Source organism: Streptococcus sanguinis (assembly GCF_050225395.1).
GTDB lineage: Bacteria > Bacillota > Bacilli > Lactobacillales > Streptococcaceae > Streptococcus.
Window position 1 is genome coordinate 1 of sequence record NZ_CP071431.1, and the last position, 57671, is coordinate 57671.

General features: G+C 42.8%; 51 protein-coding genes, 20 tRNA genes, 3 rRNA genes and 1 pseudogene (1 of these 75 running past the window's edge). 70 read left to right on the top strand and 5 right to left on the bottom strand.

Annotated features, from left to right (window positions below):
- The 3 genes from dnaA to J1C81_RS00015 all read left to right on the top strand — a co-directional run bounded on the left by dnaA (position 1) and on the right by J1C81_RS00015 (position 2969).
- On the top strand, positions 1-1353 hold the full coding sequence (gene dnaA, locus J1C81_RS00005) for a chromosomal replication initiator protein DnaA (protein WP_004189300.1): 1353 nt from the start codon (positions 1-3) through the stop codon (positions 1351-1353).
- Positions 1354-1511: 158 nt separating this feature from the next.
- Entirely contained in the window at positions 1512-2648 is a 1137-nt protein-coding gene (gene dnaN / locus J1C81_RS00010) for a DNA polymerase III subunit beta (protein ID WP_002916269.1), read from the top strand.
- Positions 2649-2774: 126 nt separating this feature from the next.
- Positions 2775-2969 carry a DUF951 domain-containing protein gene (locus J1C81_RS00015; RefSeq protein ID WP_002894296.1) on the top strand — a complete coding sequence of 65 codons (195 nt, stop codon included), beginning with the start codon at positions 2775-2777 and terminating at the stop codon, positions 2967-2969.
- A 120-nt stretch (positions 2970-3089) separates the two neighbouring features.
- Here J1C81_RS00015 and J1C81_RS00020 read toward each other — a convergent pair whose 3' ends face one another.
- Positions 3090-3581, bottom strand: a complete 492-nt coding sequence (locus J1C81_RS00020) for a DUF1307 domain-containing protein (RefSeq protein ID WP_002916268.1) — start codon at positions 3579-3581, stop codon at positions 3090-3092.
- 166 nt (positions 3582-3747) lie between these two features.
- Between J1C81_RS00020 and ychF the strand changes: the two genes are divergently transcribed.
- The 51 genes from ychF to purH all read left to right on the top strand — a co-directional run bounded on the left by ychF (position 3748) and on the right by purH (position 41493).
- Entirely contained in the window at positions 3748-4863 is a 1116-nt protein-coding gene (ychF, locus tag J1C81_RS00025) for a redox-regulated ATPase YchF (RefSeq protein ID WP_002916266.1), read from the top strand.
- Between the two features lie 73 nt (positions 4864-4936).
- Positions 4937-5506, top strand: a complete 570-nt coding sequence (gene pth, locus J1C81_RS00030) for an aminoacyl-tRNA hydrolase (protein WP_002916265.1) — start codon at positions 4937-4939, stop codon at positions 5504-5506.
- Positions 5499-9002 (top strand): transcription-repair coupling factor, encoded by a 3504-nt coding sequence (gene mfd, locus J1C81_RS00035; protein WP_002916263.1) that lies wholly within the window; start codon positions 5499-5501, stop codon positions 9000-9002. Before pth ends, mfd begins: the two co-directional genes overlap by 8 nt.
- Before the next feature lie 90 nt (positions 9003-9092).
- Positions 9093-9359 (top strand): RNA-binding S4 domain-containing protein, encoded by a 267-nt coding sequence (locus J1C81_RS00040; protein WP_002916261.1) that lies wholly within the window; start codon positions 9093-9095, stop codon positions 9357-9359.
- Positions 9352-9720 (top strand): septum formation initiator family protein, encoded by a 369-nt coding sequence (locus J1C81_RS00045; protein ID WP_002899511.1) that lies wholly within the window; start codon positions 9352-9354, stop codon positions 9718-9720. The genes J1C81_RS00040 and J1C81_RS00045 overlap by 8 nt, the downstream gene beginning before the upstream one ends.
- Before the next feature lie 2 nt (positions 9721-9722).
- Positions 9723-9851, top strand: a complete 129-nt coding sequence (locus J1C81_RS00050; RefSeq protein WP_002916259.1) for an SP_0009 family protein — start codon at positions 9723-9725, stop codon at positions 9849-9851.
- Positions 9844-11127, top strand: coding sequence for a serine hydrolase (locus J1C81_RS00055; protein WP_002916257.1), 1284 nt, complete (start codon positions 9844-9846; stop codon positions 11125-11127). The genes J1C81_RS00050 and J1C81_RS00055 overlap by 8 nt, the downstream gene beginning before the upstream one ends.
- Positions 11124-12401, top strand: a complete 1278-nt coding sequence (tilS, locus tag J1C81_RS00060; protein WP_002916256.1) for a tRNA lysidine(34) synthetase TilS — start codon at positions 11124-11126, stop codon at positions 12399-12401. The genes J1C81_RS00055 and tilS overlap by 4 nt, the downstream gene beginning before the upstream one ends.
- A gap of 4 nt (positions 12402-12405) precedes the next feature.
- Positions 12406-12948: a hypoxanthine phosphoribosyltransferase gene (gene hpt, locus J1C81_RS00065; protein ID WP_032909165.1), complete on the top strand. Its 543-nt coding sequence runs from the start codon at positions 12406-12408 to the stop codon at positions 12946-12948.
- 17 nt (positions 12949-12965) lie between these two features.
- Positions 12966-14945 (top strand): ATP-dependent zinc metalloprotease FtsH, encoded by a 1980-nt coding sequence (ftsH, locus tag J1C81_RS00070; RefSeq protein WP_002916255.1) that lies wholly within the window; start codon positions 12966-12968, stop codon positions 14943-14945.
- A 105-nt stretch (positions 14946-15050) separates the two neighbouring features.
- A tRNA-Glu gene (locus J1C81_RS00075) sits at positions 15051-15122 on the top strand.
- A 5-nt stretch (positions 15123-15127) separates the two neighbouring features.
- Positions 15128-15201, top strand: a tRNA-Asn gene (locus tag J1C81_RS00080).
- 213 nt (positions 15202-15414) lie between these two features.
- On the top strand, positions 15415-15900 hold the full coding sequence (locus J1C81_RS00085) for a sigma-70 family RNA polymerase sigma factor (RefSeq protein WP_002894314.1): 486 nt from the start codon (positions 15415-15417) through the stop codon (positions 15898-15900).
- A gap of 266 nt (positions 15901-16166) precedes the next feature.
- Positions 16167-17714 (top strand): 16S ribosomal RNA (locus tag J1C81_RS00090).
- 64 nt (positions 17715-17778) lie between these two features.
- Positions 17779-17851 (top strand) — tRNA-Ala (locus J1C81_RS00095).
- A 127-nt stretch (positions 17852-17978) separates the two neighbouring features.
- A 23S ribosomal RNA gene (locus J1C81_RS00100) occupies positions 17979-20879 on the top strand.
- A 116-nt stretch (positions 20880-20995) separates the two neighbouring features.
- Positions 20996-21111: ribosomal RNA gene (gene rrf, locus J1C81_RS00105) — 5S ribosomal RNA — on the top strand.
- The 16S, 23S and 5S rRNA genes sit together here with 18 tRNA genes alongside, the layout of an rRNA operon.
- Before the next feature lie 3 nt (positions 21112-21114).
- Positions 21115-21187: transfer RNA gene (locus tag J1C81_RS00110), tRNA-Val, on the top strand.
- A 16-nt stretch (positions 21188-21203) separates the two neighbouring features.
- Positions 21204-21276, top strand: a tRNA-Asp gene (locus J1C81_RS00115).
- A 32-nt stretch (positions 21277-21308) separates the two neighbouring features.
- Positions 21309-21381: transfer RNA gene (locus J1C81_RS00120), tRNA-Lys, on the top strand.
- 5 nt (positions 21382-21386) lie between these two features.
- A tRNA-Leu gene (locus J1C81_RS00125) sits at positions 21387-21468 on the top strand.
- 16 nt (positions 21469-21484) lie between these two features.
- Positions 21485-21557, top strand: a tRNA-Thr gene (locus J1C81_RS00130).
- Between the two features lie 14 nt (positions 21558-21571).
- Positions 21572-21643, top strand: a tRNA-Gly gene (locus J1C81_RS00135).
- Positions 21644-21650: 7 nt separating this feature from the next.
- Positions 21651-21736, top strand: a tRNA-Leu gene (locus tag J1C81_RS00140).
- Between the two features lie 31 nt (positions 21737-21767).
- Positions 21768-21841: transfer RNA gene (locus J1C81_RS00145), tRNA-Arg, on the top strand.
- Between the two features lie 19 nt (positions 21842-21860).
- A tRNA-Pro gene (locus tag J1C81_RS00150) sits at positions 21861-21934 on the top strand.
- Between the two features lie 5 nt (positions 21935-21939).
- A tRNA-Met gene (locus J1C81_RS00155) sits at positions 21940-22013 on the top strand.
- Between the two features lie 13 nt (positions 22014-22026).
- A tRNA-Ile gene (locus J1C81_RS00160) sits at positions 22027-22100 on the top strand.
- 12 nt (positions 22101-22112) lie between these two features.
- A tRNA-Ser gene (locus J1C81_RS00165) sits at positions 22113-22202 on the top strand.
- A gap of 19 nt (positions 22203-22221) precedes the next feature.
- Positions 22222-22295: transfer RNA gene (locus J1C81_RS00170), tRNA-Met, on the top strand.
- 5 nt (positions 22296-22300) lie between these two features.
- Positions 22301-22373 (top strand) — tRNA-Phe (locus J1C81_RS00175).
- A 20-nt stretch (positions 22374-22393) separates the two neighbouring features.
- Positions 22394-22464: transfer RNA gene (locus tag J1C81_RS00180), tRNA-Gly, on the top strand.
- A gap of 34 nt (positions 22465-22498) precedes the next feature.
- A tRNA-Ile gene (locus J1C81_RS00185) sits at positions 22499-22572 on the top strand.
- Between the two features lie 9 nt (positions 22573-22581).
- Positions 22582-22669, top strand: a tRNA-Ser gene (locus J1C81_RS00190).
- 72 nt (positions 22670-22741) lie between these two features.
- Positions 22742-23557: a rod shape-determining protein MreC gene (gene mreC / locus J1C81_RS00195; protein WP_002916820.1), complete on the top strand. Its 816-nt coding sequence runs from the start codon at positions 22742-22744 to the stop codon at positions 23555-23557.
- 1 nt (position 23558) lies between these two features.
- The gene (gene mreD / locus J1C81_RS00200; RefSeq protein ID WP_002916819.1) at positions 23559-24059 is read left to right on the top strand and encodes a rod shape-determining protein MreD; all 501 of its coding nucleotides are present in this window, start codon (positions 23559-23561) and stop codon (positions 24057-24059) included.
- 96 nt (positions 24060-24155) lie between these two features.
- On the top strand, positions 24156-25370 hold the full coding sequence (gene pcsB, locus J1C81_RS00205; RefSeq protein WP_032909965.1) for a peptidoglycan hydrolase PcsB: 1215 nt from the start codon (positions 24156-24158) through the stop codon (positions 25368-25370).
- A 124-nt stretch (positions 25371-25494) separates the two neighbouring features.
- Positions 25495-26460, top strand: a complete 966-nt coding sequence (locus J1C81_RS00210; RefSeq protein WP_002916813.1) for a ribose-phosphate diphosphokinase — start codon at positions 25495-25497, stop codon at positions 26458-26460.
- Positions 26461-26774: 314 nt separating this feature from the next.
- Positions 26775-27344, top strand: a complete 570-nt coding sequence (locus tag J1C81_RS00215) for an LPKTxAVK-anchored surface protein (protein ID WP_002916812.1) — start codon at positions 26775-26777, stop codon at positions 27342-27344.
- A 94-nt stretch (positions 27345-27438) separates the two neighbouring features.
- A complete protein-coding gene (gene srtB, locus J1C81_RS00220; RefSeq protein WP_002916811.1) occupies positions 27439-28281 on the top strand; it encodes a class B sortase, LPKTxAVK-specific in 843 nt (280 codons plus the stop codon).
- Between the two features lie 179 nt (positions 28282-28460).
- Positions 28461-29633: a pyridoxal phosphate-dependent aminotransferase gene (locus J1C81_RS00225; RefSeq protein WP_002916810.1), complete on the top strand. Its 1173-nt coding sequence runs from the start codon at positions 28461-28463 to the stop codon at positions 29631-29633.
- Positions 29626-30399, top strand: a complete 774-nt coding sequence (recO, locus tag J1C81_RS00230; RefSeq protein ID WP_002916808.1) for a DNA repair protein RecO — start codon at positions 29626-29628, stop codon at positions 30397-30399. Before J1C81_RS00225 ends, recO begins: the two co-directional genes overlap by 8 nt.
- 5 nt (positions 30400-30404) lie before the next feature.
- Complete coding sequence (gene plsX / locus J1C81_RS00235) at positions 30405-31403, top strand: phosphate acyltransferase PlsX (RefSeq protein ID WP_002901940.1); 999 nt, start codon at positions 30405-30407, stop codon at positions 31401-31403.
- A gap of 2 nt (positions 31404-31405) precedes the next feature.
- Positions 31406-31654, top strand: coding sequence for an acyl carrier protein (locus J1C81_RS00240; RefSeq protein ID WP_002898839.1), 249 nt, complete (start codon positions 31406-31408; stop codon positions 31652-31654).
- Positions 31655-31805: 151 nt separating this feature from the next.
- Positions 31806-32513, top strand: a complete 708-nt coding sequence (gene purC, locus J1C81_RS00245; protein ID WP_002901941.1) for a phosphoribosylaminoimidazolesuccinocarboxamide synthase — start codon at positions 31806-31808, stop codon at positions 32511-32513.
- Between the two features lie 19 nt (positions 32514-32532).
- Positions 32533-36267: a phosphoribosylformylglycinamidine synthase gene (locus J1C81_RS00250; protein WP_002916806.1), complete on the top strand. Its 3735-nt coding sequence runs from the start codon at positions 32533-32535 to the stop codon at positions 36265-36267.
- Between the two features lie 98 nt (positions 36268-36365).
- The gene (gene purF / locus J1C81_RS00255; protein WP_002907653.1) at positions 36366-37805 is read left to right on the top strand and encodes an amidophosphoribosyltransferase; all 1440 of its coding nucleotides are present in this window, start codon (positions 36366-36368) and stop codon (positions 37803-37805) included.
- Positions 37806-37864: 59 nt separating this feature from the next.
- Positions 37865-38887, top strand: a complete 1023-nt coding sequence (gene purM, locus J1C81_RS00260; RefSeq protein WP_002916804.1) for a phosphoribosylformylglycinamidine cyclo-ligase — start codon at positions 37865-37867, stop codon at positions 38885-38887.
- Positions 38884-39435 carry a phosphoribosylglycinamide formyltransferase gene (gene purN / locus J1C81_RS00265; RefSeq protein WP_002916803.1) on the top strand — a complete coding sequence of 184 codons (552 nt, stop codon included), beginning with the start codon at positions 38884-38886 and terminating at the stop codon, positions 39433-39435. Before purM ends, purN begins: the two co-directional genes overlap by 4 nt.
- 44 nt (positions 39436-39479) lie before the next feature.
- Positions 39480-39944: a GNAT family N-acetyltransferase gene (locus tag J1C81_RS00270; RefSeq protein WP_002916802.1), complete on the top strand. Its 465-nt coding sequence runs from the start codon at positions 39480-39482 to the stop codon at positions 39942-39944.
- A gap of 1 nt (position 39945) precedes the next feature.
- Positions 39946-41493, top strand: a complete 1548-nt coding sequence (purH, locus tag J1C81_RS00275) for a bifunctional phosphoribosylaminoimidazolecarboxamide formyltransferase/IMP cyclohydrolase (RefSeq protein ID WP_002916801.1) — start codon at positions 39946-39948, stop codon at positions 41491-41493.
- 136 nt (positions 41494-41629) lie between these two features.
- Here the strand turns inward: purH and lytF are convergent, their stop codons facing one another.
- Positions 41630-43579: a murein hydrolase LytF gene (lytF, locus tag J1C81_RS00280; RefSeq protein WP_002916799.1), complete on the bottom strand. Its 1950-nt coding sequence runs from the start codon at positions 43577-43579 to the stop codon at positions 41630-41632.
- Between the two features lie 321 nt (positions 43580-43900).
- Between lytF and purD the strand changes: the two genes are divergently transcribed.
- From purD to purB, 12 genes and pseudogenes are all read left to right on the top strand, one after another.
- On the top strand, positions 43901-45163 hold the full coding sequence (purD, locus tag J1C81_RS00285; RefSeq protein WP_002916797.1) for a phosphoribosylamine--glycine ligase: 1263 nt from the start codon (positions 43901-43903) through the stop codon (positions 45161-45163).
- 283 nt (positions 45164-45446) lie between these two features.
- The gene (gene purE, locus J1C81_RS00290; protein WP_002916795.1) at positions 45447-45935 is read left to right on the top strand and encodes a 5-(carboxyamino)imidazole ribonucleotide mutase; all 489 of its coding nucleotides are present in this window, start codon (positions 45447-45449) and stop codon (positions 45933-45935) included.
- Positions 45922-47013 (top strand): 5-(carboxyamino)imidazole ribonucleotide synthase, encoded by a 1092-nt coding sequence (gene purK, locus J1C81_RS00295; protein ID WP_002916793.1) that lies wholly within the window; start codon positions 45922-45924, stop codon positions 47011-47013. Before purE ends, purK begins: the two co-directional genes overlap by 14 nt.
- A gap of 27 nt (positions 47014-47040) precedes the next feature.
- Entirely contained in the window at positions 47041-47676 is a 636-nt protein-coding gene (locus J1C81_RS00300; RefSeq protein ID WP_002916792.1) for a YdcF family protein, read from the top strand.
- Between the two features lie 74 nt (positions 47677-47750).
- A complete protein-coding gene (locus J1C81_RS00305) occupies positions 47751-47918 on the top strand; it encodes a hypothetical protein (protein WP_002916790.1) in 168 nt (55 codons plus the stop codon).
- Between the two features lie 3 nt (positions 47919-47921).
- Positions 47922-48614, top strand: coding sequence for an aspartate/glutamate racemase family protein (locus J1C81_RS00310; protein ID WP_002916788.1), 693 nt, complete (start codon positions 47922-47924; stop codon positions 48612-48614).
- Positions 48615-48712: 98 nt separating this feature from the next.
- Positions 48713-48979 carry a hypothetical protein gene (locus tag J1C81_RS00315; RefSeq protein ID WP_032909986.1) on the top strand — a complete coding sequence of 89 codons (267 nt, stop codon included), beginning with the start codon at positions 48713-48715 and terminating at the stop codon, positions 48977-48979.
- Positions 48980-48998: 19 nt separating this feature from the next.
- A pseudogene (locus J1C81_RS00320) lies at positions 48999-49242 on the top strand (phosphoribosylaminoimidazole carboxylase).
- A 68-nt stretch (positions 49243-49310) separates the two neighbouring features.
- Positions 49311-49967 carry a hypothetical protein gene (locus J1C81_RS00325; RefSeq protein WP_002916783.1) on the top strand — a complete coding sequence of 219 codons (657 nt, stop codon included), beginning with the start codon at positions 49311-49313 and terminating at the stop codon, positions 49965-49967.
- 58 nt (positions 49968-50025) lie between these two features.
- Complete coding sequence (locus J1C81_RS00330; protein ID WP_002916781.1) at positions 50026-50820, top strand: phosphoribosyltransferase; 795 nt, start codon at positions 50026-50028, stop codon at positions 50818-50820.
- 15 nt (positions 50821-50835) lie between these two features.
- A complete protein-coding gene (locus J1C81_RS00335) occupies positions 50836-51474 on the top strand; it encodes a hypothetical protein (RefSeq protein WP_002916779.1) in 639 nt (212 codons plus the stop codon).
- Positions 51475-51647: 173 nt separating this feature from the next.
- Positions 51648-52943 carry an adenylosuccinate lyase gene (gene purB / locus J1C81_RS00340; protein ID WP_002907678.1) on the top strand — a complete coding sequence of 432 codons (1296 nt, stop codon included), beginning with the start codon at positions 51648-51650 and terminating at the stop codon, positions 52941-52943.
- Positions 52944-52987: 44 nt separating this feature from the next.
- On the opposite strand, the gene J1C81_RS00345 is transcribed toward purB, so the two are convergent.
- Together J1C81_RS00345 and J1C81_RS00350 are read right to left on the bottom strand one after the other, a co-directional pair.
- A complete protein-coding gene (locus J1C81_RS00345; protein ID WP_002916775.1) occupies positions 52988-53554 on the bottom strand; it encodes an NAD(P)H-dependent oxidoreductase in 567 nt (188 codons plus the stop codon).
- Complete coding sequence (locus J1C81_RS00350) at positions 53551-54147, bottom strand: TetR/AcrR family transcriptional regulator (protein ID WP_002916774.1); 597 nt, start codon at positions 54145-54147, stop codon at positions 53551-53553. The genes J1C81_RS00345 and J1C81_RS00350 overlap by 4 nt, the downstream gene beginning before the upstream one ends.
- Before the next feature lie 217 nt (positions 54148-54364).
- Here J1C81_RS00350 and dhaK point away from each other — a divergent pair, with 217 nt between their 5' ends.
- From dhaK to dhaM, 3 genes are read left to right on the top strand one after another with little or no spacing between them, the layout of a single operon-like run.
- Entirely contained in the window at positions 54365-55354 is a 990-nt protein-coding gene (gene dhaK / locus J1C81_RS00355) for a dihydroxyacetone kinase subunit DhaK (RefSeq protein ID WP_002916773.1), read from the top strand.
- A gap of 10 nt (positions 55355-55364) precedes the next feature.
- A complete protein-coding gene (gene dhaL, locus J1C81_RS00360; protein ID WP_002916772.1) occupies positions 55365-55943 on the top strand; it encodes a dihydroxyacetone kinase subunit DhaL in 579 nt (192 codons plus the stop codon).
- Entirely contained in the window at positions 55943-56317 is a 375-nt protein-coding gene (dhaM, locus tag J1C81_RS00365) for a dihydroxyacetone kinase phosphoryl donor subunit DhaM (protein WP_002898815.1), read from the top strand. Before dhaL ends, dhaM begins: the two co-directional genes overlap by 1 nt.
- A gap of 327 nt (positions 56318-56644) precedes the next feature.
- Here the strand turns inward: dhaM and J1C81_RS00370 are convergent, their stop codons facing one another.
- Complete coding sequence (locus J1C81_RS00370; RefSeq protein WP_002914224.1) at positions 56645-57361, bottom strand: GntR family transcriptional regulator; 717 nt, start codon at positions 57359-57361, stop codon at positions 56645-56647.
- A gap of 106 nt (positions 57362-57467) precedes the next feature.
- Between J1C81_RS00370 and J1C81_RS00375 the strand changes: the two genes are divergently transcribed.
- Positions 57468-57671: the start of a glycoside hydrolase family 35 protein gene (locus tag J1C81_RS00375; RefSeq protein ID WP_002916771.1), read on the top strand. The gene runs 1617 nt beyond the window's last position; only the first 204 of its 1821 coding nucleotides appear in the window; the start codon lies at positions 57468-57470; its stop codon lies beyond the right edge, outside the window.

Genomic DNA, 57671 nt, shown 5'->3' on the forward strand with positions numbered 1-57671 from the left:
ATGACCAAAGAACAGGACTTTTGGAATCGTATTTTAGAATTGGCTCATGCTCAGCTAAAACAGACAACTTATGATTTCTTTGTTGCTGAAGCCAAGCTTGTTAAAGTTGAAGAAAAACAAGCTATTATTTTCCTGGATAGTCCAGTGAAACAACTATTTTGGGAACAAAACTTAGTAGGAGTTATTCTTACTGCAGGATTTGAGATTTTTAATGATCAGATTGCGGGAAAGTATATTTTTGAAGAAGAAACTAACATTGATACACCGAAATCTGCAGTAACCAGTCCTCAAATCAGCACTGTTCAGCTAAGCTTGCCACCTATTGATACTGGCTTAAAGTCAAAATATACCTTTGATAATTTTGTTCAGGGAGACGGAAATATCTGGGCTAAAGCTGCTGCTTTAGCGGTATCTGAGAATCTAGCCACAACCTATAATCCTCTTTTTATCTACGGAGGACCTGGCCTGGGCAAAACTCATTTATTAAATGCTATTGGCAATCAAATTTTAGAAAATATTCCAGATGCGCGTGTCAAGTATATACCGGCTGAAACCTTTATTAACGACTTCCTTGAACATTTAAGATTGGGAGAAATGGATAGCTTTAAAAAAATCTATCGTAGTCTGGATCTTCTGCTGATTGATGACATTCAATCTTTAGGAGGAAAAAAGGTTTCAACTCAGGAAGAATTTTTCAACACTTTCAATGCTCTTCATGGTGAAAATAAACAGATTGTTTTAACCAGCGACCGCAGTCCTGATCATCTGGACAATTTGGAAGAACGCTTGGTAACACGTTTCAAATGGGGATTAACTCAAAATATTACACCGCCAGATTTTGAAACACGAATTGCAATTCTGCGAAACAAAATAGAAAATTTGGATTATATTTTCCCGAATGATACCTTAGAATATCTTGCAGGACAATTCGACTCCAATGTCCGCGACTTAGAAGGTGCTTTGAATGACATCAGTCTCATCGCTAGAGTTCGTCATCTGAAGGAAATCACTATTGATATCGCTGCAGAGGCTATTCGAGCACGCAAGCAGGATTCAAACCAGGTAACAGTTATCCCGATTGATAAGATTCAGTCTGAAGTTGGGAAATTCTATGGTGTTAGTGTCAAAGAGATGAAAGGCAGCCGTCGAGTACAAAATATCGTTTTAGCTAGACAGGTAGCTATGTATCTGACTCGTGAGCTGACTGACAACAGTCTGCCTAAAATTGGTCGTGAATTTGGCGGGAAAGATCATACGACTGTTATCCATGCACACGGAAAAATCAAAACCATGATTGAATCAGACGACAATTTACGTTTAGAAATTGAAAGCATCAAGAATAAAATTAAATAGCGTGTGGAAAACTACAGATTTTTTTCAAAACTTATCCACACTTTGTGAACAAGTCTCAAAACTTGTTAGAATAAGAACGAAGCTATTTTTCCACATAATTCACATAAACTACTATTACTATTAATCTTATAATCATAAATAAATAAAAAGGAGATCCCATGATTCATTTTTCTATTAATAAAAATCTCTTCTTACAAGCTTTAAATACCACTAAAAGGGCTATCAGCCATAAAAATGCAATTCCTATTCTTTCTACTGTAAAAATCGATGTTACCAAAGAAGGAATCACCTTAATCGGCTCGAATGGTCAAGTGTCGATTGAAAACTTTATTTCTACTCAAAATGAAAATGCAGGCTTGCTTGTCAACTCAACAGGTTCAATTTTATTAGAAGCGACTTTCTTTATCAATGTTGTTTCCAGTCTGCCAGATATTATTCTGGATTTTAAAGAAATTGAACAAAAACAAATCGTCTTGACTAGCGGCAAATCAGAGATTACCTTGAAAGGAAAAGACGCTGACCAATATCCACGAATCCAGGAAATTTCTGCCAGCAATCCCTTGGTTCTTGAAACAAAAATTCTCAAAGATGTCATTAACGAAACAGCCTTTGCAGCCAGTGTTCAGGAAAGCCGTCCAATTTTAACAGGGGTTCACTTTGTTTTGACAGATAACCGTTCTTTGAAGACAGTTGCGACAGACTCCCATAGAATGAGTCAAAAGAAAATTACTCTGGAGAAAAACGGAGATAATTTTGACGTAGTCATTCCGAGTCGCTCTTTACGGGAATTTACGGCTGTTTTTACCGATGAAATTGAAACGGTAGAGGTTTTCTTTGCTAACAATCAAATTCTTTTCAGAAGCGAAAATATCAGCTTCTACACCCGTCTCTTGGAAGGAAATTATCCAGATACAGATCGTCTGATTCCAACTGAATTTACGAGTGTCCTTACTTTTAATACTTCTGATTTGCGTGCAGCTATGGAACGCGCTCGTCTCTTGTCTAATGCCACACAGAATGGAACAGTTAAATTGGAGATTGCAGACGGCATTGTCAGTGCCCATGTAAATTCACCAGAGGTCGGCCGTGTTAACGAAGAAATTGATACAGAAAGTGTAACTGGCGAAGATTTGACCATTAGCTTTAATCCAACTTATTTGATTGATGCTTTGAAGGCTATTGACAGTGAAAAAGTAACGATTAGTTTTATCTCATCCGTTCGTCCTTTCACCTTGGTACCGAGTGAAGACACAGAAAACTTTATTCAGCTGATTACACCTGTTAGAACTAATTAAGATGAAAAGCAGTGGGCCAAGTTACAGATTTTTAATTCTTGGTCCTAAGCTCTTTTCATTTACAAAGTATGATAGATGCTTAATATTTCTTCCTGGACTATGATAGTTCCTTGAAAGGAGAAAAAAATGTATGAAATTGGTCATTTTGTAGAAATGAAAAAGCCACATGCCTGCACCATTAAAGCGACTGGGAAAAAGGCGAATCGCTGGGAAATCACAAGGGTTGGTGCAGATATCAAAATCCGTTGCACCAATTGTGAACATCTTGTGATGATGAGTCGTCACGATTTTGAAAGAAAAATGAAGAAAATAATTGATTGAACTAAAAATCATCGTAAATGCTATTGTGGAAAACTAATTTGCATTGCTGAAGATCAGATTTAGATTTAATTTTTCAAGCAAAAATGGATAGGACTTTTTAAGTCCTATCCATTTTTGCTTTTATTTAAGTTCTTCAAATTTACCGTCTTTAACTTCTTTATAACCTGCTTTTTCGAGTAATTTAGCAGTTTCTTTGTAACTGATATAATCTGCTTTTTGATTACCAGATGTTTGAAGAAGCTGTTTACTTTGTAGTTCTTCAATATCAGCTTTACTGAAATCGATTGTCAGTTTTTCAGTTAAATAATCATCTTTGTACTCAATTTTATGAGTTAATCCTTTGATACCCTCAATAGATTTAGCATAGGCTTCTGTCTGCTCTTTAGCAGTGTCTTTTGTCAAGCCAACTGGTTTATAGTAGAAGGTGTTGTTTGTTTCGTTTATAAGAAGCTCATCACCTTTATATTCAACAGTGATGCGGCTATCTTGCTTAGTATTTTGGTCAATCAGCTGGAAATAAGCTTTTTTAGGACTGCTGCAGGCAGCTAAAACAAACAAAGCGGAAACCGTAAGGAAGGAAAGAAAAAGTGTTTTGAAAGTATTCTTTTTCATTAGAGACTCCTTTAATAAGAATATTAGCTATATTATACCATTTTTTTCTTCAATTTATTTTACATTTTTGTAAAGAAAGCTAGAAAAAATAACTTAAATCCGCTGTTTAGGATAAGGATTTATGGTATAATGGTTTGGATTGAAAAGATGAATGGAGAAGATAAGAATGGCTTTGACAGCAGGAATCGTTGGTTTACCCAATGTTGGTAAGTCAACTTTATTTAATGCAATTACAAAAGCAGGTGCAGAAGCAGCTAATTACCCTTTTGCGACAATTGATCCAAATGTCGGGCGGGTAGAAGTTCCGGATGCTCGTTTGGATAAATTAACAGAACTCATCAAACCACAGAAGAAAGTTCCAACAACATTCGAATTTACTGATATTGCTGGAATTGTGAAAGGTGCTTCAAAAGGAGAAGGACTAGGGAATAAATTCTTAGCCAATATCCGCGAAGTAGATGCTATCGTCCATGTAGTACGTGCCTTTGATGATGAAAACGTCATGCGAGAACAGGGCCGTGAGTCTGAATTTGTAGATCCAATGGCTGATATTGAGACCATTAATCTAGAATTGATTTTAGCAGACTTAGAAAGTATTAACAAACGCTATGCGCGTGTAGAGAAGATGGCTCGTACCCAAAAAGATAAGGATTCAGTGGCAGAATTTAATGTTTTACAGAAAATTAAGCCTGTCCTGGAAGATGGTCTGTCAGCTCGCACAATTGAATTCACAGAAGAAGAACAAAAAATCGTTAAAGGACTCTTTCTTTTAACGACTAAGCCGGTTCTCTATGTGGCCAATGTCAGTGAAGATGAGGTGGCTGATCCAGATAATATTGACTATGTGAAGCAGATTCGTGAATTTGCAGCTACAGAAAATGCTGAAGTTGTTATCATTTCAGCGCGTGCAGAGGAAGAAATTTCTGAATTGGACGATGAGGATAAGTCAGAATTTCTGGAAGCTATCGGCTTGACAGAATCAGGTGTGGATAAACTGACCAGAGCAGCTTATCATCTGTTGGGACTTGGAACCTACTTTACAGCTGGTGAAAAGGAAGTGCGTGCTTGGACCTTTAAGCGTGGAATGAAAGCTCCGCAAGCAGCTGGCATTATTCACTCAGACTTTGAAAAAGGCTTTATTCGAGCAGTCACTATGTCTTATGATGACCTAGTGCACTATGGTAGCGAAAAAGCAGTTAAAGAAGCTGGACGTTTGCGCGAAGAAGGAAAAGAATATATCGTTCAAGATGGCGATATTATGGAATTTAGATTTAATGTGTAAAGTATTTGTAAAGTCTAAAAATTCTAGGTTGGAAAATTTTTTCCAGCCCTTTTGGCTTTTATAAAGGAGAAAAATGGTAAAGTTAATAGTCGGTCTGGGAAATCCAGGAGAAAAATATATTGAAACTAAACATAATGTTGGTTTTATGTTAGTTGACAAGATTTGTAAAGATCTTGATTTAAAGTTTACAGCTGATAAAATCTTTCAAGCAGATATCGCCTCTACTTTTCTAAATGGTGAAAAAGTTTATTTTGTCAAACCAACTACATTTATGAATGAGAGCGGAAAGGCCGTTCAAGCTTTACTAGCATATTATGGTTTAGATATAGAGGATTTATTGGTCATCTATGATGATTTGGATATGGAAGTTGGTAAGATTCGTTTGCGCAGCAAGGGTTCAGCTGGTGGCCATAACGGTATTAAATCTATTATCAAACACATTGGAATTCAAGAGTTTAAACGGATAAAGATAGGTATTGGCCGTCCAAAAGAAGGTATGACAGTGGTCCACCACGTTCTAGGAAAATTTGATAAAGATGATTATATAATGATTCTGAATACTCTTGATAAGGTTGACAAGGCTGTAAAATATTATTTACAGTCAGGCAATTTTGAACAAACTATGCAGAAATACAATGGATAATAAAATGAACCTGATTGACTTATTTTGTCAAAACCAGCAAATTTCAGATTGGAAGAAAAATCTCCATAAAAGCAGCAGACAGTTGATAATGGGATTGTCTGCATCAACAAAAGCAATTACTATAGCAGCTGGATTAGAAGAATCAGAGAAAATCCTTGTGCTGACTTCTAGTCAAAATGAAGCAGATCGTTTGGCTAGTGATTTGATTTCTTTGTTGGGAGAAGACAAGGTCTATACTTTCTTAGCAGATGATACTCCTATAGCAGAATTTGTTTTTGCTTCACAGGAAAAAATATTTTCGAGATTAGATGCTCTAAACTTTTTAATAGACCATCAAAAGTCTGGAATTCTAGTTACTAATGTCGCAGCCAGCAAATTACTCTTGCCTGATTCTATTGATTTTAAAAATACCAATATAAATTTGACAGTTGGACAAGAATATGACCTAAATAATCTTGTAAAGATGTTGTCAAGATCAGGATACAAGAAGGTGTCTCAAGTTTTAAGTCAGGGAGAATATAGTCTAAGAGGAGACATCTTAGACATTTTTGAGCGCTCAGCAGAGGCACCTTATCGCCTGGAGTTTTTTGGTGATGAAATTGATGGTATTCGGATTTTCAATCCAGAAAATCAAACTTCAATTGAGAATATAGAAAGTATTTTGATTAAACCTGCTTCTGATATCCTGCTTTCTAAGAAAGATTATGCTCGAGGACGGGAAAATCTGGAAGCTATTTTAGAAAAAGCTGTTGATCCTGCTTTGAAATCTTACTTAGAAGAGCTACTAATAAGTGCCAAAGAGGAGTTCCATCATACAGATATTCGTAAATTCCTTTCTTATTTTTATCAGAAAGAATGGACTATTTTAGACTACTTGCCTGTTCATAGTCCTGTGTTTTTTGATGATTTTCAAAAAATTGTGGATCGACATGCTCAATTTGAACTGGAAACAGCTAGCTTGTTGACAGATGATTTACAAAATTGTAAAGCTTTATCAAGTCAGAAATATTTTGCAGATAAGTATCAAGATTATCGTCAATATAAACCAGCAACCTTCTTTTCAAGCTTTCAAAAAGGTTTGGGAAATCTGAAATTTGATGCTTTGTATCAATTCAATCAGTACCCAATGCAAGAATTTTTCAGTCAGTTTCCTTTGCTCAAGGAAGAAATTAATCGTTATAAAAAATCTGGCTATACAATAATCTTACAAGCGAATTCTTCAGCAGGTTTACAAAGTTTACATAAAAATTTACAGGAATATGATATTCATTTAGACTATATAAAAGAGGCTGAGATTCACAAAAATGCAGTTCAGCTTATAGAAGGAAATCTTGTTCAAGGCTTTAATTTCGTAGATGAGAAAATTGTTCTTATTACAGAGTACGAAATTATTCATAAAAAAATAAAACGAAAAATCCGGCGTCAGAATATCTCAAATGCTGAACGACTGAAAGATTATAATGAGCTAGAAAAAGGGGATTATGTTGTCCATAATATTCATGGGATAGGACGTTATCTGGGGATAGAAACGATTGAAATCTCTGGCGTCCACCGTGACTATCTGACAATTCAATATCAAAATTCTGATCGTATTTCGATTCCAGTTGACCAGATTGATCTCCTATCAAAGTATGTTGCCAGCGATGGAAAAACACCTAAGGTAAATAAGCTAAATGACGGTCGCTTCCAGAAGAGTAAGCAAAAAGTTCAGCATCAGGTTCAGGATATTGCGGATGATTTGATTAAACTATATGCTGAACGCAGCCAGCTAAAAGGTTTTGCTTTCTCAACGGATGATTCTAATCAAGAGGAATTTGACAATGATTTTCCCTATGTTGAAACAGAGGACCAGCTAAGAAGTATTCAGGAAGTGAAGAAGGATATGGAAAGCAGTCGTCCAATGGACCGGCTCTTAGTTGGTGATGTCGGCTTTGGAAAAACAGAAGTAGCTATGCGGGCTGCTTTTAAGGCTGTCAACGATCATAAACAGGTGGCTGTATTAGTACCAACAACGGTTTTAGCCCAGCAGCACTATACTAACTTTAAAGAACGCTTTAATGATTTTGCGGTTAATGTCGAGGTACTCAGCCGTTTCAGGAGTAAAGCAGAACAAAAACAGACTCTGGAGAAGCTGCAGAAGGGACAAGTTGATATTATCATCGGAACCCACCGACTCTTATCCAAAGATGTAGAATTTGCGGATTTAGGTTTAATCATCATTGATGAGGAGCAGCGTTTTGGAGTTAAACATAAGGAAACATTAAAAGAATTGAAAAAGAAAGTTGATGTCTTAACTTTGACAGCAACTCCTATTCCTCGAACTCTGCATATGTCTATGCTGGGGATACGCGATTTGTCAGTCATTGAGACCCCGCCTACCAATCGCTATCCTGTTCAGACCTATGTTTTAGAAAGCAATCCTACAGTAATTCGAGAAGCTGTCTTACGTGAAATAGACCGAGGTGGACAGGTTTACTATCTTTACAACAAGGTTGACACAATCGAACAGAAAGTTTCAGAGTTAAGAGAGTTAATCCCAGAAGCTTCTATAGGCTATGTTCATGGTCAAATGAGTGAGATTCGTTTAGAAAATACTTTGCTGGATTTCATCAATGGAGAATACGATATTTTGGTGACCACAACAATTATTGAAACTGGGGTTGATATCCCAAATGCCAATACTTTGTTTGTAGAAAATGCTGACCATATGGGGCTGTCAACCTTGTATCAACTTCGTGGACGGGTTGGCCGCAGTAATCGGATTGCCTACGCTTATCTGATGTACAGACCAGATAAGATCCTAACAGAAGTTTCTGAAAAGCGTCTAGAGGCTATTAAGGGATTTACAGAGTTAGGTTCTGGATTTAAGATTGCCATGCGAGATTTGTCTATTCGAGGGGCTGGCAATATTCTAGGAAGCATGCAATCTGGCTTTATTGATTCTGTTGGTTTTGAGATGTATTCACAGCTTCTAGAAGAAGCCATTGCTAAAAAGCAGGGCAAAGAAAACAAGCGTCAAAAAAGCAATGCAGAGATTAATCTACAGATTGATGCCTATCTGCCTAGTGACTATATTTCTGATGAAAGACAGAAAATTGAAATTTACAAGAGAATTCGTGAGATTGACAGCCGTGTAAACTATGAAAATCTGCAAAATGAATTGATTGATCGCTTTGGTGAATACCCTGATGTTGTAGCCTATCTGTTGGAGATTGGACTTGCTAAGTCTTATTTAGATCAGGCATTTGTAAAGTCAGTGGAACGCCAGCAGAATGCAGTAAGTATTCATTTTGAGAAAATTTCGCAGCAGCTTTATCTGACGCAGGACTATTTTGAAGCACTTTCGATGACGAATTTAAAGGCTCGAATTGGTGAAAAAAATGGCTTGATTGAAGTGATTTTTGATGTGAGGAACAAAAAAGATTATGAGATTTTAGAAGGTCTAGTTAATTTTGGAGAAAAGATGCTGGAAATTAAACAGCGCAAGGCAGAATAAAGGTTACAATTCAGTGAAGTTTGGCTTTTTAAGCTCTATTTTTCTCAAAAAATGGTAGAATAATAAATTAAGAGAAAATGAGGTAATAGGATGAGATTAGATAAATATTTGAAAGTGTCACGGATTATCAAGCGACGTCCAGTGGCTAAAGAAGTAGCTGACAAGGGTCGGATAAAAGTGAACGGTATCTTGGCCAAGAGCTCAACAGATTTGAAAGTGGATGACTTGATTGAAGTACGCTTTGGTAATAAACTCTTGACTGTAAAGGTTCTGGAGATGAAAGATAGTACCAAAAAAGAAGATGCAGTTAAAATGTACGAAATAGTCAGTGAAACAAGGATAGAAGAAGATGCCTAAAAATATCGTCCAACTCAATAATCGTTTTATACAAGATGAAAATCAACGCCGCAGATATGTGGATCAGGAACGGCGGAAACGCAACCGTTTTATGGGCTGGGTTCTGATTTTGGTGATTCTATTATTTATTCTACCTACCTATAATTTGTACCAGAGTTATCAAACCTTGCTGCAGCGTCGTGAACAGTATTCTAAACTGCAGGAGAAATATCAAACGCTCAGCGAAGAAAAGGTCTATCAATCTGATATAGCAACAAAGTTAAAAGATGACAGCTATGCTGCTAAGTATGCACGCGCTAAATACTCTTTTTCAAAAGAGGGTGAGTACATTTATACTATCCCAGATTTATTACCGCAGTAGTTATGGAAGATTTATTAAAAACAATTGAGCAGTTCTTGGCCTTTTCAGATGAGAAATTGGAAGAACTGTCTGAAAAAAATCAAGCTTTGAAACTTCAAGAAAATCAAAAGGAAAGGGGAAAACATGCGTAAGTTTTTGTTACTGATATTTTTGCTGCCAGCTTTATTTAGCAGTATCACAGTTATTAGTACCGAAAAAGATTTCGTATTAGACGAGGAAGAAAAATATCATTTTACAAGCACTGCGTATGGACGCTATTATGATAGCATCCCGACAAATCCTAATGTTTATGAAGAAACTCCTACATTTACAGATTCTACTCTGAGTAAGACTGCTGGAAAGCTAGTTCCAGACCAGCCAATCCAGATAACAGGATTTTATGTAAATGAAGAAGGAGTCCCGATTTTCAAGCTGAAAAATGGGCAGTTTGTGATAGCGGATAAAAATACAATTTACGAAGATACTGTCCAGTCAATTCAAGATATCCATCAAGAAATGTGGCTGAAACCCGGCTTTACTCTTTATGATAAAGCCAATATCAACGGAGCTAAAAAAATCAATACAACAGTAGCCCCATATACGAAAGTAAACATTGTCCAAATTGTCCAGACAGTCAAAGGAACTTATGCTCAGGTTGAAGGACAGGGCTGGGTTTCTATGGAATTTCTGGATGAAACTGATAATCGAATGGACAAAGTTCAAGAAATTTTGAGCAGTAAGTACAACAAGGCGGACTACTCTATCTATGTGAAACAGCTGGACACAGGCAAAGAAGCAGGTATCAATCAAGATCAAGAGATGTATTCGGCCAGCGTTACCAAACTGCCTTATCTCTACTATGTGCAGGAACAGCTGGATCAGAAAAAACTTTCGTTAGATCAGAAGTTCAAGTATATTGGAGCAGTCAATGATTTTACAGGTGCTTATGAACCAGAAGGAAGTGGCAGCATTGCTAAGTCAGCTGATGACAAGGAATATTCAGTTCAGGATTTGATTAATAGAGTGGCCAAAGAATCAGATAATGTCTCCCACAATATTTTAGGCTATTATGCGACCAATCAATCTGATAAAAATTTTCAGCAGACGATCAACAAAATAGCTGGAAAGAAATGGGATGTGGAAGAAAGACAAGCTTCTTCACGTATGACTGGAAATATTTTAGAAGCTATCTATGAGCAAAATGGCATGATTATCGATGCCTTGTCTCAGACAAATTATGATAATCAGCGGATTTCTAAAAATATAGATGTTAAAGTGGCTCATAAAATTGGTGACGCCTATGATTTTAAGCATGATGCTGCGATTGTCTATACAGATTCTCCTTTTATCATTGTCATTTTTACTAATAATTCAAACTACGATAATATTTCTCAGATAGCAGACGATGTCTATGGAGTTCTGAAATGATTAAGCAAGAATTTCTTAAAAAAATGCAGGAGAAAAAGTATTTCCAAGACCATCAAAAAGTTTTGGTTGCTGTATCAGGTGGACTGGATTCTATGACACTGCTACAGCTGTTGGTTGATTATCAAAAAGAACTGGCTATTGAGCTTGCGATTGCTCATGTCAATCACAAACAGCGGCCAGAGTCAGAACAAGAAGAAAAGGCATTAGTAAAGATTGCGGAACAGCTTGGTGTAAAGATTTTTACATCAAGTTTTTCTGGTAGTTTTTCAGAAAATGTTGCTCGGCAGTTTCGTTATGATTTTTTCGGGAAAGTGATGCAGGAGGGGCACTATACAGCTTTGGTAACTGCCCACCACGCAGATGACCAAGCTGAGACTGTTTTTATGCGGCTGCTGCGTGGAGCTAGACTTCGTCATCTGTCCGGTATGAAAGCTGTCCAGTCTTTTGCTTGCGGGGAACTGATTCGTCCTTTGCTTACTTTTCATAAGTCAGACTTTCCAGATATTCAGCATTTTGAAGATAGCAGTAATTTTCAAAATGACTATCTCAGAAATCGAATTCGTAATCTTTATCTGCCAGATTTAGAAAAAGAAAATCCACAATTTAAGGATTCTTTGCGGTATCTAGGAAAGGAGATTGAAGATTGGCAGACCGCTTTGTCTCACTTGACTAGGGATTTAGATATAGAAAATGTACAAGTCTTTCATCAGCAAATCCCCCAGGTTCAACGTTTTCTATTGCAGAACTATCTCGAAAACTTTCCTGGTCTGAATCTGAGCAAGCAGCAGTTTGAGGAGGTTTTAAACATCCTGCGGACTAAGACCAATTATCAGCACACTTTGAAAAAAGACTATGAGCTTATTAAAGATTACCAGCGTTTTGAAATTAGAAAAATCAGTCGTAAGCCCGATTTAAAAATGGATTCAATTTTGTTAGAATTTGAGAACCTGATTGAGTTTGGGCATTATCGATTTTCATTTGGGATTCCTTTGAGTGGTGAAAATATTCAGAAAATTTTTGTTTCGCGTGAAACTTCTCTGACACTTCGCTTCCGAAAAGAGGGAGATAGTATTTTGCTGAATGGTCATCACAAGAAGCTTCGTCGTCTTTTTATTGATAAGAAAGTTTCCTTTGAAGAACGGAATTTATCTGTAATAGTGGAACAAAATCATCAAATTTTAGCAATCTTAAATATTGCTGTCAGTGATTTGAGTAAGGCATTAAAAAGTGATATAATGAGTACTGTACTTTATATTCAGAAAATAGATGGGTAAAATTATGCTAGAACAAGATATCAAAAAAATATTGATTTCCCATGATGAAATCGTGGATGCTGCAAAAAAGCTTGGTCAGCAATTAACCAAAGACTACCAAGGTAAAAATCCAATTTTTGTTGGAATTTTAAAAGGTTCCGTGCCTTTTATGGCTGAGCTAATCAAGCATATTGATACACATATTGAGCTTGATTTTATGTTGGTCTCCAGCTACCATGGTGGTACTGCCAGCTCAGGTGTCATTAATGTTATTAAGGACATTGATCAAGACATCACAGGACGTGATATCCTATTTGTTGAGGATATTATTGATACTGGTCAGACTTTAAAAAATCTATGCAATTTGTTTAAGGAAAGAAATGCTGCATCAGTAAAAATTGCTACACTTTTGGATAAGCCAGAAGGGCGTATTGTTGAAATCGATGCTGATTATACATGTTTCACAATTCCAAATGAATTTGTTGTTGGATATGGATTAGATTACAATGAGAACTATCGTAATATTCCATATATTGGTATTTTGAAAGAAGAAGTTTATACAAAATAAAGGTTTACTATTAATAGATGAAAAATAAGCAAAATAATGGTTTTATAAAAAATCCATTTCTCTATATTCTGATTATTGTTGTCCTAGTGACAGGGTTTCAGTATTTCTTCTCAGGAGATACTGGCGGTCGCAGCCAGCAAATCAATTACACAGAATTAGTGAAGGAAATTAAGGAAAATAATGTCACAGAGATGAGCTACCAGCCCAATGGTAGTGTCGTAGAGATTTCAGGTACTTACAAAACACCTCAGGAATCAAAAGAAGATACAGGGATTTTATTTTTTACTCCAAACATTTCTAAAGTAGAGAAATTCACAAGTATTATTTTACCGTCAGATATTACAATTTCTGATTTACAAAAATTAGCCTCTGAACACAACACTGAAATCAGCATAAAGCGCGAAAGTTCAAGCGGAATGTGGATTACAATCCTCACTTCCATCGTTCCTTTTATAATTGTCATCTTCTTCTTTATGTCCATGATGAATCAAGGTGGCGGTGGTGGTGCTCGCGGTGCCATGAATTTCGGCCGCAATAAGGCGCGTGCTGCTAACAAAGAAGATATCAAGGTTCGTTTCTCGGATGTAGCTGGTGCTGAGGAAGAAAAGCAAGAGCTAGTAGAAGTTGTTGAGTTTTTGAAAGATCGGAAACGTTACACCAAGCTAGGTGCTCGTATTCCTGCTGGTGTCCTTCTGGAAGGCCCTCCGGGAACTGGTAAAACCTTGCTTGCTAAGGCAGTTGCTGGGGAAGCAGGTGTTCCTTTCTTCAGTATCTCAGGTTCCGACTTTGTAGAAATGTTTGTTGGGGTCGGAGCAAGCCGAGTTCGTTCTTTATTTGAAGATGCGAAAAAAGCAGCCCCTGCCATTATCTTCATCGATGAAATCGATGCAGTCGGTCGTCAGCGTGGTGTTGGTCTTGGCGGTGGTAACGATGAGCGGGAGCAAACCCTCAATCAGCTCTTGATTGAAATGGATGGTTTCGAAGGCAATGAAGGAATCATTATCATTGCGGCTACTAACCGTTCGGATGTATTGGATCCAGCCTTGCTGCGTGCTGGCCGTTTTGACAGAAAAGTGTTAGTCGGTCGTCCTGATGTTAAAGGTCGGGAAGCTATTCTTCGTGTTCATGCTAAGAATAAGCCGCTGGCTAAAAATGTTGATTTGAAATTAGTCGCTCAGCAGACACCAGGTTTTGTTGGTGCTGATTTGGAAAATGTCTTGAATGAGGCTGCTTTGGTTGCTGCTCGTCGTAACAAGAAAGTCATTGATGCAGATGATATTGATGAAGCAGAAGATCGGGTAATCGCAGGACCTTCTAAGAAAGATAAGATGGTGTCTGAACGTGATCGTCAAATGGTTGCTTATCATGAAGCTGGACATACTATTGTTGGTTTGGTATTGTCAAATGCGCGTGTTGTACATAAGGTAACTATCGTCCCTCGTGGACGCGCTGGTGGTTATATGATTGCCCTACCTAAGGAAGACCAAATGCTTCTATCTAAAGAAGATATGAAAGAGCAATTAGCTGGTCTTATGGGTGGCCGTGTGGCTGAAGAGATTATCTTTAATGTTCAAACAACAGGTGCCTCTAATGACTTTGAACAGGCAACTCAGATGGCCCGCAGTATGGTAACAGAATATGGAATGAGCGAAAAACTTGGTCCGGTTCAATACGAAGGAAACCATGCTATGTTTGGTGCAGCCAGTCCTCAAAAATCAATATCAGAACAGACTGCATATGAGATTGACGAAGAAGTAAGAGAACTTCTTAATGAAGCTCGTAACAAAGCTGCAGAGATTATCCAGTCCCATCGCGAAACTCATAAATTGATTGCTGAAGCGCTTCTTAAATATGAAACTTTGGATAGCAATCAGATTAAATCATTGTATGAAACTGGCAAAATGCCAGAAGAGTCTGAACTTGAATTAGACAAAGAAGCTCATGCACTTTCTTATGATGAAATTAAAACGAAAATGAAAGAAAAAAGTTCTGAGTAGAAGAAGTTGGAGTAATTCCAACTTTTTTCTCTTTTTCTGAAATAATTATTGACAAAGGAAGAAAAGCTGATATAATGGAATATGTTCTGCAGAAGGATAAGAAATGGTCCGTTGGTCAAGGGGTTAAGACACCGCCTTTTCACGGCGGTAACACGGGTTCGAATCCCGTACGGACTATATAATCCGCCATAGCTCAGTTGGTAGTAGCGCATGACTGTTAATCATGATGTCGTAGGTTCGAGTCCTACTGGCGGAGCTAGGTTTAAAAAATCAAATGTGTAAGCATTTGATTTTTTTCTTGCTTTTATACTTCGCGCAATCCTCCCAAATGACTAAATATGTGCCTGAAATGACTTAAAAATAGTTATTCGAGTCAGAAGAGCTCCTAAAATATGCTTTTTAGAAGAAAGAGCCCACCTTGCTTTCTATTTACAGTAGAATTAAGTCAAGTAAATTTTAAGGAGGAACTATGGATTTTAGAACTACTTATGAGAAGGTGAAATGGATAGTTTGGAAGTGTAAGAAAGACTATTATATTCATTTGTGGGAACATAGTGATTGGGAGCAAGAAGGAATGTTAGTTTTATACGAACTTCTGCTTAAAGAAAAAGGAATTGAAAACGATGAGGAAAAACTCTATCGTTATTTCAAAACAAAATTCAGAAATCATATACATGATAAAATTCGTAAACAAGAAAGCCAAAAGCGCAAATTGGACCGCCAGCCTTATGAAGAAGTGAGTGAGATTGGTCATCGTTTGAAGTCAAAAGAGTTGTTTCTAGATGAGTTAGTTGCCTTCAGAGAAGCGATTGACAATTATAAAAGAACTCTTGATGATGTTGGATTGGATAATTATCAGAGGTTGATGAGCAACGAGCGCTTTAAAGGAAGAAGAGCCATGCTTAAAGATTTAAAAAATCACTTAAAAGATTTTCAAGATAATACGATTTTGTAATGAACAAACTTGATGACTTTATTTCTGTTTTACTAGAACAGGTTAGAGCATCAAGTTTTTTTATTAAATAAAAATCAAAAAAAATTGGGAAAAGGTATTGACAGGATGGAGGTATAGGTGATATACTAATATAGTTGTCGCGAAAGACAAAGCCCTTTGAAAACTGAACAAGACGAACCAAGTGCAGGGTGACATAGAGATATGTAACCTGTCAAAAAACGAAAATAAATCTGTCAGTGGACAGTAATGAGTGCGAACTCAAACTTTTTAATGAGAGTTTGATCCTGGCTCAGGACGAACGCTGGCGGCGTGCCTAATACATGCAAGTAGAACGCTGAAGAGAGGAGCTTGCTCTTCTTGGATGAGTTGCGAACGGGTGAGTAACGCGTAGGTAACCTGCCTGGTAGCGGGGGATAACTATTGGAAACGATAGCTAATACCGCATGATATTAATTATCGCATGATAATTAATTGAAAGATGCAATTGCATCACTACCAGATGGACCTGCGTTGTATTAGCTAGTTGGTGAGGTAACGGCTCACCAAGGCGACGATACATAGCCGACCTGAGAGGGTGATCGGCCACACTGGGACTGAGACACGGCCCAGACTCCTACGGGAGGCAGCAGTAGGGAATCTTCGGCAATGGGGGGAACCCTGACCGAGCAACGCCGCGTGAGTGAAGAAGGTTTTCGGATCGTAAAGCTCTGTTGTAAGAGAAGAACGGGTGTGAGAGTGGAAAGTTCACACTGTGACGGTATCTTACCAGAAAGGGACGGCTAACTACGTGCCAGCAGCCGCGGTAATACGTAGGTCCCGAGCGTTGTCCGGATTTATTGGGCGTAAAGCGAGCGCAGGCGGTTAGATAAGTCTGAAGTTAAAGGCTGTGGCTTAACCATAGTATGCTTTGGAAACTGTTTAACTTGAGTGCAGAAGGGGAGAGTGGAATTCCATGTGTAGCGGTGAAATGCGTAGATATATGGAGGAACACCGGTGGCGAAAGCGGCTCTCTGGTCTGTAACTGACGCTGAGGCTCGAAAGCGTGGGGAGCAAACAGGATTAGATACCCTGGTAGTCCACGCCGTAAACGATGAGTGCTAGGTGTTAGGCCCTTTCCGGGGCTTAGTGCCGCAGCTAACGCATTAAGCACTCCGCCTGGGGAGTACGACCGCAAGGTTGAAACTCAAAGGAATTGACGGGGGCCCGCACAAGCGGTGGAGCATGTGGTTTAATTCGAAGCAACGCGAAGAACCTTACCAGGTCTTGACATCCCGATGCCCGCTCTAGAGATAGAGTTTTACTTCGGTACATCGGTGACAGGTGGTGCATGGTTGTCGTCAGCTCGTGTCGTGAGATGTTGGGTTAAGTCCCGCAACGAGCGCAACCCCTATTGTTAGTTGCCATCATTCAGTTGGGCACTCTAGCGAGACTGCCGGTAATAAACCGGAGGAAGGTGGGGATGACGTCAAATCATCATGCCCCTTATGACCTGGGCTACACACGTGCTACAATGGCTGGTACAACGAGTCGCAAGCCGGTGACGGCAAGCTAATCTCTGAAAGCCAGTCTCAGTTCGGATTGTAGGCTGCAACTCGCCTACATGAAGTCGGAATCGCTAGTAATCGCGGATCAGCACGCCGCGGTGAATACGTTCCCGGGCCTTGTACACACCGCCCGTCACACCACGAGAGTTTGTAACACCCGAAGTCGGTGAGGTAACCGTAAGGAGCCAGCCGCCTAAGGTGGGATAGATGATTGGGGTGAAGTCGTAACAAGGTAGCCGTATCGGAAGGTGCGGCTGGATCACCTCCTTTCTAAGGAGTCCGTAAGGACACACGGAATGCACTTGAGTCTTGTTTAGTTTTGAGAGGGCTATGTGGGGCCTTAGCTCAGCTGGGAGAGCGCCTGCTTTGCACGCAGGAGGTCAGCGGTTCGATCCCGCTAGGCTCCATTATCTAGTTTGACTAGATAAAGAACTTGTCCATTGAAAATTGAATACCGATATCAAATAGTAACAAGAAAATAAACCGAAAACGCTGTGAATATTAATGAGTTTAAGACTGAAAGGTCAAAAATAAGGTTAAGTTAGTAAGGGCGCACGGTGGATGCCTTGGCACTAGGAGCCGATGAAGGACGTGACAAACGACGAAATGCCTCGGGGAGCTGTAAGTAAGCACTTGATCCGGGGATGTCCGAATGGGGGAACCCAACAGGTTGATGCCTGTTACCCATTTCTGTTAAGGGAATGAGGAGGAAGACGCAGTGAACTGAAACATCTAAGTAGCTGCAGGAAGAGAAAGCAAAAGCGATTGCCTTAGTAGCGGCGAGCGAAGAGGCAGGAGGGCAAACCGAAGAGTTTACTCTTCGGGGTTGTAGGACTGCAATGTGGACTCAGAATTTATAGAAGAATGACTTGGGAAAGTCAGCCAAAGAGAGTAAGAGCCTCGTATTTTAAATAGATTCTGTACCTAGCAGTATCCTGAGTACGGCGGGACACGTGAAATCCCGTCGGAATCTGGGAGGACCATCTCCCAACCCTAAATACTCCCTAGTGACCGATAGTGAACCAGTACCGTGAGGGAAAGGTGAAAAGCACCCCGGGAGGGGAGTGAAATAGAACCTGAAACCGTGTGCCTACAACAAGTTCGAGCCCGTTAATGGGTGAGAGCGTGCCTTTTGTAGAATGAACCGGCGAGTTACGTTATGATGCGAGGTTAAGTTGAAGAGACGGAGCCGTAGGGAAACCGAGTCTGAATAGGGCGCTTTAGTATCATGATGTAGACCCGAAACCATGTGACCTACCCATGAGCAGGTTGAAGGTGCGGTAAAACGCACTGGAGGACCGAACCAGGGCACGTTGAAAAGTGCTTGGATGACTTGTGGGTAGCGGAGAAATTCCAAACGAACTTGGAGATAGCTGGTTCTCTCCGAAATAGCTTTAGGGCTAGCGTCGACATGAAGATTCTTGGAGGTAGAGCACTGTTTGGGTGAGGGGTCCATCCCGGATTACCAATCTCAGATAAACTCCGAATGCCAATGAATTATGGTCGGCAGTCAGACTGCGAGTGCTAAGATCCGTAGTCGAAAGGGAAACAGCCCAGACCACCAGCTAAGGTCCCAAAATAATTGTTAAGTGGAAAAGGATGTGGGGTTGCACAGACAACTAGGATGTTAGCTTAGAAGCAGCTATTCATTCAAAGAGTGCGTAATAGCTCACTAGTCGAGTGACCCTGCGCCGAAAATGTACCGGGGCTAAAACAATTTACCGAAGCTGTGGATACCTTTTATAGGTATGGTAGGAGAGCGTTCTATGTGTGGAGAAGGTGTACCGTGAGGAGCGCTGGAACGCATAGAAGTGAGAATGCCGGTATGAGTAGCGCAAGACAGGTGAGAATCCTGTCCACCGTAAGACTAAGGTTTCCAGGGGAAGGCTCGTCCGCCCTGGGTTAGTCGGGACCTAAGGAGAGACCGAAAGGTGTATCCGATGGCCAACAGGTTGAGATTCCTGTACTAGAGTATGAAGTGATGGAGGGACGCAGTAGGCTAACTCGTGCGTACGAATGGATGTACGTCTAAGCAGTGAGGCGTGGTATGAGTCAAATGCTTATACCTGTAACGTTGAGCTGTGATGGGGAGCGAAGTTTAGTAGCGAGTGAGTGATGTCACACTGCCAAGAAAAGCTTCTAGCGTTGTATCATACTCTACCCGTACCGCAAACCGACACAGGTAGTCGAGGCGAGTAGCCTCAGGTGAGCGAGAGAACTCTCGTTAAGGAACTCGGCAAAATGACCCCGTAACTTCGGGAGAAGGGGTGCTGACTTTTGTCAGCCGCAGTGAATAGGCCCAAGCAACTGTTTATCAAAAACACAGCTCTCTGCTAAATCGTAAGATGATGTATAGGGGGTGACGCCTGCCCGGTGCTGGAAGGTTAAGAGGAGTGCTTAGCGGTAACGCGAAGGTATGAATTGAAGCCCCAGTAAACGGCGGCCGTAACTATAACGGTCCTAAGGTAGCGAAATTCCTTGTCGGGTAAGTTCCGACCCGCACGAAAGGCGTAATGATTTGGGCACTGTCTCAACGAGAGACTCGGTGAAATTTTAGTACCTGTGAAGATGCAGGTTACCCGCGACAGGACGGAAAGACCCCATGGAGCTTTACTGCAGTTTGATATTGAGTGTCTGTGCCACATGTACAGGATAGGTAGGAGCCTATGAAATCGGGACGCCAGTTTCGATGGAGGCGTTGTTGGGATACTACCCTTGTGTTATGGCCACTCTAACCCGGTAGGTTTATCATCTACGGAGACAGTGTCTGACGGGCAGTTTGACTGGGGCGGTCGCCTCCTAAAAGGTAACGGAGGCGCCCAAAGGTTCCCTCAGACTGGTTGGAAATCAGTCGCAGAGTGTAAAGGTATAAGGGAGCTTGACTGCGAGAGCTACAACTCGAGCAGGGACGAAAGTCGGGCTTAGTGATCCGGTGGTTCCGCATGGAAGGGCCATCGCTCAACGGATAAAAGCTACCCTGGGGATAACAGGCTTATCTCCCCCAAGAGTTCACATCGACGGGGAGGTTTGGCACCTCGATGTCGGCTCGTCGCATCCTGGGGCTGTAGTCGGTCCCAAGGGTTGGGCTGTTCGCCCATTAAAGCGGCACGCGAGCTGGGTTCAGAACGTCGTGAGACAGTTCGGTCCCTATCCGTCGCGGGCGTAGGAAATTTGAGAGGATCTGCTCCTAGTACGAGAGGACCAGAGTGGACTTACCGCTGGTGTACCAGTTGTTCTGCCAAGAGCATCGCTGGGTAGCTATGTAGGGAAGGGATAAACGCTGAAAGCATCTAAGTGTGAAACCCACCTCAAGATGAGATTTCCCATAACGCAAGTTAGTAAGAGCCCTGAGAGAAGATCAGGTTGATAGGTTAGAAGTGGAAGTGTGGTGACACATGGAGCGGACTAATACTAATCGCTCGAGGACTTATCCTAGAATAAGAAATTCATCAGAGTGCAGCGAATGGTTTAGAGAAATGTTAGATTTGATATTGTATTCAATTTTGAGTTGACAAGGCTTGTCTGAGAGGACAGAGCAGTTAATTCAATAGTTAAGTGACGATAGCCTAGGAGATACACCTGTACCCATGCCGAACACAGCAGTTAAGCCCTAGAACGCCGGAAGTAGTTGGGGGTTGCCCCCTGTGAGATATGGTAGTCGCTTAGCGAAGGGAGTTTAGCTCAGCTGGGAGAGCATCTGCCTTACAAGCAGAGGGTCAGCGGTTCGATCCCGTTAACTCCCATATTCTGAAAAGAATAGGTCCCGTAGTGTAGCGGTTATCACGTCGCCCTGTCACGGCGAAGATCGCGGGTTCGATTCCCGTCGGGACCGTTGAAGTCGAGAAGATTTCAATAAAAGTAAGAGACTCGTTAGCTCAGTTGGTAGAGCATTTGACTTTTAATCAAAGGGTCACTGGTTCGAGCCCAGTACGGGTCATAAGAGCGGGTTTGGCGGAATTGGCAGACGCACCAGATTTAGGATCTGGCGCTTTAGGGCGTGGGGGTTCAAGTCCCTTAACCCGCATATAAGATAATAATGAGCCGGCTTAGCTCAGTTGGTAGAGCATCTGATTTGTAATCAGAGGGTCGCGTGTTCAAGTCATGTAGCCGGCATTTTTAAATAGGATGCGAACGTAGTTCAGTGGTAGAACATCACCTTGCCAAGGTGGGGGTCGCGGGTTCGAATCCCGTCGTTCGCTTGAGGCGGCCGGGGTGGCGGAACTGGCAGACGCACAGGACTTAAAATCCTGCGATTGGTAACGATCGTACCGGTTCGATTCCGGTCCTCGGCATAGACTTGTAAGAGGTAGTAGAAGAAGATGAGCACCCTTAGCTCAACTGGATAGAGTACCTGACTACGAATCAGGCGGTTAGAGGTTCGACTCCTCTAGGGTGCATTAAGTAATAACTTAAGTTCGGGAAGTAGCTCAGCTTGGTAGAGTACTTGGTTTGGGACCAAGGTGTCGCAGGTTCGAATCCTGTCTTCCCGATAGATGGCGGTGTAGCTCAGCTGGCTAGAGCGTCCGGTTCATACCCGGGAGGTCGGGGGTTCGATCCCCTTCGCCGCTATAATGATCTTGTCGGACCTTTAGCTCAGCTGGTTAGAGCTCTCGGCTCATAACCGAGTGGTCGTAGGTTCAAGTCCTACAAGGTCCATAGTGTTATCTTGGAGGATTACCCAAGTCCGGCTGAAGGGAACGGTCTTGAAAACCGTCAGGCGTGTAAAAGCGTGCGTGGGTTCGAATCCCACATCCTCCTTAGGGACGAATAGTATTGACGCGGGATGGAGCAGCTAGGTAGCTCGTCGGGCTCATAACCCGAAGGTCGTAGGTTCAAATCCTGCTCCCGCAATAGTTGGCTCGGTAGCTCAGTTGGTAGAGCAATGGATTGAAGCTCCATGTGTCGGCGGTTCGATTCCGTCTCGCGCCATACATTATCATAGTGGTGATGCGGGTGTAGTTTAGTGGTAAAACTACAGCCTTCCAAGCTGTTGTCGCGAGTTCGATTCTCGTCACCCGCTTTGAACGAAAGTTCATACCAAGTTTTTTGAACTTGGGCGCGTAGCTCAGGTGGTTAGAGCGCACGCCTGATAAGCGTGAGGTCGGTGGTTCGAGTCCACTCGTGCCCATTAAATATTGGAGAATTACTCAAGAGGCTGAAGAGGACGGTTTGCTAAATCGTTAGGTCGGGTAACCGGCGCGGGGGTTCGAATCCCCCATTCTCCGTATAATGAGGAGTTTAGCATTTGCTATCTCCTTTTCTTATACTTTCTCGTCCTGTTTAGTGAGGTTTTTCTGATGAATCGATTTAAAAAGTCTAAGTTTTTGATTTCTTTTTTTGTATTAGTTGTTGCAATGACGATACTCATCCTATCTACCTCTTCTAGTTGGTTTGTATCAACTACTTCAAATATTATTTCATTGGTAGATAGACTTGTTGGCTCTCCTTTTGCTTTTGTAGCTGATAAAAAAGAAGAAATGTCAGATTTGATGTCTACTTATAGAGAGAATCAGCAGCTCAAGAAAAATCTTTATGAGGTTGAGGAAAAGGCTGGGAAGGTAGATTCCTTAGAAGATGAGAATGAGCAGTTGCGAAAACTTCTGGAATTTAAAGAGGCTGATAAAAATCAAATACAAATTGCCAGCGAAGTGATTGCCCGTACGCCAGCATCCTGGAAAAATGAGCTGACTATTGACAAGGGGACATCTGATAATGTGACAGATGTTATGCTAGTAGTCGCTAATGGTGGTCTGGTCGGAAGTGTTTCTGAAACTAGTAGTCAGTCTAGCTTGGTTTCTCTACTGACTAACGAGGAAAACTCAACTAAAATTTCTGTTAGAATTCAAACGAAGTCTGGTCCAGTTTATGGGATTATTACGGGTTATGATGCAAAAAACTCTGCTTATATCATCAGTCAGTTAAATAGTGCTGAAGATATAAAAGAGGGAGATGAGGTGGCAACCAGTGGCTTGGGTGCTTATAATGCAGAAAATATTCCTGTCGGTAAGGTACTTTCCGTGTCTGAGGCTAAGGATCAGTTAAACAAGATTGTTCTGGTTAAGCCGGCTGCTGATTTGTCGGATATCCGTGCTGTAATGTTGGTAGGGAACTGATATGAGAGATATTAAAGAACATCTTTTGACTCCTATTATTTTATTTTTTGTTTTATTGATCGACGGACAGATTTCGACTTTTCTGGCTAATATTCTGCCTTTACAATGGCACTTAGTCAGTCATTTTATCTTTATTTTCATGCTTTTTGTTTCCATTAACCTCTCTAAAAACTACAATATTCTCTTATTTTGCGGTTTGGGGTTGATTTATGATGTTTACTATTTTCATACCATCGGTATTGCACTTATTCTTTTTCCTCTTTTAAGTCTTTTGGTTTGTCAGTCTAGTTCAACTATGCTTTTAAATAAATTTACTCGCTTTTTATCTGTTTTGATTCTTGTATTTTTATTTGAATTAATCAGTTTTACTTTTGCGGTATTTTTGAATCTTTCTAGTCTGAATTTACAGGATTTTGTTCTTAGCATTTTAGTACCGACTATCCTTCTCAATGGCCTGATATTCCTCATTTTTCAGCCTATTTTCGAAAAAATGTATTTATGATAAACAAGAAATAAAAATGTAATAAAGGCGTAACATATGATACAGCATTTTCTGGTATACTAGTTAATGTCTTATAAGAAGGAGTGTATTATTTTTATGAAGAAAAAACTACTCACATCAATTTTATTGAGTACGGTTATCCTTTCACAAGGAGCTGCACTTGTGAGCGTTAAAGCGGAGACAACTGATGAAAAGATTGCTGCACAAGACAGCAAGATTAATAGTTTGACAGAGCAACAACAATCAGTTCAGGCACAAGTCAACGAGATTCAAGGCCAAGTATCTGCTATTCAAAAGCAACAAGAAGAGCTTAAAGCAGAAAATGAAAAATTGTCTGCTGAATCTGCAAGACTTTCTGCTGAGATTGATGAACTGTCTAAAAACATCGTAGCTCGTAATGAGTCACTTGCAAATCAAGCTCGCAGTACCCAAACAAATGGAACTGCTACTAGCTACATCAATACAGTTGTGAATTCTAGCTCTATCACAGAAGCTATTTCTCGTGTAGCAGCTATGAGCGAAATTGTTTCAGCAAATAATAAAATGCTGGAACAACAAAAGAAAGATAAAGAAGTAATTGCTGAAAAGCAAGTTGCGAATAATGAAGCTATCAATACTGTAATTGCTAACCAAGAGAAGTTAGCTGATGATGAGCAAGCTTTGGCAACAAAACAAGCTGAATTGAAAGCAGCTCAGGCAAGTCTTGCGGCTGAAAAAGCGACTGCTGAAAACGAAAAGAATTCTCTTCTTGAAGAAAAAGCAGCAGCAGAAAAAGCAGCAGCAGAAGCAGCGGCTCGTGAAGCAGCTTATAAAGCAGAGCAAGAATCAAAACGCCAAGCAATTGAAGCTTCAGGAAATACTACCCTGCAAGCTCAGGTTCAAGCAGTTGTTAATTCAGCTCCAGCAGCAGAAGCAGCGGCTCCAGCTGCACCTGCAGTAACTCAATCTGTTGCCCGTGCGAATAGACCAGTTTATAGCTCATCTGCATCTTCTTATCCAGTAGGTCAATGTACTTGGGGTGCTAAGACATTAGCTCCTTGGGCTGGCGATTACTGGGGTAATGGTGGACAATGGTCTGCAAGTGCAGCAGCAGCAGGCTTCCGTGTTGGTTCACAGCCAGAAGTTGGAGCGATTGCATGTTGGACTGATGGTGGATACGGACACGTTGCAGTAGTAACAGCTGTTCAATCTACTACAAGCATCCAAGTATCAGAAGCAAACTACCTTGGACAACAATCAATCGGTAACTACCGTGGATGGTTTAACCCGACAACTGCACAAGGTACAGTTTCATATATTTATCCGAACTAATCAGTAAAAAGCGCCTCTGGCGTTTTTTATTTTTAATTGAAAAATCAACTGAAAAAAGTTACAATGGTAGTTGGGAAAAGTTGTAATTGGACAATGAAAGACGATTTAGAATCTGGAGGGAATCATGTCTTTTTCTGATTTAAAACTCTTTGCTCTTTCTTCTAATCAAGAATTAGCGCAGCGTGTTGCTCAAGAGATTGGATTGCCACTTGGAAAATCAACTGTTCGTCAGTTCTCTGATGGAGAGATTCAAGTGAATATTGAAGAATCTATTCGCGGGAAACACGTCTTTATTTTGCAGTCTACCAGCTCGCCAGTCAATGATAATTTGATGGAAATCTTGATTATGGTAGATGCTTTGAAACGGGCTAGCGCTGAATCCATCAATGTTGTCATGCCTTACTATGGCTATGCTCGACAGGATCGCAAGGCTAGAGCTCGTGAGCCAATTACATCTAAATTAGTTGCTAATATGTTGGAAATTGCTGGTGTGGATCGGATGCTGACTATTGATTTGCACGCGGCGCAAATCCAGGGCTTCTTTGACATTCCAGTGGATCATTTGATGGGTGCACCTTTGATTGCTGATTACTTTGAGCGCCGTAATATGACAGGAGGAGACTATGTGGTAGTCAGTCCTGACCATGGTGGTGTGAGTCGTGCCCGGAAGTTAGCAGAGTTTCTGAAAACCCCGATTGCGATTATTGATAAGCGTCGCAGTGTGGACAAGATGAATAGCAGTGAAGTTATGAACATCATTGGTAAGGTGGAAGGAAAAACTTGTATCTTAATTGATGATATGATTGATACAGCAGGGACTATCTGCCATGCAGCTGACGCTCTCGCTGAAGCAGGGGCTGTAGAAGTCTATGCTAGCTGCACTCATCCAGTCTTGTCTGGTCCTGCTATGGATAATATTCAAAAATCGGCGATTAAAAAATTGGTTGTGCTGGATACAATTTATCTGCCTCAAGAGCTCTTGATTGATAAGATTGAGCAGATTTCAATTGCGCATCTTTTAGGGGAAGCCATTGTCCGTATTCATGAAAAACGGCCGCTGTCACCCTTGTTTGAAATAGGTAAAAAATAATCTGAGATATATGGCTGGGATACATAATTTCTGGCCTCTTTTTTATTCTATTCCTACTATCTTTTTTAAAAAAAGTCCAACATTCACTTTAAAAGAAAACTCAAATTACTTGATGTTTCAAATATAAATAAATGACCATTTAAATAGTTGGTAAATTTACAATTTGTCTCATCCCTTGGTATTATTTGGTTTTAAAAATTTTTATGTAGTAAAATTCTTGACTTTTTTTAGAGTTCGAACTATACTTAATAGTAGGTAATATTAGGTAACGGGGAGTTACAATTATTTTTGAAAAGTAACGAGGAGATGAGATAATGAAAAAGGTTTTGCTTTCAAGTGCTGTGGCCCTTTCACTTTTCGCGGCTGCTGCACCAGTATTTGCTGAGGGTACAGCCAGTCTTTGGGTTAATGACATTGATAATAATGAAGTTCCCCAAGGCAGTACGGACTCAGAATCTAATAAAGTTATGGATGAGTTGCAGGCCTATAGAGATGCACAATCAGCTCTGGATCAGCAAGTTGCTGAAGCTAAGAAAGCTCCGGTTGGCAAAAGTGCTGTGATGGAGGATCAAGCTGGTAACAAAGTTCTTGTTATTGGTGAGGGAGAGTCGGCCAATGCTGATCAGCCTTCAGTGGCACCATCTACTACAGATCCATCTACACCGGCTTATTCGGCAGCACCTTACTCCACAGCCTCTTCATCAGTTCCAACTTTTCCAGTACCGTCTCAATCTTCGGCGGCATCGTCTTCAACAGCAGGTAAAAAGAAGGCTAAAAAATCAGAAAATAAAGCAAAAAAAACTCCGGAAGCAAAAGAAGAGAATAAGGAAAATGAGGAGAATTCTGAAGAAAAGTCACTTCCTAAGACAAGTGCAGTCAAATAATTTTGTCTTTAATTTGTGCTAACGCCTAAATATCACTGAGCCTTTGTTCGGTGATATTTTTTGTAAAAAATGAAAAATAAAGGATTTTTAGATTATGCAAGAAAAAGATAGGAGTCAAACTTCGAATAAGAAACAGCTCCTTGTTGTTGGCATCTGCCTCCTGCTGATTGTTCTGGTTATTTTTTCTGTTTTTTATTCTTTCCGTTCATCAGCATCAGGTAGCAAGCTTCGAGTTTCGCATCCTAGCAGGATTGAAACGTCAAGCTCATCTGCATCTTCAAGTCAGACAGAAAAGGAATATTTAGCAGAGCGTTTTGCTAAACTGAAGGCTGTCAATTCAGAAACGATAGGCTATGTCTATGCTCCTGGTACACAGTTGGATGAGCCAGTGGTGCAAACGAAAGATAATGCGACTTATCTGCTGAAGACTTTTGAAGGAAAGCAAGAGCCCTATATGGGAGCGGTCTTTATGGATAAGGACAATCATAAAGATTTCAGCGATCGTCTGACTTGGCTTTTCGGGCATGCTCGGGGTAGCAAGGCAGGAGATCATCGCATGTTTAATGATGTCAACTACTATGATCGTCAGGATTATTTTGACAAACATAGATATGTCGTGATTGAGACTCCTGAGCGTAAGTATTATTATCAAGCTATGGGACTGGTCATCGTGCCGGAAGAGACGGCTTTTTATCGGACGGAGTTTAAGGACGACGAGGATTTTACAACTCAGCTCAGAAATATCTATGAGGCTGCTCGTACTAAGGATCCTAAAATCCAGATTAAGGCGAGTGACCGGTATTTGGTTCTCTCAACCTGTCGTGAGGAAGATGATACGATTCGTTCTAACCTTTATTTGCGGCAGATTCCTGATTCAGAACTGCCAGATTTTCTGGCCAAGCATGGCAAGGAATTGACTTATACTCCGACTCGTTGACTGGCCAGTCACATGAGATGTGGCTATATCCATTATCTAGCAGTAAAGAATTTTAAGGCAAGGAAAAAAGGGACTAAGTGCAAGCTTAGTCCTTTTTCTGCATAAGAAATCATGTAATAGCTTTTGCTATGCTTCTGCATTTATAGTATAATAGTTCTATTGAGCGGCTGGAGGTATGTATGGATTTAAGTAAGAAATTTAATAAAAACTTAGAAAAAATAGAAATTTCGCTGATTCGTCAGTTTGACCAATCAATTTCTGCTATTCCGGGAGTTCTTCGGCTAACCTTAGGGGAGCCGGACTTTACAACACCGGATCATATCAAAGAAGCAGCCAAGGTGGCGATTGATGCTAATCAAAGTCACTACACTGGTATGAGCGGTCTCTTGGAGCTGCGTCAGGCGGCTAGCAGCTTTGTGAAAGAAAAGTACAATCTGCACTATCGCCCGGAAGATGAGGTTTTGGTCACAATTGGGGCGACAGAGGCCTTGTCAGCTACGCTGACAGCTATTTTAGAAGAAGGAGACAAGGTCTTGCTGCCAGCTCCTGCTTATCCAGGCTATGAGCCCATTGTCAATCTAGTAGGGGCGGAGATTGTCGAGATTGATACAACGGCCAATAACTTTGTCCTCACTCCAGAGATGCTGGAAGCAGCTATTTTGGAGCAGGGCGAGCAGCTAAAAGCGGTCATTCTTAATTATCCAGCCAATCCGACCGGCGTGACTTATTCGCGGGAGCAGATAAAAGCTCTGGCGGATGTCCTAGGAAAATACCAAGTCTTTGTGGTCTGCGATGAGGTCTATTCTGAGCTGACCTATACAGAGCAGGGGCATGTCTCCATCGCGGAGTATCTGCCAGACCAAACTATCGTCATCAACGGCTTGTCTAAGTCTCATGCCATGACTGGCTGGCGGTTGGGCTTTATCTTTGCTCCAGCAGTTTTCACTGCTCAGCTGATTAAGAGCCATCAGTATCTCGTAACAGCAGCCAATACCATGGCTCAGTTTGCAGGCATTGAAGCCCTGATAGTTGGGAAAGATGATGCGGAGCCAATGAAGGCTGAGTATATCCAGCGTCGCGACTATATCATAGAGAAAATGGCTGAGCTAGGCTTTAAGATTATCAAACCAGAAGGGGCTTTTTATATTTTTGCTAAGATACCAGATGGTTATAATCAAGATTCGTTCGCCTTTCTGCAGGATTTTGCGGAGAAGAAGGCCGTGGCCTTTATCCCGGGGGCGGCTTTTGGTCAATACGGGGAAGGCTATATCCGTCTGTCCTATGCGGCTAGTATGGAGACGATTCGAGAAGCCCTGAAACGCCTCAAGGACTACATGGAGGACTATGCTTAAATCTCTAACAAGTCAAGGTCTGGTTCTCTATAACCGCAATTTCCGCGAGGATGATAAGCTGGTAAAGATCTTTACGGAACAGGCTGGTAAGCGTATGTTTTTCGTCAAGCATGCTAGTAAATCCAAGCTAGCACCCGTCATTCAGCCTTTGACTGCGGCGAACTTGCTGATGAAAATCAATGATGATGGTCTTAGCTATATCAAGGACTATCAGAATGTAGTCACCTATCATCGCATCAATGAGGACTTATTCATCATGGCCTATGCCAGTTATGTGGCGGCCTTGGCAGATGCCAGTCTTCAGGACAATCAGTCGGATCCGGCGCTCTTTGCTTTTCTGCAGAAAACCCTGGAGCTGATGAATAATGGTCTGGACTATGAAGTGCTGACCAATATCTTTGAGATTCAGATTTTGTCACGTTTTGGAGTTTCACTGAACTTCCATGATTGTGCCTTTTGTCATCGGACGGGTCTGCCTTTTGACTTCTCTTTCAAATATAGCGGAGTTCTTTGCCCTGATCATTACCATCAGGATGAACGGCGATGCCATCTGAATCCCAATCTTCCTTTTCTGCTGGACCAATTTCAGGCGGTCCGCTTTAGCGAATTAGAGACCATTTCTTTGAAGCCAGATATTAAAAAGCAGCTGCGGGATTTTATCGACCTGCTCTATGATGAATATGTCGGCATCCATCTCAAATCCAAAAAATTTATAGATTCTCTGGGGGACTGGGGAAGCATTTTAAAAGATAAGAACGAGGAATAAATCGAATGAAAAAAATAGCTATTGATGCTATGGGAGGGGACAACGCCCCTCAGGCCCTGGTCGAAGGAGTCAATCAAGCGGTACAGGAGTTTTCGGATATTGAAATTCTCCTTTATGGGGATGAAGCGAAAATCAAGCCTTATCTGACTGCTGGTGAGCGGGTCCGCATCATCCACACGGAGGAAAAGATTGACTCGGACGACGAGCCGACCAAGGCCATTCGTCAGAAGAAAGAGGCTAGTATGGTGCTGGCAGCCAAGGCTGTGAAGGCAGGGGAAGCAGATGCCATGCTGTCTGCTGGAAATACTGGAGCGCTTTTGGCAGCAGGCTTCTTTATCGTGGGGCGTATCAAGAATATTGACCGACCGGGGCTCTTATCTACTATGCCAACGGTTGGCGGTCAGGGATTTGATATGCTGGATCTGGGAGCCAATGCTGAAAACACAGCCCATCATTTACACCAGTATGCGACTTTGGGTTCTTTCTATGCTGAAAATGTCCGAGGAATCAAGAAGCCGAGGGTGGGTCTCTTGAATAACGGAACGGAAAGCAGCAAGGGCGATCCTCTGCGCAAGGAAGCCTATGAGCTTTTGTCGGGGGATTCAACACTTAACTTTATCGGCAATGTGGAAGCGCGTGATTTGATGGATGATGTGGCGGATGTTGTCGTTGCAGATGGCTTTACTGGTAATGCTGTTCTGAAATCAATTGAGGGAACTGCTATCAGTATCATGGGTCAGCTGAAGAAGTCTATTTTAGGCGGTGGTTTCAAAGCTAAATTGGGAGCTTGGCTGCTCAAGGACAGCCTGCGAGGGCTCAAGAACAGTCTGGACTATTCTAGTGCAGGCGGTGCAGTTCTATTCGGTTTGAAAGCGCCTGTTGTCAAAACGCATGGCTCTAGCGATGCTAAGGCTGTTTATAGCACGATTCGTCAGATTCGAACCATGCTGGAAACGGATGTTGTTGGTAAATCGGTCATTGAATTTTCAGATGCAAAGGAGTAACTATGAGCGAAAAAGAAATTTATGCAAAAATTGTCGAAATCATTCAAGAACATGACAGCAGTAAGCTGCATGTCACTCCAGAGTTGAATTTGAAAGAAGAACTGGGAGTGGACTCTGTGGATTTGATGGAATTTATCATCAATCTGGAAGAAGCTTTTGATATTGAGATTCCTGATGAGGATATGGATAACTTCAAAACAATTTCCGATGTGGTGGCTTATATCCACGAAAAACTGAAGAAGCAACATTAAAAATCAAAGATCGGTATCTTCCGGTCTTTTTTCGTATCTTGAAAAGGGAACTATTTTCAGCTAGACACAGAAAGTTTATACGGAATTTCTTGTAAAATATATTCAAAGATGATAAAATGAGGGTATAAAACCACGAAAGGCGAATATTAAAATGTCTAATAAGTTATTATATTCGGGAAAAGCTAAGGATATTTTCTCTACAGATGATGAGCAAGTCATTCTGGCACGCTACAAGGACCAGGCAACGGCTTTTAATGGAGTCAAGAAGGAGCAGATTGCTGGTAAAGGAGTGCTCAACAACCAGATTTCATCTTTTATTTTTGAGAAACTCAATGCAGCTGGTGTGGCGACGCATTTCATTGAGAAGGTTTCGGATACGGACCAGCTAAATAAAAAAGTAGAGATTATTCCTTTGGAAGTGGTGCTGCGCAACTACACGGCGGGTTCTTTTTCCAAACGTTTTGGAGTAGAAGAGGGTATCGCGCTTGAAACTCCGATTGTGGAATTTTACTACAAAAATGATGATTTGGACGATCCTTTCATCAATGACGAACATGTGAAATTCTTGAAGATTGCTAGCGACGAAGAAATTGCCTTTTTGAAAGAGGAGACTCGTCGGATCAATGAGCTCTTGTCAGACTGGTTCCGACAAATCGGACTGAAATTGATTGATTTCAAGTTAGAGTTCGGCTTTGATAAAGATGGCAAGATTATTCTGGCAGATGAATTTTCACCAGACAATTGCCGCCTCTGGGATGCGGAAGGTCATCACATGGATAAGGATGTTTTCCGGCGTGGCCTTGGTGAACTGACAGATGTCTATCAGGTTGTTTGGGAAAAATTGCAGGCGATTAAGTAAGGGCAGGGTGTGAAAAATCATGGACAAGCGTATTTTTGTAGAGAAGAAGAGTAACTTCGGTGTGAAGTCACAGAGCTTGGTGAGAGAGCTGACGCACAATCTTCAGTTGAAAACATTGTCAGATCTTCGGATGATTCAAGTTTATGATGTCTTTCATCTGGCAGAAGACTTGGTCGCTCGTGCTGAAAAGCATATTTTCTCCGAGCAGGTGACTGATAGATTGCTGACGGAGGAGGAAGTAGAGGCTGCACTTGCAGAGACAGCGTTTTTTGCCATCGAAGCGCTGCCGGGTCAGTTTGACCAGCGGGCAGCCAGCTCTCAGGAGGCCCTCTTTTTGCTCGGCGCTGGGACAGATGTTCTGGTGAGGCCAGCTCAGCTTTATTTGGTCAATAAAGACATCTCAGACAGCGAGTTGGAAGCAATCAAGAAATACTTGCTGAATCCAGTTGATTCACGCTTTAAAGATATTGAGCAACCAATCCAGCTGGAGCAATTCTCCGAGTCAGATAAGACCATTCCGGTTCTAGACTTCTTTAAGGACTATACGGAAGTGGACTTTAAGGCCTACAAGCAGGAGCATGGTCTGGCAATGGAAGTGGCAGATTTGCTCTTCATTCAGGACTATTTCAAGTCGATTGGCCGTTTCCCGACGGAGACCGAGCTCAAGGTTCTGGATACTTACTGGTCTGACCACTGTCGACACACGACCTTTGAGACGGAGTTGAAGAAGATTGATTTTTCAGCTTCTAAGTTTGAAAAGCAGTTGCAGGCCACTTATGATAAATACTTGGCTATGCGAGATGAGCTGGGACGTGGTGACAAACCGCAGACTCTCATGGATATGGCGACTATTTTTGGTCGCTACGAGCGAGCTAATGGCCGTCTGGATGACATGGAAGTGTCTGATGAGATCAATGCCTGCTCAGTAGAGATTGAAGTGGATGTGGATGGCATCAAAGAGCCTTGGCTGCTGATGTTTAAAAATGAAACCCACAACCACCCAACAGAAATTGAGCCCTTTGGTGGGGCTGCGACCTGTATTGGCGGAGCCATTCGTGATCCACTTTCTGGTCGTTCTTATGTTTATCAGGCTATGAGGATTTCTGGTGCAGGTGATATTACTCAGCCGATTGCTGAAACGCGGGCTGGCAAGCTCCCTCAGCAGGTCATTTCAAAAACAGCTGCACATGGCTATTCTTCCTATGGGAATCAAATTGGTCTAGCAACGACCTATGTCCGTGAGTATTTCCATCCAGGCTTTGTAGCCAAGCGGATGGAGCTAGGTGCAGTTGTTGGTGCGGCTCCTAAGGAAAATGTCGTCCGTGAAAAGCCAGTAGCAGGTGATGTGGTTATCTTGCTGGGAGGCAAGACAGGCCGTGATGGTGTCGGCGGTGCCACTGGCTCGTCCAAAGTACAGACAGCTGCGTCTGTAGAGACGGCTGGCGCGGAAGTACAAAAAGGAAATGCTATTGAGGAGCGCAAGATTCAGCGCCTCTTCCGCGATGGCAATGTGACTCGTCTCATCAAGAAATCCAATGATTTTGGAGCCGGCGGAGTCTGCGTAGCTATTGGTGAATTGGCGGACGGATTGGAAATTGACCTTGACAAGGTACCACTCAAATACCAAGGACTTAACGGTACAGAAATCGCGATTTCTGAGTCGCAAGAGCGGATGGCAGTGGTGGTCCGCCCAGAAGATGTGCAACAATTTATCGCTGCAGCAGCTAAGGAAAATCTGCTGGCAGTCGTTGTGGCTAAAGTGACAGAAAAGCCAAATCTAGTCATGTACTGGAACGGGGAAACTATCGTGGATATTGAGCGGAGTTTTCTGGATACCAATGGTGTGCGTGTGGTTGTGGATGCCAAGGTTGTGGATGCCCAAGAAGTACTGCCAGGGCAGGCTGTGACTTCTGAAGCAAGTCTGGAGCAGGACCTCAAGAGCTTACTCAGCGACCTCAATCATACCAGTCAAAAGGGGCTACAGACTATCTTTGACAGCTCTGTTGGTCGCTCTACTGTCAATCATCCTATCGGCGGGCGCTACCAAATCACGCCGACTGAGGCTTCTGTGCAGAAGCTGCCAGTTGAGCATGGCAAGACTGAGACGGTCTCTGTGATGGCGCAGGGCTACAATCCTTATGTAGCAGCTTGGTCACCTTATCATGGAGCAGCTTATGCAGTGATTGAAGCGACAGCTCGCTTGGTTGCTGCTGGTTCCGACTGGTCCAAGGCTCGCTTCTCTTATCAGGAATACTTTGAGCGGATGGACAAGCAGGCCGAGCGTTTTGGACAGCCGGTCTCTGCTCTGCTTGGTTCGATTGAAGCTCAGATTCAGCTAGGTTTGCCGTCTATTGGTGGTAAGGATTCCATGAGCGGAACTTTTGAAGAATTGACCGTGCCGCCGACCTTGGTAGCTTTTGGCGTGACTACTTCAACTGCTGGGCGCATCCTGTCTCCAGAGTTTAAGGCGGCAGGAGAGTCTATCTACTATCTGCCAGGACAGGTCCTGTCTCAGGATATTGACTTTGACTTAATCAAGAATAACTTTGAAAATTTTGCGGCCATTCAGGATAAGTATGAGATTACCGCTGCCGCTGCTGTCAAATACGGTGGTCTGGCAGAGAGTCTGGCCTTGATGAGCTTTGGTAATCGTATCGGTGCCCAAGTGGATGTTGCTGATTTGCCTTCCGTTTTGCAGGCGCAGCTGGGCGGATTTGTCTTTACCAGTCCAGAGCAGGATATTCCAGGTGCAGTGAAGATCGGTCAGACCAAGTCAGACTTTACACTGATTGTCAATGGTGTCCAGCTTGAGGGAGCAGAGCTCTTGGCAAGCTTTGAAGGCCGACTAGAGCCTATCTACCCGACAGAATTCAAACAGGAAAAAGTTATTGGAGAAGTGCCGGCTCTTGTCGCTGATACAGTTATCAAAGCCAAAGGGACAGTAGCGGAGCCGTTAGTTTACATCCCAGTCTTCCCTGGAACCAACTCAGAATACGACTCAGCCAAAGCATTTGAAGCAGCTGGAGCTAAGGTCAATCTAGTTCCCTTCGTCACTTTGGATGAAGCAGCCATTGTCAAGTCCGTAGACAGAATGGTTGACAACATTGACAAGGCAAATATCATCTTCTTTTCAGGCGGCTTCTCTGCTGCAGATGAGCCAGATGGCTCAGCTAAGTTTATCGTCAACATCCTGCTAAACGAGAAGGTCAAGAAAGCCATCGATGCTTTCATTGCTCGCGGCGGTCTCATCATTGGTATCTGTAATGGCTTCCAGGCTCTGGTTAAATCCGGCCTTCTTCCTTACGGAAACTTTGAAGAAGCAGGGGCTAGCAGTCCTACTCTCTTTTACAATGATGCCAACCAGCACGTGGCTAAGATGGTTGAAACCCGCATTGCCAATACCAACTCGCCTTGGCTAGCTGGTGTGCAAGTGGGAGATATCCATGCCATTCCGGTTTCTCATGGTGAAGGGAAATTTGTTGTGACGGCTGAAGAATTTGCTGAGCTGCGCGATAATGGTCAGATTTGGAGTCAGTATGTAGACTTTGACGGTCAGCCGAGCATGGACAGTAAGTATAATCCAAACGGCTCTCTCTACGCTATCGAAGGAATTATGAGTAAGAACGGCCAAATCATCGGGAAGATGGGGCACTCAGAACGTTATGAAGACGGTCTTTTCCAAAATATTCCAGGTCAGAAAGACCAGAAATTGTTTGAAAGTGCCGTTCGTTATTTCCAAGCGAGTCACGAATAAAGTTGGCTTGCAAGAGCAAGCAATCAAAAAAGGAGTCTGCTTGGCCTGATAGGCCAGGTTTTCTCCCTTTTACAAGACAAAAGAATTTAGGTAAAACAATGACATACGAAGTAAAGTCACTGAATGAAGAGTGCGGTATTTTTGGAATCTGGGGCCATCCACAGGCGGCTCAGGTCACCTATTTCGGACTTCATAGTCTGCAGCACCGCGGTCAGGAAGGAGCAGGCATCCTGTCAAACGACCATGGAAAGCTCAAACGCCACCGCGATTTGGGATTGGTTGCAGAGGTCTTTAAGAACCCAGCAGATTTGGATAATCTGACAGGAGAAGCAGCCATCGGCCATGTCCGTTATGCAACGTCTGGCGGAGCCTCCATCAATAATGTCCAGCCTTTCTTCTTCAGTTTCTATGATATGCAGATGGGCTTGGCGCATAATGGCAATCTGACCAATGCCCATTCACTGAGACGGGAGTTAGAAAAGAAGGGTTCCATCTTTGCCAGCTCGTCTGATACGGAAATTCTCATGCACTTGATTCGCCATAGCGAGCAGGAAAATTTCTTAGACAAGCTCAAGGAATCCTTGAGACGAGTTCAGGGCGGCTTTGCCTATCTCATCATGAGAGAGGACAAGCTCTACGCTGCGCTGGATCCTAATGGCTTTCGTCCTTTGTCCATCGGCCGTATGAAAAATGGGGCCTGGGTCGTTTCCAGTGAAACCTGTGCTTTTGAAGTGGTGGGTGCCGAATGGGTGCGTGACCTTGAGCCAGGGGAAATCGTGATTATCGATGATGAAGGTGTGACCTACGACAGCTATACGACAGATACCCAGCTGGCTATTTGCTCAATGGAATATGTCTATTTCGCTCGACCGGACAGCGTCATTCACGGGGTCAATGTCCATGCAGCCCGCAAACGGATGGGCCGCAGACTAGCTCAGGAATTCCAACATGAGGCAGATATCGTTGTCGGCGTGCCTAATTCTTCCCTGTCAGCGGCCTCTGGCTTTTCCGAAGAGTCTGGTCTGCCAAATGAAATGGGCCTGATTAAAAATCAATACATCCAACGGACTTTTATCCAGCCAACGCAGGAGTTGCGAGAGCAAGGAGTTCGGATGAAATTATCTGCTGTTTCCAGCATTGTCAAGGGTAAGCGCGTGGTCATGGTGGATGACTCTATCGTACGGGGAACAACCAGCCGACGCATCGTCCAGCTCCTACGAGATGCAGGTGCAGCTGAAGTCCATGTGGCTATCGGCAGTCCAGAACTTAAATATCCATGTTTTTATGGAATCGATATCCAGAATCGACGCGAGCTCATCTCGGCTAATCATACGGTTGATGAGGTCTGTGAGATTATCGGAGCTGACAGCTTGACTTACCTGTCTCTGGAAGGTCTCATTGAATCAGTCGGTATTGAGACGGATGCTCCAAATGGCGGACTCTGTGTGGCTTACTTTGACGGTCAGTACCCAACTCCGCTCTATGATTATGAAGAGCGCTATCTGGAAAGCCTGAAGGAAAAGACGAGTTTTTATTAAAACGAGGTCAGCGGTAGTTGTCGCAATCTTTTTCAAAAATAAGAGTAAGGAAGAAAATTATGACAAATAAAAATGCATACGCTCAATCCGGTGTGGATGTTGAAGCAGGTTATGAAGTTGTTGAGCGAATCAAAAAACATGTAGCACGTACAGAGCGGGCTGGCGTCATGGGGGCGCTGGGTGGCTTTGGCGGCATGTTTGACCTGTCTCAGACTGGGGTCAAGGAGCCAGTGCTGATTTCTGGTACGGATGGGGTCGGAACCAAGCTTATGTTGGCCATTCAGTATGACAAGCACGATACCATTGGGCAGGATTGTGTAGCCATGTGTGTCAACGACATCATTGCTGCAGGAGCTGAGCCCCTTTACTTCCTAGACTATATTGCCACTGGGAAAAATGAACCAGCTAAACTCGAACAAGTTGTTGCTGGTGTAGCTGAAGGCTGTGTTCAGTCTGGAGCTGCCTTGATTGGCGGGGAAACCGCTGAAATGCCTGGCATGTATGGTGAAGATGACTATGACCTAGCTGGTTTTGCTGTTGGTGTGGCTGAAAAGTCAGAGATTATCGACGGATCTAAAGTCGCAGAGGGCGATGTCCTTTTGGGATTGGCTTCCAGCGGTATTCACTCAAATGGTTATTCTCTCGTTCGTCGTGTTTTTGCGGACTACACCGGTGAAGAAGTCTTACCAGAATTGGAAGGTAAAAAACTCAAGGAAGTGTTGCTTGAGCCGACTCGTATCTATGTCAAGGCTTTGCTGCCGCTGATTAAGGAAAAGCTGGTTCATGGGATTGCCCATATTACTGGTGGTGGTTTTATCGAAAATGTGCCCCGCATGTTTGCTGATGATTTGGCTGCTGAGATTGAAGAAGACAAGATTCCAGTCTTGCCGATTTTTAAGGCCTTAGAAAAATATGGTCACATCAAGCACCAAGAAATGTTTGAAATCTTCAATATGGGGTTAGGGATGATTTTGGCCGTAGCTCCTGAAAATGTGAATCGTGTCAAAGAACTTCTTGCCGAGACTGTTTATGAAGTTGGCCGGATTGTCAAAAAAGAAAATGAAAGTGTCCTTATCAAATGAAAAAAATTGCCGTTTTTGCTTCGGGTAATGGATCAAATTTCCAAGTGATTGCTGAGCAGTTTCCTGTTGAATTTGTCTTTTCAGACCATCGTGATGCCTATGTGCTCGAGCGGGCGGATAAGCTAGGTGTCAAAAGCTATGCCTTTGAGCTCAGAGAATTTGACAGTAAGGTGGCTTACGAGCAAGCTATTGTAGACCTACTAGAAGCGCATCAGATTGACTTGGTTTGCCTGGCAGGCTATATGAAAATCGTTGGACCAACCTTATTGGCAGCTTATGAAGGCCGGATTATCAACATTCATCCTGCTTATCTGCCTGAATTTCCAGGAGCTCATGGCATTGAGGATGCTTGGCAGGCTGGCGTCTCTGAGAGCGGCGTGACCATTCACTGGGTGGACTCGGGTGTGGACACTGGAAAAATTATCCAGCAAGTGCGCGTGCCGCGTTTAGCCGAAGATACGTTGGAAAGTTTTGAAGAACGCATCCATGCCGCCGAGTATCAGCTTTATCCTCAAGTGCTGGAAAGTTTAGAGGTGGGGAGAAGGTAAGAAGTAAATCAAGTTTTGATTGTGCAATATTGCTAGGAGGAAAAATGATTGAGCTGAAATTAGTAGATGAGAGCAGCTTTCAGGCAGTGCTGGATTTGAAAATATCTGAAGCTGATAAACGAGCACGTTTCGTAGCTCCAAATGTGCGCTCTTTAGCTGACGCATGGCTCTACCGGAAAAATGAAGATGTGTTTCCGATGGCAATCTATTGGGATAAGCAAGTGGTTGGCTTTCTCCTACTGGAAATAGACAAGGATGAAGCGGAATACTTTATCTGGCGGATAATGATTGGTCAGCAGTACCAAGGAAGAGGCTATGGTCGAAAAGCCTTGGAAGTTCTGATCAAAAAGGCTCAGATGGATAGAGCTTGTAGTCATATTATCGCAGATTATGTGGTTGGAAATGAAAAAATGAAGCGCCTGCTGACTAGTCTGGGTTTTCAGGAAACAGGATTTATAGAAGAGAATAACGAAGTCGCTATGCGCTTGGATCTAAAGAAAGAGGAATAGAATGACGAAAAAAGCCCTAATCAGTGTATCAGACAAGACAGGCATTGTAGAATTTGCGAAAGAGCTGAAAGCTCTGGGCTGGGATATCATCTCAACCGGTGGTACCAAGGTGGCCTTAGACAATGAAGGAGTGGGCACCATTGCTATTGATGATGTGACTGGCTTTCCAGAGATGATGGATGGCCGTGTCAAGACCCTCCATCCAAACATTCACGGAGGTCTCTTGGCTCGTAGGGACTTGGATAGCCACTTGCAAGCGGCCAGGGAAAATCAGATTGAGCTCATTGACCTGGTCGTGGTCAACCTCTATCCTTTTAAGGAAACCATTCTCAAGCCGGATGTTGAGTATGCGGACGCGGTGGAAAATATTGACATCGGTGGCCCCTCTATGCTGCGCTCTGCAGCTAAAAATCATGCTAGCGTGACAGTTGTCGTAGATCCGGCTGATTATGCTCTTGTTCTGGAAGAGTTGGTAGCAAATGGCCAAACGATCTATGAAACGCGGCAACGTTTGGCAGCCAAGGTTTTCCGTCACACAGCCGCTTACGATGCCTTGATTGCAGATTATTTCACGGATCAGGTGGGCGAAAGCAAGCCTGAAAAGCTGACCTTGACCTATGAACTCAAGCAGCCCATGCGCTACGGGGAAAACCCCCAGCAGGATGCGGATTTCTATCAGACGGCCTTGCCACTGGACTATTCCATCGCTTCCGCCAAGCAGCTGAATGGAAAAGAGTTGTCTTTCAACAACATTCGCGATGCCGATGCGGCCATTCGGATCATTCGTGATTTCAAAGATAGCCCAACTGTTGTGGCGCTAAAACATATGAATCCATGTGGTATCGGTCAGGCAGATGATATCGAGACAGCTTGGGACTATGCCTATGAGTCTGATCCAGTTTCTATTTTTGGTGGGATTGTCGTCCTCAACCGTGAGGTGGATGCTGCGACAGCTGAGAAGATGCACGGTATTTTTCTGGAAATCATCATCGCACCGAGCTACACGGCAGAAGCGCTAGCTATTTTGACCAATAAAAAGAAAAATCTGCGGATTTTGGAGTTGGCTTTTGATGCGCAGGCAGCCTCTGGAGCAGAGAAGGAAGTGACCGGTGTCCTGGGTGGTCTCCTCGTGCAAAACCAAGATGTTATCGAGGAAAATCCAGCTGATTGGCAGGTCGTGACCAAGCGGCAGCCGAGTGAGCAGGAGCGTGTGGCTTTGGAATTTGCTTGGAAGTCCGTCAAATATGTCAAATCTAATGGTATCATCATCACCAATGACCGTCAGGTGCTGGGAGTCGGTCCCGGTCAGACCAACCGTGTGGCTTCTGTCAAGATTGCTATTGAGCAAGCCAAAGATCGCCTTGACGGTGCTGCTCTAGCTTCTGACGCCTTCTTCCCCTTTGCAGACAATATCGAAGAAATCGCGGCAGCTGGTATCAAAGCTATCATCCAGCCGGGTGGATCCGTCCGTGATGAGGAATCTATTATCGCGGCTGACAAGCATGGCTTAACCATGATTTTCACTGGCGTACGGCATTTTAGGCATTAAGAAATAGAAAAAATCCTCGGCTTGACCCGAGGATTTTTGAGTAGTCTTATACTCAATGAAAATCATGAACAAACTAAGCAGTAGCAGTCTGCTCAAAGTACTGGTTTGAAGTGGTTTTGAGGAGTGCGAAAGCGACTTATTTAGGATAGATATAGGTCAGGCGGCCCCAGTAGGAAGCAGTTGGGTCAAACCAGCCACGGAAGTTGCTGATGTACTGCTTGCCGAGGTAGTTAGACTCTTGGATCTGGATGCGGGTATTGGATTCGACATGAGTCACAACACCGACGTGGCCGTAGCCGCCGTCATCCCAGCAGGCGATGGCGCCAACCTCAGGCCTACTGCCGGTACGGAATCCAGCTCTTCTGGCACTAGCCGCCCATTGACCTCCGTTGCCCCAGTAATTTCCTGCCCAAGGAGCTAGAGCCTTGGCTCCCCAAGTACATTGACCGACAGGATAAGTTGTCGCATTAGCAGCGGCATAGTTAGGCTGAATATTAGCTGATTGAACGCTTGATTTCTCAACCTGATAGCTAGTTCCAGTCAGACCAGTCAGTTGTCCCGCTTTTCTACGATAGACATGGGTGTTAAATAGACCGCTCCCCTTGTGATTCTGAGTATCTACGGTGAATTTGTAGGTTCCATTGCCGACCTTATTGGCAGTATACCATTTGATATCATCTTGCCCATTGACTTCTGACCAAGTTGGCAGAATAATATCGCCATCTCCGTAGGCGTCTGTCACTGTCACCTCATAGCGATTAGCCTCAGTTTTCTTGACTGCAACCTTGGCTTGGATTTGGTCAGTAGACATTGAGACAGAATCTGCTGCGTAACTACGCTCACTGCCGTCCTTATAGGTGACATACACATGGTTGTTATAGGTTCCAGACAAAGCCTGATGATTACGGATATCAAAGGTTGCGCTGAAGGTCCCGTCTCCGTTAGGAGTGGTTGTATACCATTTAAGATTGCTCTGATTGCTAGTGCTCCAAATTGGCACCCGGACAGATTGAATAGGTTTAGATAAGCTAGTTTCGGTAGTTTTCACGGTGTAGGTCCCTTGTTTGGGATTGATATTTTCCACCGTAAAAAGAGGTTTCTGTTCCTCGTCCGAAGGTAATTTTCCGCTGTCAACCTCAACTGTCGTTCCTGCTATACCAGTTGATTCCGGTTGAACATAGCTTTGGCCGTAAAGGTGGATATTGTAAGTCCCAGTGTCGTAGTTATGCTTTCTGAGTTCCACCCGAGCGCTGTAGCTACCATCCGGATTTTTGCTTGCTTCGTACCATTGTAGATCATCTTGCCCTTTCTTATCAGACCAAGTTGGAAGAACAATTCGATGCATGGTATCAGGTACGTTTTTGACAGTAATTTCCATGATACCGGTCTGAGGGAAGCTGGTTTCGATTATCGGTTTGGGATTTTCAAGATGGAACGTAGTGCCAGATTGGAAAATCATTTTTCCGTTTACATTTTCATAAGTGTCAACGAAGTATCGTCCATAACCACGATGTTTGGATAGATTAAACTCAGTTAATTCTTCTCCTGCGTCATACCACTGAAGGTCGTCGCTGCCTTTTTCCTCTGACCAGACAGCATGGACAATCTTTGAGTGAGCTTGGTCTTTGTTGCGGGAAAAACTAATGCGCCCTGTACCTCCTGAGACGGATGCATTCGTTTTACTAGCTGGTTTATCTACATGAAAGGTAGTGGCATTTAGAGCTACTAAGCGCTCTCCTATCCGTATGTATGTATGAATATGAAACGTACCATATCCTGGATGGTTGCTTAAGTCAATGTCAGTGATGGGTGTTTGTGGTGTATCATACCATTTCAAATCATCTTGTCCGTTTTCTTCAGACCAAACAGCATGAGCAATAAGATAAGGTTCTTGAGCTTGGGAACGTGTATAACTAATAGAGGCTGTACGATCGTTCACAGTAACATCGACATTGCTGGCACGATCAGTAGGGCCTAGAATTTTGACTTCAGATTCAGGCGTTTCGGTCGCATGAACTGTTGAGTGGCTCGCAAAGAGACCTAGGACGGCTCCGGATAATAAAAACAGTTTTTGATATTTCTTCATAAAACTCCTTTGTGAGAATGGTTTTGGATGGGCCCACCTGTATTATTCGGAAAACTTATTTGAAAATGATAGTAAATTTGAAAAGCCCTGAATATTTTCTGTCTAAAATAGGCATAATCTACTCAAAAAGGAGAAGGCTAAAAACAACAATAATTACGTCAATCATATAGAAGATATATCCTTTTTCTCATTAGAATGGAATAAAACGAACGTTTGTGATATAATTTAGATAAATGATTCGTAAAAAATGCAATATTTTTACGTGATGTGTTAGCTTGGTGCGTAAGCGCCTGTGATATTGGATATTGAGGTATCTTGGCTATGAAGCTTTTAGTTGTTGGTTCAGGCGGTCGTGAGCATGCGATTGCTAAGAAGTTATTGGAGTCTCAGGGTGTGGAGCAGGTGTTTGTCGCTCCTGGAAATGATGGCATGACCTTGGATGGGTTGGATTTGGTTAACATTGGAATTTCCGAACATTCCAGACTGATCAAATTTGCCAAGGAGAATGATATTGCTTGGTCCTTTATCGGTCCGGATGATGCCCTGGCAGCTGGAATTGTGGATGATTTTAACCAAGCTGGACTCAAGGCTTTCGGTCCATCTCGTTTAGCAGCGGAGCTGGAGTGGTCCAAGGATTTTGCCAAGGAAATCATGGTTAAATATGGTGTTCCGACAGCAGCCTATGGCACATTTTCCGATTTTGAGGAAGCCAAGGCCTATATCGAAAAGCAAGGGGCACCTATCGTGGTCAAGGCGGACGGCCTAGCTCTGGGCAAGGGCGTGGTCGTCGCAGAGACAGTAGAGCAGGCAGTCGAAGCAGCTCACGATATGCTCTTGGATAATAAATTTGGCGACAGCGGTGCACGTGTGGTTATCGAGGAGTTTCTGGACGGCGAGGAGTTCTCCCTCTTTGCCTTTGTCAATGGCGATAAGTTTTACATCCTGCCGACGGCTCAGGATCACAAGAGGGCCTACGATGGGGACAAGGGTCCTAACACAGGCGGTATGGGAGCCTATGCGCCAGTTCCTCACCTGCCAAAAAGTGTGGTGGTTCAGTCGGTTGAGACGATTATCAAGCCGGTTCTCAAAGGCATGATAGCTGAGGGGCGTCCTTATCTTGGTGTGCTCTATGCTGGGCTGATTCTGACAGCCGATGGCCCCAAGGTTATCGAGTTCAACTCGCGCTTTGGCGATCCAGAGACTCAGATTATCCTGCCCCGTCTGACGTCTGATTTTGCGCAGAATATCACGGACATCTTGGACAAGAAAGAGCCTACTATCACTTGGCTGGATGAGGGCGTGACACTTGGAGTGGTTGTCGCCTCAGAGGGCTACCCGCTGGACTATGAGAAAGGCCTGCCTCTGCCAGAGAAGACAGACGGCGACATTATCACCTACTATGCAGGGGCGAAGTTTGCGGAAAATAGCAGAGCACTGCTGTCAAATGGCGGCCGAGTGTACATGCTGGTTACCACAGCAGATACCGTCTCAGCCGCGCAGGAAAAAATCTACGACCAACTAAAAAAACAAGACACAACAGGTCTCTTTTACCGAACGGATATCGGGAGTAAGGCAGTTAAATAAAAATCTTCTAAAATCTACGATTGACTGTGTTAAAGCCCCTTGAAGAACTTCAGTTCGAACTTTGTTGCTTTGACCGGTCATTCTGAGAATTTATTCTAGCGCTAGCTTAGGCGACGTAGTCGCCAAATATGATAATGGTCGCTGTGGTGAAAAGACTAGAACAGTGTATGTTCTGGTCTAGGGAAAATTTGAGACTTCGGGCTCAAATTTTAGGAATGAACCCGAAGGTTTGCTTCCGACCCACCACCTAAGACCATTATCAAAAAGAAAAAGGATATTAACAATGAAACCAATTATTTCCATCATCATGGGCTCAAAATCCGACTGGTCTACCATGCAAAAAACAGCTGAAGTTTTAGACCGCTTCGGTGTTGCTTACGAAAAGAAAGTCGTCTCTGCTCACCGCACGCCTGACCTCATGTTTCAGCATGCAGAAGAAGCTCGTAGTCGTGGCATCAAGGTCATCATCGCAGGTGCTGGTGGTGCAGCCCATTTGCCAGGAATGGTAGCTGCTAAGACCACTCTGCCTGTCATTGGTGTGCCCGTCAAATCACGCGCTCTCAGTGGTCTGGACTCGCTTTATTCAATTGTGCAGATGCCAGGCGGTGTGCCTGTGTCAACTATGGCCATTGGTGAAGCTGGAGCGACCAACGCTGCCCTGACTGCCCTGCGAATCTTGGCCATTGAAGACCAAGACCTAGCAGTAGCGCTAGCGGATTTTGCAGAGGAACAAGGAAAAATCGCTGAGGAGTCAAGCAATGAGCTCATCTAAAACAATCGGAATTATCGGTGGTGGTCAGTTGGGGCAGATGATGGCCATTTCTGCTATCTACATGGGGCACAAGGCCATCGCGCTTGATCCTGCTGCGGATTGCCCTGCCTCTCGCGTGGCAGAAATCATCGTAGCCCCTTATAATGATGTGGATGCCCTCCGTCAGTTGGCGGAACGTTGCGATGTCCTGACCTATGAGTTTGAAAATGTCGATGCGGACGGTTTGGATGCCGTTATCAAGGATGGTCAGCTCCCTCAAGGAACGGACCTGCTCCGCATTTCTCAAAATCGGATCTTTGAAAAGGACTTTCTCTCAAACAAGGCCCAAGTCACCGTGGCACCCTACAAGGTCGTGACTTCTAGCCAAGACTTGGCAGATATTGACCTGTTGAAAAACTATGTCCTCAAGACTGCGACAGGCGGCTACGATGGACATGGGCAAAAGGTCATTCGCTCGGTAGCAGACTTGGAAGAAGCCTATGCGCTAGCTGACTCAGCAGACTGCGTTTTGGAAGAATTCGTCAACTTTGACCTTGAAATTTCTGTCATTGTATCAGGAAATGGCAAGGATGTGACAGTTTTCCCAGTTCAGGAAAATATCCACCGCAACAACATCCTGTCTAAAACCATTGTGCCAGCTCGCATTTCGGATAGTCTAGCAGAAAAAGCAAAAACCATGGCGGTGCGAATCGCAGAACAGCTCAACCTGTCTGGAACCCTTTGTGTGGAAATGTTTGCGACGGCTGACGACATCGTCGTCAATGAGATTGCCCCACGGCCACACAACTCTGGGCACTATTCTATCGAAGCTTGCGACTTCTCGCAGTTTGACACCCATATTCTGGGTGTTCTCGGAGCACCATTGCCAGCTATCCACCTGCTTGCGCCAGCCGTCATGCTCAACGTACTCGGCCAACATGTCGAGGCTGCTGAAAAATATGTCACAGAAAATCCAAGCGCCCACCTCCACCTGTATGGTAAAATAGAAGCGAAACACAACCGCAAAATGGGACATGTGACTTTGTTTAGTAGTGAACCAGACGAGGTTGAAGAGTTTGGGAAAGGGATTGATTTTTAAGAAAATTCTGCGGAGAAAATGTTATAGATGAAACCAATTATCCCGAAAAGTCCAGAAGTTCCGAAAGAGTTCTCTGATAAAGAAATTTCCTTTTTGACTAAGAGTGTTTTTGGGGAAATAATCGAACCTCAGCCGTGTGACGTTTTATTTGTTTTCAGTGGGACTCACCCAGGCCACTGGGAAAAAGCTATTGAGGCTTATCAAAAAGGCTATGTAAGACGAATCATTGTGACTGGCGGCCGAAGTTTGACGGGAACGCCTCATCCGGATTGGAATGGATATACAGAGGCAGAGGTTATTATTCAGCATCTGCTGGCTGCGGGCATTCCTGAAGAAGCGATTAAATCTGAAAACTCATCTAGCAATACTTTAGAAAACGTACTGTTTGCCAAAGAAATTTTTGATTTTAACACTGTTGAGACCGTTATGTTCATTTGCAAAAGCCACGCGACTGGTAGGCGATGGCGGACTTTGGCTCAGCACTTACCGAAGCATCTTCGCTATATCCCTTATACCTTCAATGCCTTTTACAAGGATGTTGAGATTGGTCGGGATAGCTGGATGAATACAGAAATTGGCAAGTCCAGAGTTTGGGGAGAATATCTGCGGCTTCTTCATTATGGAGAAAAGGGAGATATTTTAAAGTTAGATGTTGAATTGTGATATAGGAGGTTTCTATGATTCAAATCATCGTTAATGCTTTTTTGGAAGAAGGCAAATAAACTGCCGTTGTAGAAGTGCTTTTTGCCAGCGCTGACCATGAAAAAGTAAAAGCCAAATATCAGGAATTAAAGATTCAATATCCAGACAATTATCTGGCTATCTATGATTTGCCATTGGATACAGATCTGAGTAGCTTGCCGCACTATCCGTCGGTGGCGATAAGCAAGGAGGAGTTTGATTAGCCTATGAAAACTATCGGTCTGATTGGTGGCATGAGTTGGGAAAGCACCACATCTTACTACCAAATTATTAATGAAACCATCAAAAAAGAGCTGGGTGGCCTGCATTCTGCTAAGATTCTACTTTATAGTGTTGATTTTGCAGAGATTGAGCATTATCAGGCAGTCGGAGACTGGGAGAAAAGCGGTCAACTTTTGGCAGATGTTGCTAAGCGCTTGGAGCAAGCGGGTGCGGATTTCATCGTTATTTGCACCAACACCATGCACAAGGTTGCTCCGCAGATACAAGAGCAGATTGCAATTCCAATCTTGCATATTGCGCAGGCAACTGCGCAGGCCTTGTTGGCTGATGGTATTCAAAAAGTTGGTCTCCTAGGGACTAAGTACACCATGACCCAAGATTTTTACAAGGAGAAATTAATAGAGTCTGGGTTAGAAGTGCTGATTCCAGACCAAGCTGGTATTACAGAGGTCAATCGGATCATTTATGACGAACTCTGTCTAGGAGATATCAAAGAAAGCTCAAAGCAGACTTATCTTGCCGTTATAGATGATTTGAAAAAAGCAGGCGCTGAAGCTGTTATCTTGGGTTGTACCGAGATTGGTCTTCTCGTCAAGCAATCCGAAACTGACCTGCCACTCTACGACACAACAGTGATCCACGCAGAGAAAGCGGCGGAGTGGGCGGTAAATAAGTGACCATAGAAGACAAGTGCAACTGCAAGCTAGGCATGTAACTTTGTTTAGTGGTGTGCCAAATAGTGCGGTTGAGTTTGGGGAAGGGATTGATTTTTAAAATGATGGAAGAATTCGATGATGTATTTGAAGATGATATTACTACTCTAACATTTACTTATGCGGATGATGTAGTCATTCCAGAAATTCCGGATGCAGAAGGCATTCATATTCTAGAGATAACAAATAATCAGCTAGTTATAGAGCATACGCGCGATGATGATGAGGTCTATGAATATATAGAGAGTTGTGGATTAACAAGTCGCCCCATAAAACTTTCGATTGAATTTTGTGTTTACGACGATTCTGAGGAAGAAGAAAATTTTTAGAATTTAATGGAGAAAATCTATGATTCAAATCATCATTAATGCTTTTGTGGAAGAAGGCAAAGAAACTGCTGTTGTGGGAAGTGCTCTTTGCCAGTGCCGACCATGAAAAAGTAAAAGCCAAATATCAGGAATTAAAGATTCAATATCCAGACAATTATATGGCTATATATGATTTACCATTGGATACAGATCTAAGTAGCTTGCCACACTATCCGTTTGTGGCGATAAGCAAGGAGGGAGTTTTAAATATAATAGTAAAATAAGAGTATAAAATCTGTTATTGTTAAGGTTGTATAATTTAAAATAAATAAAAAGAAAGAATGTCAGTGTTATGTCAGAGACAATAATTATTACAGTGATATCATCAAGTATATCTGTTATTAGTACGTTATTAGGTGCTTTTGTCACTCAAGCTTTTAATATAAGGAATGAAAATCTTAAAGAGAAGAAGGCAAGACAAAAAGAAAATTTAGAGATAAAACGAGAAAATTTATATTCAATTTACAAAAAATTAATCCAAGTGATTAGTTTATTTCCAAGGCAAACACCATTAGATGTGTTACGTTATATGGAATATTCTCCTAATTACTATTCTGAGAATTTTGATATAATCAATAATATCCTTGATATTCAAATCGAAGATTACAAAAAACGTCTAAGCAATCCAAAATTAGACTATAAACTGGAAGCAGAATATGAGATAGAGATTCATAACAGAGAATATTATAAAAAAGAAATAATCTATATTCGTGATTCATATTTTAAAGCAAAAAACGAATATGAAAAATTTATAAGAAATGAGAAAATAGATTTTGAGTTGTATGCAGGAGATGAAGTTAAAAATAAACTAGTTATTTTCGAAGTCCTTGTACATAATGCTTTTGTAGCTGGTAGACATTTAGAAAATGAAAACGGGGATACAAATCAGTTGGATAAGGTGCGTTGGCAGTTAATAAATAGTATTAGAAATGATCTTGGAATACAATAAAAGATGATATTCAAAAAATAATATAGCGAGTTTTATATGAGATGAAAAGGATTTTAGAATGGTTATTGACTTACTGGAAGAAGTTCCACAAGCGAATCAAGCATTAGCGTTAGATTGGTATAAAAACAATGGATACAGTGATATTGGTAAAGCAGTTTTTGACATAAAATACAGTTACATACTAAACCAAAGTTTGACAGTTCTGCAATTGGATAGAGCTTTAGATTTTTTAGTGAATAGTTTATTAGAATTTACCTATGATATGGATTTAATTTTGCCCGTACCTAGTTTCAATCCTAACCATAAAAAGAATACTGGAGGAGATCTAAAAATCATGTATATGGTTGCTGAGAGATTAGGTGCAATTAGTGGAAGAAAGTTTGATTTTACTGTGCTTGAAAAGACTTCATCAAATCAAGCTAAAGACTCACTGCTTAATGAAAGTGATTATATTTCCAAAAAACTCCCCCCACAAATAAAGAAGGTGTTATTGATTGATGATTTGTTTGGTGAGGGTAACACGGCGAAGAATACTATATCGGTTTTAAAGCGAGCAAATCCAAATATTTTTGTTAGATTTATTAGTCTTACAAAAAATAAGTATGGTGGTATTCATAAATTCTATGACTGTAGAATTTCAAAATATGATGCTTATCATATTAGCGATAATGGAGATGCATCAATAGACCTATATTTTTATAAGAATGATAAAGCTGAGCGTGTTAAAATTTGGAGTAATCATAACTTATTTCAAGAAATTAAAGACACTTATGATAAAAAAGGTTTTAATAAAGTTTTTGAATTTTCGATTTATAAAAAACAAAATGGATATTGGCAAATTGATGATATCTGATGTGAGGAGCTTTGTATGAAGAAAATGTTTATAAGCGGGAGTATTTCAAGCAAAGAAATACCCCAAGAAGTTATTAAGTCAGTTGATGATAGTCGTAGAAGAAATTATACAATCTTAATTGGAGATGCTGGGGGAATTGATAAAAATATACAGGATATGCTTAAAGCGGACAATTATAAGAATGTAGAAGTCTATCATGTAGGTCCTAGTCCTAGAAATTTTTCGGATAAAGGATGGATTGATAAGCGTATTCCTGTAGATATCGAAAATGAAAGATTATTTAAAAATGGGAAATATACTAGGGAAGCTCAAATGATAAAGGATAAAGCTATGTCTGATGATGCTGATTTTGGCTTAGTCATTTGGAAAGACACTAGTAAAAATAGATTTGGAAATATTTCTGTAAGTAAAGGTTCATTAAATAATATCTATAATCTACTTGTGCAGAATAAGTATGTTGGACTATTCTATATTCCCAATCCAGAAAAAGGAATAATGAAATTTAAGAATATAGCCGAATTCGAAGAACAAGTTATTGAAAAGTTAGTTCAGAAAGAAACAAAAGATTATTACTATAAAATGAAAAAAAATTCTAATATGACACGTTCCGAACATAGTATTAGCAATAATAAACAACTTTCCTTATTTGGCTGATGAGATTCTTTTCAAAAGAAAATAATTAGAATAGAAAGGAGAAGAGGGAGGGTTCAAGCATTTGAACTCGGGCTAAAAGCGTCGGAAAAAAGATAGACTTCCTAGTGTGTAGGCACACAGCGTCAGTCTCCTATTTTTCTTTCGCTTTCTAGACGCCCTCTGTATCATAAACAATGATCAACCGTTACTCTCGCCCCGAGATGGCGAACATTTGGACTGAGGAAAATAAGTACAAGGCTTGGCTGGAGGTAGAGATTCTGGCTGATGAGGCCTGGGCTGAGCTGGGTGAGATTCCCAAGGAAGATGTGGCCTTGATTCGTGAGAAAGCGGGCTTTGATATTGACCGCATTTTGGAGATTGAGCAGGAGACGCGCCACGATGTGGTGGCTTTCACGCGGGCGGTTTCTGAGACGCTGGGCGAGGAGCGCAAGTGGGTGCACTATGGCCTGACCTCGACCGACGTGGTGGATACGGCCTACGGCTACCTCTACAAGCAGGCCAATGACATCATCCGTGAGGATCTGCGTCGCTTCACTGACATCATTGCGGAGCGGGCGCGGGAGCACAAGTTCACCATCATGATGGGACGGACTCACGGGGTGCATGCGGAGCCTACGACTTTCGGCCTTAAGCTCGCGACTTGGTACAGCGAAATGAAGCGCAATATTGAACGTTTCGAGATTGCGGCGGCGGGTGTGGAAGCTGGGAAAATTTCTGGTGCGGTTGGGAACTTTGCCAACATTCCGCCATTTGTGGAAAGTTATGTCTGTGAGAAATTAGGTATCCGTCCGCAGGAAATTTCGACTCAAGTATTGCCACGTGATCTCCATGCTGAATACTTCTCTGCTTTGGCCTTGATTGCGACATCTATAGAGCGCATGGCGACCGAGATTCGTGGTCTGCAAAAGTCTGAGCAGCGTGAGGTGGAAGAATTCTTTGCCAAGGGGCAAAAAGGATCTTCAGCTATGCCTCACAAGCGCAATCCAATCGGATCTGAAAATATGACTGGTCTGGCGCGGGTCATTCGCGGTCACATGGTGACAGCCTTTGAGAATGTCTCTCTCTGGCATGAGCGCGACATTTCCCACTCATCAGCTGAGCGGATTATCGCACCGGACACGACCATTCTTATCGACTATATGCTCAACCGCTTTGGCAATATCGTCAAGAACTTGACTGTCTTCCCAGAAAATATGAAGCGCAACATGAACTCAACCTTTGGTCTTATCTTCAGCCAGCGGGCTATGTTGACCTTGATTGAAAAAGGCATGACGCGGGAGCAGGCTTATGACTTGGTGCAGCCAAAGACCGCCCAGTCCTGGGACAATCAAGTAGACTTCAAGCCTCTGCTCGAAGCAGATCCAGAAGTCACTTCCCGTCTGACTCAGGAAGAGATTGATGAAATCTTCAACCCAGTTTACTACACCAAGCGCGTGGATGAAATCTTCAAGCGCGTGGGCTTAGATTGAACATAAAAGCAGGAACTTCCTAAGAAGCGCCTGCTTTCTTTATCTTAAATTTGACTGGCCAGCTGCCCAATTTTCCTGAGCATTTCTTGGCGTTGTTGGTCTGTTTTGCGTTCTACTCCGTTGAGCTCTGTCAGTTTGACGGGAGAAATACCACAAAGTTTCAGGACTTGATTTTTAAGTACCTTGCCGTAGTCTTGGACAAAAGGCAGGGCAAAACCTGGTGTATTATGGCTGACGATAATCCAGGCAGACTTGCCTTGGAGGTGACCTTGCATGCCGATTTTCTTATAAGAGTAGGCAAAGTCAGCCGCAAAGACGCGGTCGATAAAGCCTTTGAGAATGGCCGGCATACCGCTCCACCAGATAGGAAAAATGAAAATCAGGTGGTCTGCCCAAGTAATCAAATCCCGGTATTTAGCCATTTCGGGGTCTTTGTGCAGGTCACGGCGTCTATGTTCTTGGTCAAAGCGCAAAATCGGGTCAAAATTTTCAGCATACAAGTCCAAGGTTTTCACTTCGTGCTTTTTAGAAAGATTACTTTGAACTTCTTTGAGAATAGCAGCATTGAAGCCAGTTGGACTGGGGTGGGTGTAAATAATCAAGGTTTTCATGATCGTTCTCCTTTGATATAAATGTCAAGCATGTGCTCGATTGTGCTTTGGATGGCTTGAGGATCAAGGTCTTGTCCGATAGGACTGTTGGTCAGAACGGCTAGGCCTGTGATAAAGCTCCAAAAGTGAAAAAGGCTTTCCGCTTCGCTATTGCTAAAATTTTCCTCCTTGCGAAGCTTTAAAACGAGCTCCTTAAATTTATCAAATCCAGGCAGGTCAGACTCCAAGAGAATGGTGTCCTGAGTCACCTTCATATATTTAAAAGGAAATTTGATAAAGAGAGCTTCGAAAAAATGAGGGTAGGTCTTGGCAAAAATAATGAAATTAAGTCCAAGCCGGGTCAGCTGATCACGCGCAGAACCTGTCGCATCAATATTTTCATTGATTTCCTGATTGAGAAACAGCGAAAGCTGGGTCAAAACTACCTTGAGGTAGCCTTCCTTGCTCTCAAAATGGCGGTAGGGGCTGCCGTGAGTTACACCGCAGGCCTTGGCAACAGTCCTGAGCGAAAGCTGTTCAATTCCGTGTTTTCCGATTTCGTCAATCCCTGTTTGGATGAGTTGTTCTTTCAGCTGGGCAGTATTGCGTTTCATTCATTTTCTCCTAAAGTATACACTGTCTACTTATCTATCTTTAGTATACACTGTCTACTTTTTCTTGTCAACTAATTTGATGCTTTCTTCTAGTCTAAGATGTGGCAGAATTTGCTTTCGGTAAGATAAAATGTTAAAATAATATCAAAATGATAGCGCTTTCTTTTTAGGGCAAATTGTTCAATTGTAAAGAAACGCTGAGAAACGGAGGACACCTATGAAGAAAATTATCAATAATCCAACAGCGGTTGTGGACGAGATGCTGGACGGCTTGGCCTATATTCACAGCGATTTGGTTTATCGGGTGGAGGGCTTCGATATCATTGCCCGCAAGAGTGAGAAGACAGGCAAGGTTGGCTTGATTTCTGGCGGTGGCAGTGGTCATGAGCCTTCCCACGCGGGCTTTGTTGGGGAGGGCATGCTGTCGGCTGCTATTTGCGGAGCAGTCTTTACTTCGCCAACACCAGACCAGGTCTTGCAGGCTATCAAGGAAGCAGATGAGGGAGCAGGGGTCTTCATGGTTATCAAGAATTACTCCGGTGACATCATGAACTTTGAAATGGCTCAGGAAATGGCTGAGATGGAAGGGATTGAGGTGGCTAGTGTCGTCGTAGATGATGATATCGCAGTGGAAGACAGCCTCTATACCCAAGGTCGCCGCGGAGTGGCTGGCACCATTCTTGTCCATAAGATTCTAGGGAATGCGGCGCGTGCAGGCAAATCTCTGACTGAAATCAAGGCTTTGGCCGATGAGCTGGTCAAAAATATTCACACGGTTGGCTTGGCTCTGAGCGGTGCAACCGTACCGGAAGTCGGCAAGCCTGGTTTTGTTTTGGCTGATGATGAAATAGAGTTCGGCATTGGTATCCATGGTGAGCCAGGCTATCGCAAGGAAAAGATGCAGCCGTCTAAGGACTTAGCCAAAGAATTGGTCGAAAAGCTCAGTCAGTCTGTTGAGCTCAAATCTGGTAAGAAAATTGGTATCCTCATCAATGGTATGGGTGCAACACCGCTCATGGAGCAGTATGTCTTTGCGGCCGATGTAGCAAATCTCCTGGCAGATGCTGGAGTCGAAGTTGTCTATAAAAAGCTGGGTAATTACATGACTTCCATTGATATGGCGGGGATTTCTCTGACCTTTATCCAGCTGGATCAGCCAGACTGGCTGACAGCTCTCAACAGTCCTGTCACAACAGCCGCTTGGTAAGGAGGTGCTTATGGACGCAGCAAGAGCAAAAAAATGGATGCAGTTGTTCAACGAGAAGATCCAGGACCAGAAAGCCTATCTGTCTGACCTTGATACCCCCATCGGTGATGGAGATCATGGTGGCAATATGGCCAGGGGAATGGCGGCAGCAGTAGAGAGTCTAGCTGCTAGGGACTTTGCCAGTGCGGCTGAGGTTTTTCAGGCTGTTTCTATGCAGCTGATTAGCAAGGTCGGCGGTGCTTCCGGACCTCTCTATGGCTCGGCCTTCATGGGCATGGCCAAGGCTGAAAAAGACGGTAAAGACTTGTCAGAAGTTATCCAAGCTGGGCTGGACATGATTCAGAAGCGGGGCAAGGCCGTGCCTGGTGAGAAGACCATGGTGGATGTCTGGTCTGGGATTCCTGTTTCTCTGCAGTCCGGAGACTTGACGCGTGAAAAGATTGGTTCCCTAGTGGAAGCGACCAAGGATTTGAAAGCGACCAAGGGGCGGGCTTCCTATGTCGGTGAGCGCTCAATCGGCCATATTGATCCCGGTTCGGCTTCATCTGGTCTCCTCTTTGAGGCTCTTCTAGAAACGGAGGCAGGCTGATGGCAGATACTGGCATTCTTATCGTTTCTCATTCCAAAAACCTGGCCCAAGGCTTGTTTGATCTCATTTCGCAGGTGGCGGCAGATGTGGCCATCAGCTATGTGGGCGGGTTGGACGACGGCAGCATTGGTACCAGCTTTGAAGGTATTCAGGCAGCTTTAGATGCCAATGACAAGGACACTATTTTGGCCTTTTTCGATCTGGGCTCAGCTCGGATGAATCTGGAAATGGTCGCAGACTTTTCTGACAAGGAAATCATCATCAACAATGTTCCCTTGGTAGAGGGAGCCTATACGGCTGCTGCCCTTCTTCAGGCTGGGGCAGACTTACCTAATGTTTTGCTTCAGGTCCGTGAATTAGAAATAAAGAAATAGCCGTTTTTCTAAAGACTTAATAAACAACTTTATTTGCAAAATAAGGAACATTTTATATCGAAAAGTTGGGATTCAATCTCAGCTTTTTTGCTTTATCGCTGTACCAATTTTCAGGGGAACAGCCAGTATTTCTTATTTTTTCTTCTTTAAATTGATTAAAAATAGGACAAATTCATAGTCTGTGCTTAATTTTTGACACTATTCGCTTTTTAATGAACAAAAGTTCTTAGAATGGATTGCAAATTGGTATAGATAGACTTATAATAGATATAAGTACACAAGATGAAACAAAAAACGACAGCCGATTAGAAGCCATCGTTTTCAATCTTAGTGGTCCCGATTGCAGGAAATGAACTTGATCTTGAAGAAATCACCGCGTTTGTAAGTTTCGCTGTACTCTAAGATCTGTCCAGTGCTTTCCAGCTGGGTAATCTTCACCTGATGAACGGTCGGGAAGTTGGTATCAACTTCCAGTACTTTCGCAACATCTTTTGGTGTCGGAAAGACAATTTCATTGGTCTCTTCAAAATGTTCATCATTCATGTGAATGTGGTAGTCAGTTTTGAAGCGGTTGTAGATAGAGCTGTAGTAGTCCATATCTGGATAGTTAGGATTGATATACTGCTCAGGGATATAGGTTTGGTGATAGATATAGATTTTATCGCCAGTCCGTCTGATCCGGTCAATCTTATAGTAGAACTGCGTTGGTGCTAGTTCTAGCTTATCCAAGATTTTCAGGTCATTCCCACGCTTGATGGAGAGAACAGTCACCTTATCTTTTTGGATAGGGAAGGTCTCAACGTCAGAAAATTCCACCAGCTTGTGCTTTCTTGCACGTGAAACGAAGGTTCCCTTGCCTTGTTGGCGGATGATGTAACCATCGTTGGCCAGTTCATTCAAAGCGCGGACAACGGTAATGGAGCTGACATTGAACATCTGAATCAGCTCAGCCTCTGTGTAAAACTTATCGCCATTTTCAAATTTGCCAGAAATGATTTGCTGCTTGAGCTCATCTTTGATTTGTTGGTATTTTGGAATAGCCATTTTGTTCACCTCTCTTTTTTTACTTATCTTACTTAAGATTTTAACATATTTTTAAAAAAAATGTTGACATTTATGCAAAAATTTATTATATTAATATTAATAAGAGATGAAAGCGGTTTTAAACCGAAGGGAACATCAGATGGCAAGATTCAAAATTGGTCATTCCTTCTGTTTGGATGATCGGGAGTTTAAGATTTTATCGGGAGCCATTCACTATTTTCGGGTACAGCCTGAGGACTGGTATCATTCCCTTTATAATCTCAAAGCTCTGGGCTTTAATACAGTGGAAACCTATCTTCCCTGGAATATG

Excerpts from the sequence above, each read along its gene's own strand:
- mreC (WP_002916820.1), top strand. The coding sequence starts at position 22,742 with ATGAATCGATTTAAAAAGTCTAAGTTTTTGATTTCTTTTTTTGTATTA.
- tilS (WP_002916256.1), top strand. The coding sequence starts at position 11,124 with ATGATTAAGCAAGAATTTCTTAAAAAAATGCAGGAGAAAAAGTATTTC.
- purE (WP_002916795.1), top strand. The coding sequence starts at position 45,447 with ATGAAACCAATTATTTCCATCATCATGGGCTCAAAATCCGACTGGTCT.
- J1C81_RS00335 (WP_002916779.1), top strand. The coding sequence starts at position 50,836 with ATGAAGAAAATGTTTATAAGCGGGAGTATTTCAAGCAAAGAAATACCC.
- srtB (WP_002916811.1), top strand. The coding sequence starts at position 27,439 with ATGCAAGAAAAAGATAGGAGTCAAACTTCGAATAAGAAACAGCTCCTT.
- J1C81_RS00215 (WP_002916812.1), top strand. The coding sequence starts at position 26,775 with ATGAAAAAGGTTTTGCTTTCAAGTGCTGTGGCCCTTTCACTTTTCGCG.
- J1C81_RS00085 (WP_002894314.1), top strand. The coding sequence starts at position 15,415 with ATGGATTTTAGAACTACTTATGAGAAGGTGAAATGGATAGTTTGGAAG.
- purC (WP_002901941.1), top strand. The coding sequence starts at position 31,806 with ATGTCTAATAAGTTATTATATTCGGGAAAAGCTAAGGATATTTTCTCT.
- J1C81_RS00015 (WP_002894296.1), top strand. The coding sequence starts at position 2,775 with ATGTATGAAATTGGTCATTTTGTAGAAATGAAAAAGCCACATGCCTGC.
- dnaA (WP_004189300.1), top strand. The coding sequence starts at position 1 with ATGACCAAAGAACAGGACTTTTGGAATCGTATTTTAGAATTGGCTCAT.
- mfd (WP_002916263.1), top strand. The coding sequence starts at position 5,499 with ATGGATAATAAAATGAACCTGATTGACTTATTTTGTCAAAACCAGCAA.
- purB (WP_002907678.1), top strand. The coding sequence starts at position 51,648 with ATGATCAACCGTTACTCTCGCCCCGAGATGGCGAACATTTGGACTGAG.
- dhaK (WP_002916773.1), top strand. The coding sequence starts at position 54,365 with ATGAAGAAAATTATCAATAATCCAACAGCGGTTGTGGACGAGATGCTG.
- purN (WP_002916803.1), top strand. The coding sequence starts at position 38,884 with ATGAAAAAAATTGCCGTTTTTGCTTCGGGTAATGGATCAAATTTCCAA.
- lytF (WP_002916799.1), bottom strand. The coding sequence starts at position 43,579 with ATGAAGAAATATCAAAAACTGTTTTTATTATCCGGAGCCGTCCTAGGT.
- mreD (WP_002916819.1), top strand. The coding sequence starts at position 23,559 with ATGAGAGATATTAAAGAACATCTTTTGACTCCTATTATTTTATTTTTT.
- J1C81_RS00325 (WP_002916783.1), top strand. The coding sequence starts at position 49,311 with ATGTCAGAGACAATAATTATTACAGTGATATCATCAAGTATATCTGTT.
- dnaN (WP_002916269.1), top strand. The coding sequence starts at position 1,512 with ATGATTCATTTTTCTATTAATAAAAATCTCTTCTTACAAGCTTTAAAT.
- J1C81_RS00300 (WP_002916792.1), top strand. The coding sequence starts at position 47,041 with ATGAAACCAATTATCCCGAAAAGTCCAGAAGTTCCGAAAGAGTTCTCT.
- plsX (WP_002901940.1), top strand. The coding sequence starts at position 30,405 with ATGAAAAAAATAGCTATTGATGCTATGGGAGGGGACAACGCCCCTCAG.
- J1C81_RS00040 (WP_002916261.1), top strand. The coding sequence starts at position 9,093 with ATGAGATTAGATAAATATTTGAAAGTGTCACGGATTATCAAGCGACGT.
- J1C81_RS00210 (WP_002916813.1), top strand. The coding sequence starts at position 25,495 with ATGTCTTTTTCTGATTTAAAACTCTTTGCTCTTTCTTCTAATCAAGAA.
- purF (WP_002907653.1), top strand. The coding sequence starts at position 36,366 with ATGACATACGAAGTAAAGTCACTGAATGAAGAGTGCGGTATTTTTGGA.
- dhaM (WP_002898815.1), top strand. The coding sequence starts at position 55,943 with ATGGCAGATACTGGCATTCTTATCGTTTCTCATTCCAAAAACCTGGCC.
- ftsH (WP_002916255.1), top strand. The coding sequence starts at position 12,966 with ATGAAAAATAAGCAAAATAATGGTTTTATAAAAAATCCATTTCTCTAT.
- J1C81_RS00330 (WP_002916781.1), top strand. The coding sequence starts at position 50,026 with ATGGTTATTGACTTACTGGAAGAAGTTCCACAAGCGAATCAAGCATTA.
- purD (WP_002916797.1), top strand. The coding sequence starts at position 43,901 with ATGAAGCTTTTAGTTGTTGGTTCAGGCGGTCGTGAGCATGCGATTGCT.
- J1C81_RS00315 (WP_032909986.1), top strand. The coding sequence starts at position 48,713 with ATGATGGAAGAATTCGATGATGTATTTGAAGATGATATTACTACTCTA.
- purK (WP_002916793.1), top strand. The coding sequence starts at position 45,922 with ATGAGCTCATCTAAAACAATCGGAATTATCGGTGGTGGTCAGTTGGGG.
- J1C81_RS00350 (WP_002916774.1), bottom strand. The coding sequence starts at position 54,147 with ATGAAACGCAATACTGCCCAGCTGAAAGAACAACTCATCCAAACAGGG.
- J1C81_RS00045 (WP_002899511.1), top strand. The coding sequence starts at position 9,352 with ATGCCTAAAAATATCGTCCAACTCAATAATCGTTTTATACAAGATGAA.
- J1C81_RS00020 (WP_002916268.1), bottom strand. The coding sequence starts at position 3,581 with ATGAAAAAGAATACTTTCAAAACACTTTTTCTTTCCTTCCTTACGGTT.
- purM (WP_002916804.1), top strand. The coding sequence starts at position 37,865 with ATGACAAATAAAAATGCATACGCTCAATCCGGTGTGGATGTTGAAGCA.
- pcsB (WP_032909965.1), top strand. The coding sequence starts at position 24,156 with ATGAAGAAAAAACTACTCACATCAATTTTATTGAGTACGGTTATCCTT.
- J1C81_RS00055 (WP_002916257.1), top strand. The coding sequence starts at position 9,844 with ATGCGTAAGTTTTTGTTACTGATATTTTTGCTGCCAGCTTTATTTAGC.
- recO (WP_002916808.1), top strand. The coding sequence starts at position 29,626 with ATGCTTAAATCTCTAACAAGTCAAGGTCTGGTTCTCTATAACCGCAAT.
- ychF (WP_002916266.1), top strand. The coding sequence starts at position 3,748 with ATGGCTTTGACAGCAGGAATCGTTGGTTTACCCAATGTTGGTAAGTCA.
- J1C81_RS00225 (WP_002916810.1), top strand. The coding sequence starts at position 28,461 with ATGGATTTAAGTAAGAAATTTAATAAAAACTTAGAAAAAATAGAAATT.
- J1C81_RS00250 (WP_002916806.1), top strand. The coding sequence starts at position 32,533 with ATGGACAAGCGTATTTTTGTAGAGAAGAAGAGTAACTTCGGTGTGAAG.
- J1C81_RS00050 (WP_002916259.1), top strand. The coding sequence starts at position 9,723 with ATGGAAGATTTATTAAAAACAATTGAGCAGTTCTTGGCCTTTTCAGAT.
- purH (WP_002916801.1), top strand. The coding sequence starts at position 39,946 with ATGACGAAAAAAGCCCTAATCAGTGTATCAGACAAGACAGGCATTGTA.
- J1C81_RS00345 (WP_002916775.1), bottom strand. The coding sequence starts at position 53,554 with ATGAAAACCTTGATTATTTACACCCACCCCAGTCCAACTGGCTTCAAT.
- pth (WP_002916265.1), top strand. The coding sequence starts at position 4,937 with ATGGTAAAGTTAATAGTCGGTCTGGGAAATCCAGGAGAAAAATATATT.
- hpt (WP_032909165.1), top strand. The coding sequence starts at position 12,406 with ATGCTAGAACAAGATATCAAAAAAATATTGATTTCCCATGATGAAATC.
- J1C81_RS00370 (WP_002914224.1), bottom strand. The coding sequence starts at position 57,361 with ATGGCTATTCCAAAATACCAACAAATCAAAGATGAGCTCAAGCAGCAA.
- dhaL (WP_002916772.1), top strand. The coding sequence starts at position 55,365 with ATGGACGCAGCAAGAGCAAAAAAATGGATGCAGTTGTTCAACGAGAAG.
- J1C81_RS00310 (WP_002916788.1), top strand. The coding sequence starts at position 47,922 with ATGAAAACTATCGGTCTGATTGGTGGCATGAGTTGGGAAAGCACCACA.
- J1C81_RS00270 (WP_002916802.1), top strand. The coding sequence starts at position 39,480 with ATGATTGAGCTGAAATTAGTAGATGAGAGCAGCTTTCAGGCAGTGCTG.
- J1C81_RS00240 (WP_002898839.1), top strand. The coding sequence starts at position 31,406 with ATGAGCGAAAAAGAAATTTATGCAAAAATTGTCGAAATCATTCAAGAA.